This window comes from Sphingomonas eleionomae, assembly GCF_049889035.1.
Taxonomy (GTDB): Bacteria; Pseudomonadota; Alphaproteobacteria; order Sphingomonadales; family Sphingomonadaceae; genus Sphingomonas.
In genome coordinates, this window is record NZ_JBLTWP010000003.1 from 277,160 (window position 1) to 331,921 (window position 54,762).

At 65.5% G+C, this 54,762-nt stretch carries 59 protein-coding genes and 2 tRNA genes (1 of these 61 running past the window's edge); 40 read left to right on the plus strand and 21 right to left on the minus strand.

The window, feature by feature from the left end:
* The 6 genes from ACNI3Q_RS09530 to ACNI3Q_RS09555 all read left to right on the plus strand — a co-directional run.
* Positions 1–854: the 3' portion of a D-alanine--D-alanine ligase gene (locus ACNI3Q_RS09530; protein WP_426276109.1), read on the plus strand. It extends 103 nt beyond the left edge of the window; only the last 854 of its 957 coding nucleotides appear in the window; the start codon falls outside the window, past its left edge; the stop codon is at positions 852–854.
* Positions 854–1,753 carry a cell division protein FtsQ/DivIB gene (locus tag ACNI3Q_RS09535; RefSeq protein ID WP_426276111.1) on the plus strand — a complete coding sequence of 300 codons (900 nt, stop codon included), beginning with the start codon at positions 854–856 and terminating at the stop codon, positions 1,751–1,753. The genes ACNI3Q_RS09530 and ACNI3Q_RS09535 overlap by 1 nt, the downstream gene beginning before the upstream one ends.
* A gap of 28 nt (positions 1,754–1,781) precedes the next feature.
* Entirely contained in the window at positions 1,782–3,041 is a 1,260-nt protein-coding gene (ftsA, locus tag ACNI3Q_RS09540) for a cell division protein FtsA (RefSeq protein WP_426276113.1), read from the plus strand.
* A 111-nt stretch (positions 3,042–3,152) separates the two neighbouring features.
* Positions 3,153–4,613, plus strand: coding sequence for a cell division protein FtsZ (gene ftsZ, locus ACNI3Q_RS09545; RefSeq protein WP_426276115.1), 1,461 nt, complete (start codon positions 3,153–3,155; stop codon positions 4,611–4,613).
* Positions 4,614–4,714: 101 nt separating this feature from the next.
* Positions 4,715–6,430, plus strand: coding sequence for an SPOR domain-containing protein (locus tag ACNI3Q_RS09550; protein WP_426276117.1), 1,716 nt, complete (start codon positions 4,715–4,717; stop codon positions 6,428–6,430).
* On the plus strand, positions 6,427–7,611 hold the full coding sequence (locus ACNI3Q_RS09555; protein ID WP_426276119.1) for a deoxyguanosinetriphosphate triphosphohydrolase: 1,185 nt from the start codon (positions 6,427–6,429) through the stop codon (positions 7,609–7,611). The genes ACNI3Q_RS09550 and ACNI3Q_RS09555 overlap by 4 nt, the downstream gene beginning before the upstream one ends.
* 92 nt (positions 7,612–7,703) lie before the next feature.
* Here the strand turns inward: ACNI3Q_RS09555 and ACNI3Q_RS09560 are convergent, their stop codons facing one another.
* The 4 genes from ACNI3Q_RS09560 to ACNI3Q_RS09575 all read right to left on the minus strand — a co-directional run bounded on the left by ACNI3Q_RS09560 (position 7,704) and on the right by ACNI3Q_RS09575 (position 13,525).
* Positions 7,704–9,836: a TonB-dependent receptor domain-containing protein gene (locus ACNI3Q_RS09560; RefSeq protein ID WP_426276121.1), complete on the minus strand. Its 2,133-nt coding sequence runs from the start codon at positions 9,834–9,836 to the stop codon at positions 7,704–7,706.
* A gap of 60 nt (positions 9,837–9,896) precedes the next feature.
* Positions 9,897–10,943, minus strand: coding sequence for a TonB-dependent receptor plug domain-containing protein (locus ACNI3Q_RS09565; RefSeq protein ID WP_426276124.1), 1,047 nt, complete (start codon positions 10,941–10,943; stop codon positions 9,897–9,899).
* A gap of 276 nt (positions 10,944–11,219) precedes the next feature.
* Positions 11,220–12,392, minus strand: coding sequence for an acetyl-CoA C-acetyltransferase (locus ACNI3Q_RS09570; protein WP_426276126.1), 1,173 nt, complete (start codon positions 12,390–12,392; stop codon positions 11,220–11,222).
* 56 nt (positions 12,393–12,448) lie between these two features.
* The gene (locus ACNI3Q_RS09575; RefSeq protein WP_426276128.1) at positions 12,449–13,525 is read right to left on the minus strand and encodes an alpha/beta fold hydrolase; all 1,077 of its coding nucleotides are present in this window, start codon (positions 13,523–13,525) and stop codon (positions 12,449–12,451) included.
* 14 nt (positions 13,526–13,539) lie between these two features.
* Here ACNI3Q_RS09575 and phaR point away from each other — a divergent pair, with 14 nt between their 5' ends.
* Positions 13,540–14,124 (plus strand): polyhydroxyalkanoate synthesis repressor PhaR, encoded by a 585-nt coding sequence (phaR, locus tag ACNI3Q_RS09580; protein WP_426276130.1) that lies wholly within the window; start codon positions 13,540–13,542, stop codon positions 14,122–14,124.
* 60 nt (positions 14,125–14,184) lie between these two features.
* Here phaR and ACNI3Q_RS09585 read toward each other — a convergent pair whose 3' ends face one another.
* Positions 14,185–15,006, minus strand: a complete 822-nt coding sequence (locus ACNI3Q_RS09585) for a class I SAM-dependent methyltransferase (RefSeq protein ID WP_426276132.1) — start codon at positions 15,004–15,006, stop codon at positions 14,185–14,187.
* A 60-nt stretch (positions 15,007–15,066) separates the two neighbouring features.
* Between ACNI3Q_RS09585 and ACNI3Q_RS09590 the strand changes: the two genes are divergently transcribed.
* Positions 15,067–15,249, plus strand: a complete 183-nt coding sequence (locus ACNI3Q_RS09590) for a hypothetical protein (RefSeq protein WP_260021984.1) — start codon at positions 15,067–15,069, stop codon at positions 15,247–15,249.
* Between the two features lie 3 nt (positions 15,250–15,252).
* Here the strand turns inward: ACNI3Q_RS09590 and ACNI3Q_RS09595 are convergent, their stop codons facing one another.
* Entirely contained in the window at positions 15,253–16,089 is an 837-nt protein-coding gene (locus ACNI3Q_RS09595; protein WP_426276134.1) for a methyltransferase domain-containing protein, read from the minus strand.
* A gap of 43 nt (positions 16,090–16,132) precedes the next feature.
* On the opposite strand from ACNI3Q_RS09595, the gene ACNI3Q_RS09600 reads away from it, so the two are divergent.
* From ACNI3Q_RS09600 to ACNI3Q_RS09625, 6 genes are all read left to right on the plus strand, one after another.
* Positions 16,133–16,894 (plus strand): ComF family protein, encoded by a 762-nt coding sequence (locus ACNI3Q_RS09600; protein WP_426276136.1) that lies wholly within the window; start codon positions 16,133–16,135, stop codon positions 16,892–16,894.
* A 31-nt stretch (positions 16,895–16,925) separates the two neighbouring features.
* The gene (gene grxC / locus ACNI3Q_RS09605; protein ID WP_426276138.1) at positions 16,926–17,183 is read left to right on the plus strand and encodes a glutaredoxin 3; all 258 of its coding nucleotides are present in this window, start codon (positions 16,926–16,928) and stop codon (positions 17,181–17,183) included.
* Positions 17,180–18,004, plus strand: coding sequence for a carbon-nitrogen hydrolase family protein (locus ACNI3Q_RS09610; protein ID WP_426276140.1), 825 nt, complete (start codon positions 17,180–17,182; stop codon positions 18,002–18,004). Before grxC ends, ACNI3Q_RS09610 begins: the two co-directional genes overlap by 4 nt.
* Positions 18,001–18,480, plus strand: coding sequence for a DUF1178 family protein (locus ACNI3Q_RS09615; RefSeq protein WP_426276142.1), 480 nt, complete (start codon positions 18,001–18,003; stop codon positions 18,478–18,480). Before ACNI3Q_RS09610 ends, ACNI3Q_RS09615 begins: the two co-directional genes overlap by 4 nt.
* 35 nt (positions 18,481–18,515) lie before the next feature.
* Positions 18,516–18,592 (plus strand) — tRNA-Arg (locus tag ACNI3Q_RS09620).
* Between the two features lie 145 nt (positions 18,593–18,737).
* Positions 18,738–20,117, plus strand: a complete 1,380-nt coding sequence (locus tag ACNI3Q_RS09625) for a sugar MFS transporter (protein WP_426276144.1) — start codon at positions 18,738–18,740, stop codon at positions 20,115–20,117.
* Positions 20,118–20,226: 109 nt separating this feature from the next.
* On the opposite strand, the gene ACNI3Q_RS09630 is transcribed toward ACNI3Q_RS09625, so the two are convergent.
* Complete coding sequence (locus ACNI3Q_RS09630; protein ID WP_260021993.1) at positions 20,227–20,523, minus strand: SEL1-like repeat protein; 297 nt, start codon at positions 20,521–20,523, stop codon at positions 20,227–20,229.
* A gap of 103 nt (positions 20,524–20,626) precedes the next feature.
* Positions 20,627–21,472, minus strand: coding sequence for a pantoate--beta-alanine ligase (panC, locus tag ACNI3Q_RS09635; protein ID WP_260021994.1), 846 nt, complete (start codon positions 21,470–21,472; stop codon positions 20,627–20,629).
* An 89-nt stretch (positions 21,473–21,561) separates the two neighbouring features.
* On the opposite strand from panC, the gene ACNI3Q_RS09640 reads away from it, so the two are divergent.
* From ACNI3Q_RS09640 to ACNI3Q_RS09655, 4 genes are all read left to right on the plus strand, one after another.
* A complete protein-coding gene (locus ACNI3Q_RS09640) occupies positions 21,562–22,371 on the plus strand; it encodes a division plane positioning ATPase MipZ (RefSeq protein ID WP_426276146.1) in 810 nt (269 codons plus the stop codon).
* A gap of 13 nt (positions 22,372–22,384) precedes the next feature.
* Entirely contained in the window at positions 22,385–22,696 is a 312-nt protein-coding gene (locus ACNI3Q_RS09645) for a J domain-containing protein (protein ID WP_426276148.1), read from the plus strand.
* Positions 22,697–22,756: 60 nt separating this feature from the next.
* Complete coding sequence (gene pgmG / locus ACNI3Q_RS09650) at positions 22,757–24,139, plus strand: phosphoglucomutase/phosphomannomutase PgmG (RefSeq protein WP_426276150.1); 1,383 nt, start codon at positions 22,757–22,759, stop codon at positions 24,137–24,139.
* 103 nt (positions 24,140–24,242) lie between these two features.
* The gene (locus ACNI3Q_RS09655; protein ID WP_426276152.1) at positions 24,243–25,010 is read left to right on the plus strand and encodes an exonuclease domain-containing protein; all 768 of its coding nucleotides are present in this window, start codon (positions 24,243–24,245) and stop codon (positions 25,008–25,010) included.
* Here the strand turns inward: ACNI3Q_RS09655 and ACNI3Q_RS09660 are convergent.
* The 4 genes from ACNI3Q_RS09660 to ACNI3Q_RS09675 form a co-directional block, all read right to left on the minus strand.
* Positions 25,007–25,456, minus strand: coding sequence for an AAC(3)-I family aminoglycoside N-acetyltransferase (locus tag ACNI3Q_RS09660; protein ID WP_426276154.1), 450 nt, complete (start codon positions 25,454–25,456; stop codon positions 25,007–25,009). The genes ACNI3Q_RS09655 and ACNI3Q_RS09660 overlap by 4 nt on opposite strands.
* A complete protein-coding gene (locus ACNI3Q_RS09665; RefSeq protein ID WP_426276156.1) occupies positions 25,453–26,112 on the minus strand; it encodes a class I SAM-dependent methyltransferase in 660 nt (219 codons plus the stop codon). Before ACNI3Q_RS09665 ends, ACNI3Q_RS09660 begins: the two co-directional genes overlap by 4 nt.
* A complete protein-coding gene (locus ACNI3Q_RS09670; protein WP_426276158.1) occupies positions 26,109–27,344 on the minus strand; it encodes a BtaA family protein in 1,236 nt (411 codons plus the stop codon). The genes ACNI3Q_RS09665 and ACNI3Q_RS09670 overlap by 4 nt, the downstream gene beginning before the upstream one ends.
* Positions 27,345–27,486: 142 nt before the next feature.
* Positions 27,487–27,945, minus strand: a complete 459-nt coding sequence (locus tag ACNI3Q_RS09675; RefSeq protein ID WP_426276160.1) for a hypothetical protein — start codon at positions 27,943–27,945, stop codon at positions 27,487–27,489.
* A gap of 90 nt (positions 27,946–28,035) precedes the next feature.
* Between ACNI3Q_RS09675 and rpiB the strand changes: the two genes are divergently transcribed.
* The gene (rpiB, locus tag ACNI3Q_RS09680) at positions 28,036–28,479 is read left to right on the plus strand and encodes a ribose 5-phosphate isomerase B (protein ID WP_426276162.1); all 444 of its coding nucleotides are present in this window, start codon (positions 28,036–28,038) and stop codon (positions 28,477–28,479) included.
* 153 nt (positions 28,480–28,632) lie between these two features.
* Here the strand turns inward: rpiB and ACNI3Q_RS09685 are convergent, their stop codons facing one another.
* Positions 28,633–29,121 (minus strand): DUF3429 domain-containing protein, encoded by a 489-nt coding sequence (locus ACNI3Q_RS09685; RefSeq protein WP_426276164.1) that lies wholly within the window; start codon positions 29,119–29,121, stop codon positions 28,633–28,635.
* A gap of 136 nt (positions 29,122–29,257) precedes the next feature.
* On the opposite strand from ACNI3Q_RS09685, the gene glyA reads away from it, so the two are divergent.
* From glyA to ACNI3Q_RS09700, 3 genes are all read left to right on the plus strand, one after another.
* Positions 29,258–30,580, plus strand: a complete 1,323-nt coding sequence (glyA, locus tag ACNI3Q_RS09690) for a serine hydroxymethyltransferase (protein ID WP_426276166.1) — start codon at positions 29,258–29,260, stop codon at positions 30,578–30,580.
* Between the two features lie 122 nt (positions 30,581–30,702).
* On the plus strand, positions 30,703–31,164 hold the full coding sequence (gene nrdR, locus ACNI3Q_RS09695) for a transcriptional regulator NrdR (RefSeq protein WP_260022008.1): 462 nt from the start codon (positions 30,703–30,705) through the stop codon (positions 31,162–31,164).
* Positions 31,161–31,886 carry an RNA methyltransferase gene (locus ACNI3Q_RS09700; protein ID WP_426276169.1) on the plus strand — a complete coding sequence of 242 codons (726 nt, stop codon included), beginning with the start codon at positions 31,161–31,163 and terminating at the stop codon, positions 31,884–31,886. Before nrdR ends, ACNI3Q_RS09700 begins: the two co-directional genes overlap by 4 nt.
* Here the strand turns inward: ACNI3Q_RS09700 and ACNI3Q_RS09705 are convergent.
* Positions 31,883–32,191 carry a chorismate mutase gene (locus ACNI3Q_RS09705; protein ID WP_426276171.1) on the minus strand — a complete coding sequence of 103 codons (309 nt, stop codon included), beginning with the start codon at positions 32,189–32,191 and terminating at the stop codon, positions 31,883–31,885. The two genes, ACNI3Q_RS09700 and ACNI3Q_RS09705, sit on opposite strands and share 4 nt — an antisense overlap.
* A 207-nt stretch (positions 32,192–32,398) precedes the next feature.
* Between ACNI3Q_RS09705 and rpsD the strand changes: the two genes are divergently transcribed.
* Positions 32,399–33,013: a 30S ribosomal protein S4 gene (rpsD, locus tag ACNI3Q_RS09710; protein ID WP_260022011.1), complete on the plus strand. Its 615-nt coding sequence runs from the start codon at positions 32,399–32,401 to the stop codon at positions 33,011–33,013.
* Positions 33,014–33,088: 75 nt separating this feature from the next.
* Here the strand turns inward: rpsD and ACNI3Q_RS09715 are convergent, their stop codons facing one another.
* Positions 33,089–34,135 carry a hypothetical protein gene (locus tag ACNI3Q_RS09715; RefSeq protein ID WP_426276174.1) on the minus strand — a complete coding sequence of 349 codons (1,047 nt, stop codon included), beginning with the start codon at positions 34,133–34,135 and terminating at the stop codon, positions 33,089–33,091.
* 58 nt (positions 34,136–34,193) lie between these two features.
* Between ACNI3Q_RS09715 and ACNI3Q_RS09720 the strand changes: the two genes are divergently transcribed.
* Positions 34,194–35,168 carry a TauD/TfdA family dioxygenase gene (locus tag ACNI3Q_RS09720; protein WP_426276176.1) on the plus strand — a complete coding sequence of 325 codons (975 nt, stop codon included), beginning with the start codon at positions 34,194–34,196 and terminating at the stop codon, positions 35,166–35,168.
* 35 nt (positions 35,169–35,203) lie between these two features.
* Here ACNI3Q_RS09720 and ACNI3Q_RS09725 read toward each other — a convergent pair whose 3' ends face one another.
* Complete coding sequence (locus ACNI3Q_RS09725) at positions 35,204–37,204, minus strand: alpha/beta hydrolase family protein (protein ID WP_426276178.1); 2,001 nt, start codon at positions 37,202–37,204, stop codon at positions 35,204–35,206.
* A gap of 243 nt (positions 37,205–37,447) precedes the next feature.
* Between ACNI3Q_RS09725 and ACNI3Q_RS09730 the strand changes: the two genes are divergently transcribed.
* The 4 genes from ACNI3Q_RS09730 to ACNI3Q_RS09745 are packed head-to-tail and all read left to right on the plus strand — an operon-like array spanning position 37,448 to position 41,428.
* A complete protein-coding gene (locus ACNI3Q_RS09730) occupies positions 37,448–39,082 on the plus strand; it encodes a M28 family peptidase (protein WP_426276179.1) in 1,635 nt (544 codons plus the stop codon).
* A 57-nt stretch (positions 39,083–39,139) separates the two neighbouring features.
* On the plus strand, positions 39,140–40,123 hold the full coding sequence (locus ACNI3Q_RS09735; RefSeq protein ID WP_426276181.1) for an agmatine deiminase family protein: 984 nt from the start codon (positions 39,140–39,142) through the stop codon (positions 40,121–40,123).
* 19 nt (positions 40,124–40,142) lie between these two features.
* Positions 40,143–40,991 carry an N-carbamoylputrescine amidase gene (aguB, locus tag ACNI3Q_RS09740; protein WP_426276183.1) on the plus strand — a complete coding sequence of 283 codons (849 nt, stop codon included), beginning with the start codon at positions 40,143–40,145 and terminating at the stop codon, positions 40,989–40,991.
* Positions 40,991–41,428: a VOC family protein gene (locus ACNI3Q_RS09745; RefSeq protein ID WP_426276185.1), complete on the plus strand. Its 438-nt coding sequence runs from the start codon at positions 40,991–40,993 to the stop codon at positions 41,426–41,428. The genes aguB and ACNI3Q_RS09745 overlap by 1 nt, the downstream gene beginning before the upstream one ends.
* Before the next feature lie 189 nt (positions 41,429–41,617).
* On the opposite strand, the gene ACNI3Q_RS09750 is transcribed toward ACNI3Q_RS09745, so the two are convergent.
* On the minus strand, positions 41,618–42,289 hold the full coding sequence (locus ACNI3Q_RS09750; protein WP_426276187.1) for a uracil-DNA glycosylase: 672 nt from the start codon (positions 42,287–42,289) through the stop codon (positions 41,618–41,620).
* Positions 42,290–42,313: 24 nt separating this feature from the next.
* Between ACNI3Q_RS09750 and folK the strand changes: the two genes are divergently transcribed.
* From folK to ACNI3Q_RS09765, 3 genes are all read left to right on the plus strand, one after another.
* Positions 42,314–42,772: a 2-amino-4-hydroxy-6-hydroxymethyldihydropteridine diphosphokinase gene (gene folK / locus ACNI3Q_RS09755; RefSeq protein ID WP_426276189.1), complete on the plus strand. Its 459-nt coding sequence runs from the start codon at positions 42,314–42,316 to the stop codon at positions 42,770–42,772.
* A 40-nt stretch (positions 42,773–42,812) separates the two neighbouring features.
* A tRNA-Lys gene (locus ACNI3Q_RS09760) sits at positions 42,813–42,888 on the plus strand.
* Positions 42,889–42,970: 82 nt separating this feature from the next.
* Positions 42,971–43,594, plus strand: coding sequence for a DUF1349 domain-containing protein (locus ACNI3Q_RS09765; RefSeq protein WP_426276191.1), 624 nt, complete (start codon positions 42,971–42,973; stop codon positions 43,592–43,594).
* 4 nt (positions 43,595–43,598) lie between these two features.
* On the opposite strand, the gene ACNI3Q_RS09770 is transcribed toward ACNI3Q_RS09765, so the two are convergent.
* Positions 43,599–44,186: a manganese efflux pump MntP gene (locus tag ACNI3Q_RS09770; protein WP_426276193.1), complete on the minus strand. Its 588-nt coding sequence runs from the start codon at positions 44,184–44,186 to the stop codon at positions 43,599–43,601.
* Between the two features lie 120 nt (positions 44,187–44,306).
* On the opposite strand from ACNI3Q_RS09770, the gene ACNI3Q_RS09775 reads away from it, so the two are divergent.
* Together ACNI3Q_RS09775 and ACNI3Q_RS09780 are read left to right on the plus strand one after the other, a co-directional pair.
* A complete protein-coding gene (locus ACNI3Q_RS09775; RefSeq protein ID WP_426276195.1) occupies positions 44,307–44,789 on the plus strand; it encodes a GAF domain-containing protein in 483 nt (160 codons plus the stop codon).
* A gap of 126 nt (positions 44,790–44,915) precedes the next feature.
* On the plus strand, positions 44,916–45,845 hold the full coding sequence (locus ACNI3Q_RS09780) for an RcnB family protein (RefSeq protein ID WP_426276197.1): 930 nt from the start codon (positions 44,916–44,918) through the stop codon (positions 45,843–45,845).
* Positions 45,846–45,939: 94 nt separating this feature from the next.
* On the opposite strand, the gene ACNI3Q_RS09785 is transcribed toward ACNI3Q_RS09780, so the two are convergent.
* A complete protein-coding gene (locus tag ACNI3Q_RS09785) occupies positions 45,940–47,238 on the minus strand; it encodes a M28 family peptidase (protein ID WP_426276199.1) in 1,299 nt (432 codons plus the stop codon).
* Positions 47,239–47,319: 81 nt separating this feature from the next.
* A complete protein-coding gene (locus ACNI3Q_RS09790; RefSeq protein ID WP_260022029.1) occupies positions 47,320–47,772 on the minus strand; it encodes a universal stress protein in 453 nt (150 codons plus the stop codon).
* 145 nt (positions 47,773–47,917) lie between these two features.
* Between ACNI3Q_RS09790 and ACNI3Q_RS09795 the strand changes: the two genes are divergently transcribed.
* From ACNI3Q_RS09795 to ACNI3Q_RS09825, 7 genes are all read left to right on the plus strand, one after another.
* Complete coding sequence (locus ACNI3Q_RS09795) at positions 47,918–49,237, plus strand: pyruvate dehydrogenase complex dihydrolipoamide acetyltransferase (protein ID WP_426276201.1); 1,320 nt, start codon at positions 47,918–47,920, stop codon at positions 49,235–49,237.
* 10 nt (positions 49,238–49,247) lie between these two features.
* On the plus strand, positions 49,248–49,457 hold the full coding sequence (locus tag ACNI3Q_RS09800; RefSeq protein ID WP_426276203.1) for a hypothetical protein: 210 nt from the start codon (positions 49,248–49,250) through the stop codon (positions 49,455–49,457).
* Complete coding sequence (locus ACNI3Q_RS09805) at positions 49,450–49,842, plus strand: acyl-CoA thioesterase (protein ID WP_426276205.1); 393 nt, start codon at positions 49,450–49,452, stop codon at positions 49,840–49,842. Before ACNI3Q_RS09800 ends, ACNI3Q_RS09805 begins: the two co-directional genes overlap by 8 nt.
* Positions 49,839–50,339 (plus strand): endonuclease domain-containing protein, encoded by a 501-nt coding sequence (locus ACNI3Q_RS09810; protein WP_426276207.1) that lies wholly within the window; start codon positions 49,839–49,841, stop codon positions 50,337–50,339. Before ACNI3Q_RS09805 ends, ACNI3Q_RS09810 begins: the two co-directional genes overlap by 4 nt.
* On the plus strand, positions 50,332–51,732 hold the full coding sequence (lpdA, locus tag ACNI3Q_RS09815) for a dihydrolipoyl dehydrogenase (RefSeq protein ID WP_426276209.1): 1,401 nt from the start codon (positions 50,332–50,334) through the stop codon (positions 51,730–51,732). Before ACNI3Q_RS09810 ends, lpdA begins: the two co-directional genes overlap by 8 nt.
* A gap of 126 nt (positions 51,733–51,858) precedes the next feature.
* A complete protein-coding gene (locus tag ACNI3Q_RS09820; RefSeq protein ID WP_426276210.1) occupies positions 51,859–52,422 on the plus strand; it encodes an alpha/beta hydrolase in 564 nt (187 codons plus the stop codon).
* Positions 52,423–52,503: 81 nt separating this feature from the next.
* A complete protein-coding gene (locus tag ACNI3Q_RS09825; RefSeq protein ID WP_426276212.1) occupies positions 52,504–53,781 on the plus strand; it encodes a Xaa-Pro dipeptidase in 1,278 nt (425 codons plus the stop codon).
* A gap of 307 nt (positions 53,782–54,088) precedes the next feature.
* Here the strand turns inward: ACNI3Q_RS09825 and ACNI3Q_RS09830 are convergent, their stop codons facing one another.
* Entirely contained in the window at positions 54,089–54,586 is a 498-nt protein-coding gene (locus ACNI3Q_RS09830) for a bactofilin family protein (protein ID WP_426276214.1), read from the minus strand.
* Between the last annotated feature and the right edge of the window lie 176 nt (positions 54,587–54,762).

The window sequence follows — 54,762 nt, forward strand, 5'->3', positions numbered from 1 at the left end:
TGGAACAGCTTGGCCACCGGGTCACGCGGATCGACATGGACCGGGACGTCGCGCTGCGGCTGGCCGAGGCAAAGCCGGACCTGGTGTTCAACGCGCTGCACGGTACGCCCGGCGAGGACGGATCGGTTCAGGGGATGATGGACCTGATGGGTGTGCGCTACACCCATTCGGGCCTTGCGACCTCCGTCATCGCCATCGACAAGGTACTGACCAAGAACAGTCTGGTTCCCCATGGCATCCCCATGCCGGGCGGCCGCATCGTGGCGACCGAGGAGTTGTTCAGGGGCGATCCCCTGCCGCGGCCCTATGTGCTGAAACCCGTCAACGAAGGATCCTCGGTCGGTGTCGCCATCGTCACGGATGAGGGGAATTACGGCAATCCGATCAGCCGTGATGCCGCCGGCCCCTGGCACGACTTTGACGAATTGCTGGCGGAACCGTTCATTCGCGGGCGGGAACTGACGACGGCGGTGCTGGGCGACCATGCGCTGGGCGTCACCGAATTGCGGCCCAAAAGCGGATTTTACGATTACGACGCCAAATATACCGATGGCATGACCGAACATGTGTTTCCGGCCGACATCCCCGACGATGTGGCCGATGCGTGCAAGGCGATCGCGCTGCGTGCCCACCGCCTGCTGGGGTGCAAGGGCGCATCGCGGTCGGATTTCCGCTGGGACGATAACCGGGGGGTCGCCGGGCTTTTCCTGCTGGAGGTGAATACCCAGCCGGGCATGACGCCGCTCAGCCTGGTGCCCGAACAGGCCAGCCATCTGGGCATTTCCTATCCCGAACTGGTGCAGCGCATCGTCGATGAGGCGATGGCCGATGCGCCCATGGCAGCGTCCCGGTAATGGCGCGCCAGTCCACCCGCCGCGTTGCCAATCGCCCGCCGGTCAAGCCGAAGCGCAAGCCGCAGACGGCGCGAACCCCGCGTGCGGGCATCCTGGATCATGCCGTCGCGGCCCTGCCCGGCGGTCAGGATACGGTGCGGCGCGTGGCGGCATGGACCATCACCGGCGTGGTGCTTGCCGGGATGCTGATGCTCGCCTCTGCCACCGGCGTGATCGCCGGGGTGACCAGCGCGATGGGCGATGGCATGGCCGCGATGGGCCTGCGCGTGAAATCCTTTGAACTGATCGGCGCGCGGCGGATCGATCAGGCCGCCGTCTATGCCGTGCTGGCTACGCAGGAATCCAAGCCGCTGCCGATGGTCGACCTCGCCCATCTGCGCGAATTGCTGCTTCAGGAAGGGTGGATCGCCGATGCGCAGGTATCGCGCCGCTATCCCGATGCGCTGGTCGTGCGGATTACCGAGCGTAAGCCGGCCGCGATCTGGCAGAGCAATGGCCAGTTGATGCTGATCGATGCCGCCGGCACGCCGTTGCAGCCGCTGGATCCCAACGAATTGCCGGACCTGCCGATGGTGGTCGGGGAAAGCGCGAACGATCATTTCGACGATTATCAGCGGCTGATCGCGGCGGCACCCGCGCTGAAGCCGATGGTGCGTGCGGCCAACTGGGTCGGTGACCGCCGCTGGACGCTGACCTTCGTGTCGGGCGAACGGCTGATGCTGCCGGAAGGGACGCGGGAAAGTGCGGCGGCGCTGGTCAAGTTTGCCGAATGGGACGGCACGACCGGCCTGCTGGGCCGGGGGCACCGGCATTTCGACATGCGCGACGTGACCCGGCTGGTCATCCAGCGCGGATCAGGGGACGTGTCGACCCGGCTGGTCGACGAAGCGGCGGATTAGGGCGTAACAAGGGGCATTGGGGACGATCATGGCAAAGACGGCACCGGAAGGGTTGATCACCGCGCTCGACATCGGTTCGTCCAAGGTGACGGCGATGATCGCGCAGCCGCTGGATGGCGGCGAACTGCTGGTGCTGGGCACCGGGCAGCGGGAAAGCAAGGGCGTGAAGCGCGGCTATGTCGCGGACATGCGCGCCGCCGAAACTGCCGTGCGGCAGGCGGTGGAACAGGCCGAACAGATCGCGGGCGTCAGCATCGAGGATGTGTGGGTCAGCTTTTCCGCCGGCGACATGGACAGCAACATCTTTCGGCGCGAGGCGCTGCTCGACGGGCGGCGGGTGGAGCAGGGGGATATCGAATCCCTGCTGCGCACGGCGCGCAACGGCATTGATCCCGGTCAGCGGATGATCCTGCACGCGCATCCGATGCGCTATACGGTGGATGGGCTCAGCGGGGTCAACGATCCGCGCGGGCTTCATGCCGACCGGCTGGGCGTGGAAATCCATCTGGTGTCGACCGAAGGATCGCCGGTTCGCAACCTGCATCTGTGCGTGGGATCGGCGCACCTCAATGTCCGCTCGATCGTTGCCGCACCCGTTGCCACCGGGCTTGCCTGTCTGACGCCGGAAGAGCGCGAACTGGGTGTGGCGCTTGTCGAAATCGGGGCGGGGCTGACCAATGTGTCCGTCTATTCGGGCGGCGTCGTGACCGGCATTGCCACCATCCCGATGGGTGGCGGGGACATCACCGACGATGTCGCCTCCACCTTTGGCACGGCCCGCGTTCATGCCGAGCGGCTGAAATGCGTCAAGGGTTCGGCCAATGTCACGCCCCGCGACAATCACGAGATGCTGGAGGTGCCGCCGCTGGCCGATGACGATCCCGCCGATGTGACCCGGATCAGCCGGGCACAGCTGATCGCGGTGATCCGCACCCGGCTCGACCGCCTGATCGCAGAGATCAAGCGCGAGCTGGCGCGGCTGGAATTCAGCGACGGCATGGGGCGTCAGGTCGTGCTGACCGGCGGCGGGGCTGAGCTGAAGGGGATTGCCGATTACGCGCAACAGGCGCTGGGCTGTCCGGTGCGGGTCGGCCGTCCGCGCGGGCTGACCGCATTGCCGGATGCCCATGCGACGCCGGCCTTTGCCACGCTGGCTGGCCTTGCCATGTTCGCGGGTAGTGATCCCGTCGACCTGCGCGCGATCGAGGCGAGCGGCCAGATCGTCGTCCGGCCGGGCCTTGGCGACCTGTTCCGAAAAATGATCTGGGCTTTTCGGACGAATTATTAAAGAAATGCTACTGAACAGACTGTCGGGGGCTAGGATCGGCGGTCCAGTTGGTGCAAACCTAGGGGCAAGCAAAGGGGGCCGGCACAGGTCGGGTCCGTGGAGACGAGGACAATGAGCATCGAATTCCTGCCGCCGGATGGCGACGAACTGACCCCCCGCATTTCGGTGATCGGGGTGGGTGGCGCTGGTGGCAATGCCATCGCCAACATGATCCTGGCCGATGTGCAGGGCGTGGAGTTCCTGGTCGCGAACACCGATGCTCAAGCGCTGAAGCAGTCAAGCGCGGCGCAGCGCATCCAGCTGGGCGCAAAGATCACTCAGGGTCTGGGTGCCGGTTCGCGCCCCGAAATCGGCCGTGCGGCGGCCGAAGAGACGATCGACACGGTTCGCAAGGCGCTTGAGGGCAGCCATATGTGCTTCATCGCCGCCGGCATGGGCGGTGGCACCGGCACGGGCGCTGCCCCCGTCGTGGCAAAGGCTGCGCGGGACATGGGCATCCTGACCGTCGGCGTCGTGACCAAGCCCTTCGCCTTTGAAGGCAAGAAGCGCGCTCGCTCCGCCGAGGCGGGGATCGAGGAGCTGCAGAAGGTCGTCGACACGCTGATCGTGATCCCGAACCAGAACCTGTTCCTGATCGCGGATGCCAACACCACCTTCAAACAGGCGTTCGAACTGGCTGACGAGGTGCTGCAGCAGGGCGTCCGGGGCATCACTGATCTGATGGTCATGCCCGGCCTGATCAACCTCGACTTCGCCGACGTCCGCTCTGTCATGCAGGAAGCCGGCAAGGCGATGATGGGCACAGGCGAGGCAGCAGGCGATGGCCGCGCGATCGAGGCGGCGCGGATGGCGATTGCCAACCCGCTGCTGGACGGCGTGTCGCTGAACGGTGCCAAGGGCGTGATCGTGTCGATCAGCGGCGGCGACGACATGCGCCTGCTCGAAGTGGACGAGGCCGCGCACCACATCCGCGAACTGGTCGACGAAGACGCGAACATCATCTGGGGTTCGTCGTTCAACCCGGAGCTGGAAGGCAAGATCCGCGTGTCGGTGGTCGCCACCGGGATCGAGGACGGCAATGCCGTCGCCGCGCCTGCGCCCGCCGCCGATGTGTCGCGCAGCTTCAGCTTTTCCGCGCCGCGCCGCACCCCGACCCTGGGCGAAAGCCTGAGCGAGGAAGCCCCGGCCGAACCGGCTGCGGATGCGGAATCGCTGGCCACGCTGGCCGACGACGGGCACGAGGAAGCGCCGATCACGCTGGAGCCGCCCGCGCCGCGCGTGTTTGCCGATGACGGTCTGGGCAATGATCCGACCGCGTCCGGCGGGGACGAGCTGGTGCTGGACGAAGCAGCGCAGGTCGCCAATCCGGAACCGCTGCCGATGTCCGGCCGCCGCCGCTGGCTGACCCCGGGTGCGGAAGAGACCCCGGAACCGGAAGCGCCGCGTTCGGGCGGGACGCTGTTCGAACGGATGGCCAATGCCGGCCGCTCGCTGACCCGCAACGAGGATGAGGAGCCGAAGGACAGCGGCCTCGACATCCCGCGCTTCCTGCATCGTCAGAACAACCAGTAACCAACGCATCGGGGGCCGGGTTACCCATCCGGCCCCCCAGCCTTTCGTTCGATCGTCAGTTCATTGCCCGATCATCCACGGCCTGCCACAGTCTGACGATCATGATCCGCTATTTCCGTTCGACCTTCCTGCCATTCACCGCCTGTTCGCTTGCGCTTGCGGCGGCTGGCCCGGCATCGGCCCAGTCGGCCGGAGAGGCGGTGCAATCGACCAGCACCGGCACCGCTGCACAGCCCGCAGTCGCGCCTGCCGCCACCCCGCTGGCCGATCGGTTGATGGAACAGGTCCGCATTCTGGCGGGCAATCCCCGCAATCTTGAGGCGCTGCTGATCGCTGGCGAAACCAGCGTCCGGTTGAGCGACCCTGTCGCCGCCATGGGCTTTTTCGCGCGCGCGGATCAGATATCGCCGCGCAACCCCCGCGCCTTGGCCGGCCGTGCCGCCGCACTGGTGTCGATGGAACGTCCGGGTGAGGCGATCTGGCTGTTCCGCGAGGCTGAGCAGCGGGGGATGGCGATCGAACCGATGGCGCTGGACCGGGGCCTTGCATTCGACCTGCTGGGCCGGCCGGACCTTGCGCAGCGCGATTATCGCCTGATCCTGAACCGCGGCGATGCGGATGAGGCGGTGCGCCGCCTGGCCCTGTCGCTGGGCATCAGCGGCAATCTGGCCGAAGCGACGCGGCTGATCGACCCGCTGCTGCGGCGCAACGACCGGTCGGCGTGGCGGGCATGGGCCTGTGTTCTGGCGATGAACGGCGATCCGGCGCAGGCCAAGACGATTGCGGCGGGCAGCCTGCCGGGATTTGGTCCGTCGCTTGCCCCGTTTTTCGACCGGCTGGCGCGACTGCCCGTGGCGGATCGGGCCTATGCGGTGCATTTCGGCACCCTGTCCGCCAATGCCGATCGCCGGGCCGATCTGGCGCTCGCCCCCGATCTGAGCAGCGCAAACCCGCAAGCGGGTGTAGTCCGCCTGGCCGCACTCAACCTGCCCGATCGCCCGCGCGCCGCCGATATGGCGCAGGCTATTGTTCAGCCGCTGCCCGGACCGCGGCAGGCCGCAGCCGTTACCCGGCCGGTACCTCCGCCTGCCGCTACTCCCGGTTCAGTCACGCCAGCGGCCCGGTCCGCGCCGGTAACGCTGGCAACGGCAAAGCCGCTGACCCCCGGCCCGGCTGCCGATGCTGGTCAGCCATCCGTTCCGGCCGTCCGCCAACCCGCGTCCGTCATGGCCACCGCCAGCCCGGTTGCCGCACCAGCGCCAGCGCCCGCCAAGCCGCCGGTTGACTTGGCAGCGGAGCGGGCAGCAGCGCGCGCCGAACTGGCCGAGATTGTCGCGCGTCTGGCCGGCGATGCCGATCCGACGCCGGAGCCTGTGGTACTGCCCGAACGCGTTGCCAAGCCGATGGTCTTGGACACACCGGCGGCCAAACCAACGGCATTGGCTGCAAAGCCCGCGGCCAGGGCGACCGAAACAGCCGCCGCCGAAAAGGCCAAACCCAAGCCAAAGTCCGTTCCGGCCAAGCCCGATCCCAAGAAACTGCACCCGTCCCGCATCTGGGTTCAGGTGGGGGTGGGGGCCAATCCGTCAAAGCTGCCCTATACCTGGCGTCAGCTCAGCCGCACCGCCCCCGAGGCATTCCGGGGCAAGAAGGGCGGCTATACCGATGCCGGTCGCACGAACCGCTTGCTGGTCGGGCCGTTTGCCAGCAATGCGCAGGCGAACGCGTTTCTGACCGCGATCAAGAAAAAGGACTTGGACGGCTTTCAATGGACCAGCCCGGCGGGACAGGAGATCGAAACACTGGCGGTGGAGTGACCGGCACGGACAGCGTTATCCGCCGCGCGCGATGGGCCGCCGATCCGCTGCGGACGCGCGGGCGGCTCCACCGGGAAGCGGGCGACGCCGAACGCGGCCCGCGCGATGCGTTTCAGCGGGACCGTGACCGGATCATCCATTCAATCAGCTTTCGCCGCCTGCGCCACAAGACGCAGGTCTTCATGGCGCCCGATGGCGATCATTTCCGCGTCCGGCTGACCCACAGCCTTGAGGTTGCCCAGATCGGGCGGACGATCGCGCGCGCCCTGTCGCTGAACGAGGATCTGACCGAGGCATTGTGCCTGGCGCATGATATCGGTCATCCGCCCTTTGGCCATGCCGGGGAACGCGCGCTGAAGGACGCGCTCGCCCATGCTGGCGGGTTCGATCATAACGGACACACGTTGCGCGCGCTGATGCTGCTGGACAGCCCCTATCCGGGCTGGCGCGGGCTCAATCTGTCCTGGGATACGCTGGAGGGGCTGGCCAAGCATAACGGGCCGGTACGCCATCCCGGATGGGCGCTGCGGCAGGCGGATGACGATTTTCCGCTGATGCTGAATGAATGGCCCTCGCTGGAGGCACAGGTCGCGGCGGTGGCGGACGACATCGCCTATGATAATCACGACATTGATGACGGCATCCGGGCGGGCCTGTTGACGCTGGATCAGCTGCTCGCCGTGCCGATGGTGGCACAGCTATGGGATGCGGTGCGTGCCCGCTTTCCCGACAGCCCGGCCGACCGGCTGGTCAGCGAGCTGACCCGCAGTCAGATCGGCCTGATGGTCAATGATTTCATTGCCGAAACGCAGCGGCGCATTGCCGCATCGGGCGTGGAAAGCGTCGACGACGTGCGCGCCGCCGGTCAGTGCCTTGCGGGCTTTTCGCCCGAAATGCAGGTGGCGGAACGCGACCTGAAACGGTTCATGTACGCCAATCTCTATCACCATCCGCGCCAGCTTGCGGCGGCGGATGCGGCGCTGGTCGTGGTGCGCGGCCTGTTCGATGCCTATGCCAGCGACCCGATGCTGCTGCCGGAGGGATGGCGCAGCGCGATGCCCGCCGACGATCCCGGGCGCAGCCGCCACATCGCCGATTTCATCAGCGGCATGACCGACCGCTACGCCATCCGCTGCTACCGCGAGGCGGTCGGCCCGATCGACCTGCCCGAAGGGTTCTGACCGCAGCCCGTCCGGGCCATCACCCCAACACAAAAAAAAGGGCCGCTTCCCGAAGGAAGCGGCCCGATCTGTTTGGCCAATGACCCGTCGGATCAGAACTTCGCGCGGAAACCTGCGTAGAAGTTGCGCCCACGAATATTATAAATTGCAGTTCCAGCACCGGTGGCGGTGGTACCGAACGGCGGATTCAAATTGGTAAGATTATCGATGCCAAGGAAGAGATTGTAGTCGTTCTTATCGCTTCCCTTATTGATTGCAAAATCAAAGCGAACATCGTGATAAACAACGCCGGGATACTCAAGCTGATCAAAAGCATCAAGATTGAGTGGAGGCTCATTGTTCAGCGTAAAGACGTTCTCATATGTAGTCAGAAGTTGCGGACCGATATACCGCATCTGATAACCAAACGTTACGTTGCTGAACGAAAGATCGACGTCCCAGCGGAACTCGTCCTGCGGATCACCAACTTCGGACAAGATCCGGTTTTCAAAGTTTGGACGAGTCGGATCTTGGAAGTTGCTGCTTTGCAAAACATGTGTGTACAGCAACCGCGAGCTCAGGGTGATATCCGAGGCAATTTCCGAACGGTAAGCTACTTCGAAATCTATGCCCCGACGAACCCGGCGAGCGAAGTTCTGAGGTCCAGACACAAGCGTGTTGACCAGAATCTGACCCGGCAGTTCCCCGAACGGGCCATTGGCACCGGTAAGGTTTCGCTGGAAGCCGTTGCAAAGCGGGCTGCCCCCGGGCGTGTCATAGCACGCATTAACGATGGTTTGGGCTGCAAGCGAAACGATGACATTGTCTACGGTAATGTCGTAATAGTCTGCCGACAGACTAAACCCTGGCAGGAAGCGCGGTGTGAAGACCGCACCAACCGTGTAAGTATCCGCAGTTTCTTCAGTCAAGTTGGCGTTACTGCCCGAAATGATACCCAGTGAATATCCCGCCAAAGGCAGATTTGCACGCTGCGCGTCAGTGAGTTCTGCCTGACATGCACTCGAACGGTTCGGGTTGTTGCCGATAGCGTTCGCGTTGCAAGGGTCGATGAATCCGTTGGCAAAATTCGGAACGGCCGGGAAGCCAGTTTCAGAGACGTTCGGTGCGCGTACAGCGCGGCCGTAATTGCCGCGGAGCCGCAGGCCATCGACTGGCGTCCACTCGACACTGCCGTTATAAGACAGAATCGTTCCAGCAGCATTGTTATAATCGGATACACGGATCGCACCGCTCAGCGTCAGGTCCTTGAAAAGGAAAATATCCTTCAACAGCGGAACCTGAAGCTCACCGAATGCTTCCTTAACTTCTTGCGCTGGAGCATTTACGTCGCCGAGGAATACCGAGTTGGTGAGGCCGGTTTCTGAATCCGCGTCGCTATTATTGCTTGCCTTGTCACGACGATATTCTGCGCCGACCACAAACCGAACCGGACCGCCCGGAAGTTCAAAGAGTTGGCTAAGGTCTCCCGACAGATAGCCCACAAAATTGAGCTGTTCGAGACGAGCCGTGTTCAGAATGTCCGCCTTGAAATAATCAACAGCCGCTTGGTTGTTGCCTGCGCCGAATGGATTGTACGGCTGACAGGCTGCGATATCGGCTGCGAGCTTTTGCGGCGTAGCCGCCGAACCGGACAGACCCGCCGCCAAGCCTACTGCGGCTGCCGCGTCAAATTGCGACCGGCACTGGATAGTATTGGTTGCAGGATTAAGGCCGGCGTCCAGGGACAGCAAAAAGCGCTGACGATCAACGAAGCCAAGCATCCGGGCGCTTTCTTCCATGCGGCCGTAGTTTGCTGCGATTTCATAGCTCCAGTCTTCGTTGAACGTGCCCCGGAACCCCGCAACAGCTCGGTAGGTCTCACGACGGAAAACCTCGTCACGATCCGGGGAATCACTCAACGTGCGGGCGAACTGGAAACGGTAGGTTCCGTTTACAATCGCGGTCCGCTGAGCGGCGGTCAGCGGCTGGCAGGTCGCTGCTGCAACACCAAGGCCATTCCCAAAGCCGCAACCCGAGGTCAGCAGTTCGTTGGTGAGCGTTGCACGATCAGCCGGATTTAGGAATGGGTTGTCCAGACGCATATTGATCCGCGTGTCGTTGCCAAGAGACGCGGTCGTGTTGTTCAGAAACGTCGGGCCAAGCTGATTGCCGATGGAATCGGAGCGGGCATATTTTGCTTCGAAGAAGAAATCGAATGCAGGGCTGAATTCGAAATGACCCAGCAAATTGGCGTTGTAACGCTCTTGGTAAGGCAGAATGGAAAGAAGCGTTCCTTCACGGCCCGTCTAGCCGTTGCCGCCGACAAAAGTCCCTGCCGGGCCCGAGCCAAAGCGAGTGCCCGTCTGTGCGACCAATCTGCCTGCAGGCGTAAAGATGAAATTGCAGCTGAACGCGGTTCCAAGTGTATTGGCAGGGCCGTTATTTGCCAGAGTGCCGTTTCCGCAGCGTGGCGTTGCCGCCGCCTGCGGAATTACGACCATCCCAAAGCGGTTATTGGTCGATGAACGAATGTCGTTGAAGAAAACCGCGTCGGGAAAGCCATCGCTCGCGGAAGGCAGGCCGGCGCTGTCAGTGTCGACAGTCGCGAAACCGTCAGCTCGGCGGAAAATCGGAATATCCGAAGCGTAAACACGCTGTTGGTGGGCATACTCCACATGAGCCGTGATGTTGCCGCGACCATCAGCAAAGTTCGTACCGGCGAGTGCGGAGACATACTGATTGCCGCCAAAGCCCTCTTCGGAAACGGCAGCCGTACCGCGAATTTGGAAACCTTCAAATGAGCGGCGCAGCACGAAATTGACGACGCCTGCAAGGGCATCTGAACCGTAAACCGCCGAGTTGCCGCCGGTCACAACATCGACCCGCTCCACCAGATCGTTAGGAATGGTGTTAACGTCGGGGACCGACGCGCTTGAGAGAATGTCGGCGGCGACATGACGCCGACCATTCACCAGAACCAGCGTTCGGACCGGAGCGAGACCGCGAAGGTCGAGCAGGTTCAACCCGGTAATGCCGACGCCGGCACCTGGATTCTGCTGAGCGAACGTGCTGCGCAATTGCGGCAGATCATTAAGCGTGTCGCCGAGGTTTGACTGACCCTGCTGGAATAGCTCCTCGCCACTGATAGACGCAATCGGAACGGCCGATTCAACATTGGGACGCCGAATCCGGGATCCGGTCACGACAATCAACTGATCGGCATCATCCTCTGCGGCTTCTTCTGTCGCAGCAGCGGCACTGTCGTCGGTCGTCTCCTGAGCCCAGGCGACCTGTGGGATGGTGAAGGCGGCGCTGGCAAGCGCGGTCGCCGTCAGAAAGCGAGAGAGTCTCATTGATGTGCCCCAGAATGAGTGCCGCGCGGGGGTGCGCGGGCTGTGAGGCAGAAAATTGCATTGTTCATGTTCTGGCAAGGCTCGGCAAAAACCTGGCAGACGTTTCGCCGACACCCTGTGGCGGCCATGTCACACTACTGCAATGCAGCAAGGGCCGCGCGAAATATTCGCACGGCCCTTGCCTATAAGCACTTTAAGAATGTTGCGTGAGCTCACTCGCCCGGGATAGGTCAGTATTAATGACCTTATCGTGACGGATGCGCTACAAACGTGTGATCACCGCTCCACACACAGGGCGATTCCCATGCCGCCGCCGATGCACAGCGTCGCCAGACCCTTTTTCGCATCCCGCTTCTGCATCTCGTGGATGAGGGTCGTCAGCACTCGCGCGCCGGACGCGCCGATTGGGTGGCCAATGGCGATCGCGCCGCCATTGACGTTCACCTTTTCGGCATCCCAGCCAAGCTCGCGGCCCACCGCCAGCGCCTGGGCGGCGAAGGCTTCGTTTGCTTCGATCAAGTCAAGATCGCCGATGGACCAGCCGGCCTTTTCCAGCGCGCGGCGGCTTGCGGGCACGGGGCCGATGCCCATGATCGAGGGGTCGACGCCCGCCGATGCCCAGCTGGCGATGCGGGCGAGGATGGGCGATCCGCGCCGTTCGGCTTCTTCCCGGCTCATCACGACCAGTGCGGCTGCCCCATCATTCAGGCCGGATGCGTTGGCCGCGGTGACGGTCCCGTCCTTCTTGAACGCGGGGCGCAGGCCCGAAACGCCGTCGATCGTTGCACCGGCGCGGATATATTCGTCCTGATCGACAATGGTGTCGCCCTTGCGGCCCTTGACCGTGACGGGCGCGATCTCGTCGGCAAATCGGCCAGAGGCGCGCGCTGCCTCTGCCTTGTTCTGCGACGCGACGGCAAAGGCATCCTGTTCGTCCCGGCCAATCTGATACTGTTCGGCCAGATTTTCGGCGGTGATGCCCATGTGATATCCGTTGAACACATCGGTCAGGCCGTCCTTGATCATCGTGTCGACCAGGCCGAGATCGCCCATCTTGGTGCCGAGGCGCAGATTGGCCGCATGGGCGGACAGCGACATGCTTTCCTGACCCCCGGCCACGACGATGCGGGCATCGCCCGTCGCCACCGCCTGCGCTGCCAGCGCGACAGCGCGCAGGCCCGATCCGCAGACCTGGTTGACGCCCCATGCGGGAATTTCCTTTGGAATGCCGGCCGCCATCGACCCCTGACGCGCCGGATTCTGACCCTGCGCCGCGGTCAGCACCTGGCCCAGGATCACTTCGGACACATCAGCACCGGTGATGCCCGCCTGCGCCAGCGCGGCCTCGATCGCGGTGCGGCCCAGCTCATGGGCGGGCACGGCGGCGAATGCGCCCAGAAAGCTGCCGACGGGGGTGCGCTTGGCGGCGGTGATGACGATATCGGTCATGGGTGATCGCTCCTGCTAGGCATGGCCGGTTGGGTCCGGCGGATGTGAACGCGGGCCTATCTAGCGTCGGCAAGCCCGCTTAACCAGTCACTCAGCGGCACCCAGAGCTGTTCTGCGGCGCGGCTACCCACCACCATGCCGACATGGCCTGCGGTCAGCCGCCGCTGATCCTCCAGCCCGATGGCGCTCGCGGCCGGGACGATCCGGTCGTTCGTCGAAACGAACTCGACCATCGGACAGGAAATGGCGCCGGGCATCACCGTCTGGCCGCCGACCGACCATGCCCCGCGCCCGGATGCGTCCGCCGAAATCAGGTCGTCGAACAGCTCGCGCCCCGCCGCCAGGGTCAGCGGCGCACCGGCATTGGCCCAGTCTTCCAGCAACACGAACTTGCGCGCGGCGTCGCTGTCGGGGGGCAGGGTGCCGAACCGCACATATTTGTCGATCGTCCGTTCGGGATCGATCCGCCAGAAACCGGCCTGCAGCACCTCCATCGGCACCAGGCCCAGTGCGTCGCAGGCCGCGCGGGAATCGCGCCATCCGCTGGCGATATCCGCACGTGCCCGCTCGCCATAGCCGTCGAACCGCCATGGTGCCGCAATCAGCGCGACCCCGGCCACGGGGTGCAGCATCGCTGCGGCAAGCGCCAGCGTCCCGCCGAGGCAATAGCCGACCAGAACCGGCGGCCGGTCCAGCTGCGCCAGCATGGGCAGCAACAGGCCGGTGACATGATCGCCCAGCGACTGATCCCGGTCCGCCGCCGTCGGATGGCCCCAGTCGATCAGGAACGTGCGATGCCCCGCCGCCGCCAGATAACGTGCAAGCGAACTGCGCTGCCCCATGTCCAGGATGCTGTGCGGGTTGATCAGGGACGGGACGAGGACAACCGGGGCCCCGTCTGCTGCGCCGCCAAAATCCAGCATCCGGGCGCGGCCCGCCGCTGCATAAGCGGGCACCGTGTTGCCGGCTTCATGGCGCGGCGCATCCTGATAGGCCCTGAGCCCTGCCAATGCACTAGCAATGCGTTCGGGCGATGCTGCACCATTCTGGTGCAGCATGGACAGAAACAGCGGCAGCGGCCTGGGGCCGTGTTGCGGTGCGGTAATGAATGATGCTACAGCCCTGTCATTCATCGCGCGAGGATCCCATGAAGAAAGCTTCTGCAGGCACTGGTCCCGTCATCATCAAGAAATATGCGAATCGTCGTCTCTATAATACCGAGACGTCGAGCTACATCACGCTGGAACACCTGGCAGCGATGACGCGCGAGGGCCGCGATTTCAAGGTGATCGACGCCAAGAGCGAAGACGACATCACGCACAATGTGCTGACGCAGATCATCATGGAAGAGGAACAGCGCGGCCAGACGATGCTGCCGGTCAGCTTTCTGCGCCAGCTGATCGCGCTGTATGGCGATTCCATGCAGGCGATGGTGCCCGGCTATCTGGAAGCGTCGATGGAAAGTTTCCGCCGCAACCAGGAACAGTTCAAGTCGGCGGTCGAGGGCGCGTTCGCCAACACGCCCTTCGCCGAAATCGCCAAGCGCAACATGGCGATGTTCGAAGCCGCCGCCAGCGCGTTCAAGACGCCGGGCGGGCCGGGCGCCCCCGGCATGGGCGTCGCCCCGGCGGCACCCGCTGCGGCCGAAACCGATGCCAAGGATGACGAGATCGCCGCCCTTCGCGCCGAGCTGGCCAAGCTGCACGACAAGGTCGAAAAACTGGGCAAGTAATTGCCGTAACTGGATGTCCCGCCGCCCGAACCGATCGGGCGGCGGACATTTCGCGCAGCCTTATTTCGGCTTCACGAATTTCAGCGTCATGCGGTCGCTTTCGCCGATCGCCGCATATTTTTCGCGGTCCTTGTCCTTCAGCGCATAGGTGGGCGGCAGCGTCCATACGCCGTCGGGCCAGTCGGCCGTGTCCTTGGGGTTGGCATTCACTTCCGACTTGCCGGCCAGCTTGAACCCCGCCTTTTCGGCAAAGGCGATGACCGAGCTTTCCTTCATATAGCCGGATTTTTCCTCAGCCACCGCGTCGCGCGATTCCGGCAGGCGATGCTCGACCACGCCCAGAACGCCGCCCGGCTTCAGCATCTTGAAGGCCGCATCGAAATTGGCCTGCGCCGCATCCGCGCCGCCAAAGCGCCAGTTATGGATGTTGCGGAACGTCAGCACGACATCGGCCACCCCGTCGGGGATGCCCGTTTCACCCGGCTTGACCGGGAAATTCGCGGTCTTCACCTTGCCATAGACATCGGGCTTCGCCGCGATCAGCGCGTTGACGCCATTGAGGCCGCGCGGGCTGGGGGCGGCGACGTGCAATGATCCCTTCGCCGCCAGATAGGGCGCCAGGATTTCGGTGTACCAGCCGCCGCCCGGATAGAGTTCGACCACGGTATCGGTCGGCTTCACGCCGAAAAATGCCAGCGTCTGGGCGGGGTGGCGATAGGTGTCGCGCGCCGTGTTGGCCGGGGTGCGGCTGGGCGCGGCCACCGCCGATTTCAGCGCGTCCGACGGCGTTTCCTGATGGTGATCTGCGGGCATCAGTGCAGCGGCGGTGCCGCCGATGCCGACAAGGCCCGCGACAAGGGCAAGGGTCAGGGACTGGCGCATTCGACTCTCCTTCACCAGATAGCGTTTCATTGGCGTTTGAATGGGTGCTGGGCAGGAACGATGCAAGCGATTTGGGGCGGCGTTGCGGCAATGACGATGGTGGCGGTGATCGGCGGCGTTGCTGAACATCGCCGGGTGAACCGCGACGATCCCGACCGGGTCAGCGTGGTCCCATGGCCGACCGTCCAGTTCCTGGCGATCCTGATCGCGTTCCTGCTGGCCGCGCTGGCCGTTACCGGCTGAAGATCAGCTGCGCGGCGGCTTCAGCGCGTCCAGCAGCGATGCCGTGGCCGACCCGCGCCGCGCCGGCTTGGGCTGGCTTTCATCGGGCGCCCATCCGGTCAGATACACGATGTCGAATCGTTCGGCGGTCCTGCCATCGGGATCGGCCATGTCGGCAAAGGCGGACGCAGCGCGGCCCAGCGCAGCGCGCGACAGCGGCGTGCGCCCGACCATCAGATTGGTCGCCGCCATCGCCCGCAAGTCGCGGAACAGCCCCGCAATCGAGCCATAGCGGACAGTCAGCGGCTCGACATCCGCAACCGGCAGGGCAAAGCCCGCGCGCATCAACAGGTCGCCTGCCGACCGTACGTCGATCTGCGGATGGACGCGCGCAGCCGGGCGATCCGCCTCTGCCTGAAGCAATGCGGCCTTCAGTGTCGAGAGGGATCCTGCACCCGCAAATGCGGCCAGGAACAGGCCGTCGGGGCGCAGCGCGCGGCGGATCAGCGCCAGCGCGCCGGGCAGGTCGCTGACCTGATCGATCAGGCCCGCCGAAACGATCAGGTCGAACCGTCCCTCGCCAAGCGACAGTCGGTCCTCCTCCATCGCGATGCCGCCGGCCTCTGCCGCCAGCCGGTCGGCGGGGTCGATCCGCGTCACCGCCATGCCGGGGGGAAAGGGAAACAGCGGGCGGCCACATCCGATTTCGAGTGCATCGGAAAAGCTGCGGGTCACCGCATCCAGCCGATCGGCCAGGCCGTCGATCATCACCGCGCGCAGGAAATCGTCCTCCTGCGCTCCGGCAATCCGGTTGCGGCGCAGGCGACGGGCGTTGCGGTCAAAGATTTCGGGGACGCTCATGCGGGCGGCTTGTGCCGGGTGCGGCCCCGCGCGACAAGGGGGCATGGGGCTGGGGATCGGGCAGGCGGGATGGATCGGGCGGCTGGCCGCGAGCGCGGTCGCGCTGGCGCTGCCGCCGCGCTGCCCCGGTTGCGGCGACGTGGTGGACGCGGACCATCGCCTGTGCCCCGATTGCTGGGGTGGACTGCGCTTTCTGGGGCCGCCCGCCTGTGCGCTGTGCGCACAGCCATTCGATGTGGAGCGCGGCGATCAGGCGCGCTGCGCCCCGTGCCTTGCCCATCCGCCGCCGCATGACGGGCTGCGCGCCGCCGTCGCCTATGGCCCGGTTGCCCGGCGGCTGGCGCTGAAGCTGAAATATGGCGGGCGGATGTCGCTGGCCGAAACCATGGCGCGGATGATGGCCCGGCATCTGGCCGATGACGCCGACCTGCTGGTGCCGGTGCCCCTGCATCGCTGGCGGCTATGGTCGCGCGGGTTCAATCAGGCGGCGCTGATTGCAGCGGACCTGTCAGCCATCCGGGGCGTGCCGAACGATCCAATGCTGCTGCGCCGGGTGCGGCGCACGCCCGTGCTGCGCGGGATCAGCGGGCACGACCGGCGACGGGCAGTGCGCGGCGCCTTTGCCCTTAGCACCGGGGCACAGGCGCGGGTGGCGGGCCGCCACGTCGTGCTGATCGACGATGTGCATACCAGCGGCGCGACCGTCGGCGCCTGTGCCGCCGTGCTGCGCCTGGCGGGGGCGGCGCGCGTTACCGTGCTGACCTTTGCCCGCGTGACCGGCGACCCTGCGGACGACACGCATTGACAAGGCGCGGCGCAGATCACAGCTAAACCCCATGGCAAAAGTCGAAATCTATACCAAGGCGTGGTGCCCCTATTGCATCCGGGCCAAGCGGCTGCTCGAGGAAAAGGGCGCTGCGTTCGATGAATATGACATCACCATGGGCGGCCCCCGCCGGACGGAGATGCTGGACCGCGCCAATGGGCGAACGACGGTGCCGCAGATCTTCATCGACGATGCGCATATCGGCGGATCGGACGATCTTGCCGCGCTGGAGCGGGAAGGGCGGCTGGACGCGCTGCTTTCGGCATGAAAATCGCGCTGCTCCAGATGACGAGCGGGATCGATCCCGCCGCCAACGCCGCCGTCATGGTCGATGCCGTGGCACAGGCAAAGGCGGGCGGGGCGGCGATGCTGTTCACGCCGGAAATGTCGGGCCTGCTGGATTCGAACCGGGAGCGGGCGGCACAGCACGTGACCGAAGAGGATCTGGACCCCGTGCTGTCCGCCGTGCGTTCGGCCGCGGCGGCACAGGGCATCTGGGTGCATATCGGCAGCCTGGCGGTGCTGGCGGGCGATGGCCGTTATGCCAACCGGGCCTTCGTCATCGACGACAGCGGCGCGATCCGCGCGCGGTATGACAAGCTGCACCTGTTCGACGTCGATCTGACGACCGGCGAACGGTGGCGGGAATCGGCGACCTATCGCCCGGGCGAGGGCGCGGTGGTGGTGGATACGCCGGTCGGCACGCTGGGCCCGGCGATCTGTTACGACATGCGCTTTCCCGACCTGTTCCGGTCGCTGACCGATGCGGGGGCGGACATTCTGTCGGTGCCGGCGGCATTCACCCGGCCGACGGGGCAGGCGCACTGGCACGTCCTGCTGCGCGCCCGTGCGATCGAGGCGGGGGTTCATGTCGTCGCGGCGGCGCAGACTGGCCTGCATCAGGACGGCCGGGCGACCTATGGCCATTCGCTGGTCATCGACCCGTGGGGCGAGGTACTGCTCGACATGGGCGAGGCGCCGGGGATCGGCTTTGCCGAGATCGATCCGGCGCGCGTCGCCGACATCCGCGCGCGCGTGCCCGCCATCCGCCATCGCCGCGCAATTCCGGCCGTGGAGCGGGCGGGATGATCGTGTTCGACCTGCGCTGCGGCAGCGGCCATGTCTTTGAAGGCTGGTTCGCCTCCTCGGCCGCATGGGAAGAACAGCGGGCGGCCGGTTTGGTCGAATGTCCGCTCTGCGGCGCGACGCAGGTCGAAAAGGCGGTGATGGCCCCCAATGTCGCGGCCAAGGGTAATAAGCGGCAGGATACTGTTCCCGTGCCGCGTCAGCGGCCCATGCCGATGGCATCGGCGGCACCCACGCTGCCGCCCGCGGTGCGCGAAGCGATGGCCGCCCTTGCCCAGGCACAGGCCAAGGCACTGGCCAGCAGCGAATGGGTGGGCGACGATTTTGCCCGGCGCGCGCGGGCGATGCACGCCGGCGACGAGACGGAGGCCGCGATCCACGGCCGCACCGATCCCGAAACGGCGCGCGAACTGATGGAGGACGGCGTGCCCGTGATGCCGCTTCTGGTCCCGGTCGTGCCGCCCGAACAGCTGAATTGACCGGCACGCCGCGCTGGCTTACCAGCCGCGCAAGTGCCCTCGTAGCTCAGCCGGATAGAGCGACGGTTTCCTAAACCGCAGGTCGGAGGTTCAAGTCCTCTCGAGGGCACCAAATGCCTTTTGCGGCTGGCTTTTGTGGCGGGTCTGCCGATCCGGCTGCATCGTGATTGACCTGTCGCGCACAATACTCCTACTAAACCGCCGTTCAACGCACCACGCGGTCGATGGGTCGATCGGCGATGGGAAGGGGAGGTTGCATGGCTGTTGGTGGGAATGAGGCGAAGGGTTCGCGGCGCGGCAATGTCGCGCTCGCGCTGGTTTGCGTCACGGCGCTGTTTTTTATCTGGGCGTTCGTCACCAATCTGATCGACCCGCTCGTGAAGAGCATGAAGGTGATCTACACGCTCACGGATTTCGAGAGCCAGCTCAACCAGTTCGCCTTTTTCATCGCCTATGGCATCGTTTCCATTCCCGCCGCCTGGTTCCTGTCCCGCCGCGGCTATGCCAATTCGATCATCCTTGGCCTGATCGGCGTGATCGCCGGCTGTCTGATCGCATGGTCGACCAGCATGTCGCAAAGCTTTGCCACCGTTCTGCTCGGCCTGTTCGTTGCGGCGTCGGGCATCACGCTGCTGCAGGTCGCGGCAAATCCGCTGATCGCGTCGATGGGCGATCCCAAGGGGGCGGCCTTTCGCCTCAATCTCAGCCAGGCGTTCAACTCGCTGGGCGCCTATGTCGGCGGCACCTTCGGTGCGGCATATCTGCTGAAGGGCGAATTGTTCGAAAAGGACGTGGTACTGACCCCGGCGCTGAAAGCCGACGGGCTCAGCTTCGTCACGCACGTCTATCTGATGATCGCCGGTGCGCTCGTCCTGTTCACGCTGCTGGTCTATCTGTCCCGCCGCACGATCGCGGCCAATGCGCCGGCCCTGTCGCAAAAGGTCGAATCGCCGTTTTCCGCGCTCGGATCGCGCTGGGCCAATCTGGGTGCGCTGGCGATCTTCCTCTATGTCGGCGCTGAAGTGTGCGTCATTTCGGGCATGATCTTCTTTCTGGAACAGCCCCATGTGCTGAACGTATCCGCGCTGGTGGCCGGATATATCGCGCCGATCTTCATGCTGCTGGCGATGGTCGGGCGGTTCGGCGGCAGCGTGCTGCTGCGCTTCATCTCGCCGACCCGGATGCTGGCGATCGTGGCGACGGGGGCCAGCTTGTTGTGCCTGATCGTGATCGGGACCTATGCCGTGCCGGCAACGCCGCTCGGCGGGACGATCGCGCTGCCCGGTGGGACGCAGCTGCCGCTGACGCTGGGCGTCATTCCCGCAGCCGCCGCGATTTTCCTGGGCCTGTTCAACTCGATCATGTTCCCGACGATCTTCACGCTGACGCTGGAACGGTCGACGGCGCGTGCGTCGGCGACGTCGGGCCTGATGTGCATGGCGATCTGTGGCGGCGGGTTTATCTCGATCCTGTACGGCGCAGTGATCGACCTGCTGATCCCGGCATTTCCGGAGGGTGCGCGCTCGCTGGCCTTTATCGTGCCGCTTGGCTGCTATCTGTTCGTGCTGTGGTACGCGCTGGCGGCGCGTCATGCACCGACCCATGCGATCGAGGAGGATGCGGTGGCCGTGCACTGATGCACGGTCGCCCCGCTCGCCCGCTCGCCAGTCTTCGGCGGCAAGGGCAGGGGTCGGGGCATCCGCAATTCAGGCAAAAGGGCGCGGGCACCAACGGGTGCCCGTTGCCTTATGCGGCGCGGGCGCTGTTCAGGTGAAGGATGGCGCGGGCCTGGCGCTGGGCCTCGGCGATTTCGCGCGCGGTCATGTCCTCGGCGATTTCGGCCCGGCACTGCTGCGCACGGATGTCGCCATGGCGTGCGGCCAGGTTGAACCATTTATGTGCCTCGATCAGGTCGATCGAAAGACCGCCCGATCCGCTGGAATAGACCATGCCCAGTTCGAAGCACGCATCCGTATCGCCGCGCATGGCATCATGCATCCGGCTTTCCATCAGGAACCGCGCACTCTTAACGCTGTTGCCCATGTCGCCCCCCTTTAAAGGCTGTTGCTTTGGTAGCGGGGGCAGTTCTGACGGCAGAATTTCAACAAATGGTTAACGGCGTTAACCCTGTTCGATAACCGGTCGATCAGGTGCGCGGGGCGACCGCGACATTGTCGATCAGCCGCGTCGATCCGATCCGCGCGGCGGCCAGCAGGCGGCGGTCGCCATCGCCCGGCGCGTCCAGGCTGGCCGCATCGACCAGCGTGACATAATCGATGACGAAACCGGCGCGCTCCATCTGATCTCGCGCCGCCGCCAATGTGGCCGCAACGTCGGCCCCCGCCTCGATCTGCCGCTGCGCCACGCCAAGCGCGCGGGGCAGGGCAAGGGCCGCCGACCGTTCCTCCGGGGTCAGGTACAGGTTGCGCGAAGACAGGGCCAGGCCGTCATCATCGCGCTGCGTCGGGATGCCCATGATCTGAACCGGCAGGTTCAGGTCAGCGACCAGCCGCCGGATCACGGCCAGCTGCTGAAAATCCTTTTCCCCGAACAGGGCGATGTGCGGCTGCACCTGATTGAACAGCTTGGTCACCACGGTCGCAACGCCGTCGAAATGGCCGGGCCGGTGGGCACCGTCCAGCCGTTCGGTAATCCCGCCGACGCGGATCGTCGTGGCAAAGCCGTCGGGATACATGGTCGGCACGTCGGGCAGCCAGGCGATGTCCACGCCGCCATCGGCCAGCATCCGCAGGTCCGTCGCCTCCCGCCGGGGATAGGCGTCCAGATCCTCGTTCGGGCCGAACTGCATCGGATTGACGAAGATCGACACGATGACCCGGTTCGCCTGTGCCTGTTCGCGCGCCGCCCGGACCAGCGCCATATGCCCGGCGTGAAGCGCGCCCATGGTCGGCACCAGCGCCACGCGGTCGCCCGCGCGGGCAAAATCCGCAATCGCGGCCTTCAGGCTGTCAAGGTCACGGATGGTTTGCACGGCGAACAGGGCTCCGATAGAGTTGCCCGGAGGGGCGCGGCGGTCATCTAGGCCGGTGCTAACGACCCCGCAACAAGGGATATTCGGGCTTGGCTATCGGGACCAAGGGCTTGCACGTCATCGTGTTCGCCAATGAAAAGGGCGGGACGGGCAAATCGACCACCGCCGTGCACGTGGCGATTGCGCTGGCCGCACGCGGGGCGCGGGTGGGCTGTATCGATCTGGACCATCGCCAGCGCACATTGGGCCGGTATCTGGACAACCGGCGCGAAACCATTCGCCGCACCGGGCTGGACCTGCCCATGCCTGCCTATGACACGCATGACGGCGAAACCATGGCCCGCTTTACCGGCCTGCTCGAAGCGATGGGCAGCAATGCCGATTTCCTGGTGATCGACACGCCGGGCCGCGACGATCGCTTTGCGCGGATCGCGGTGACCAATGCGGACACGCTGGTCACGCCGATGAACGACAGCTTTGTCGATTTCGACCTGATCGGTCAGGTGGACCCGGACACGTTCAAGGTGACGCGGCCCAGCTTTTATTCCGAACTGATCTGGGAAACGCGCAAGACGCGCGCCCGGGCGGACGGCGCGACGATCGACTGGGTCGTCCTGCGCAACCGCGTCCAGCATATCGAGGCGCGCAACATGAAGCGGGTGGGCGAGGCGATCGAGCAATTGTCCAAACGGGTCGGCTTTCGCGTCATCGCCGGCCTGTCGGAACGCGTCATCTATCGCGAGCTGTTCCCAAAGGGGCTGACCATGCTCGATTCGCGCGCCTTTGGTGAAATGGGGATCGCCCATGTCGCCGCGCGTCAGGAACTGCGCGAATTGATGGCGGGCCTGGCGCTGCCCGATCCCGGGCCGGACAGCGCTGCCGTGCCGCGCGTCGCCTGATCGCGCAACCGACATGATCTGGAAACTCCTGATCGCGCTGGCGGTCGCCTATGCCGGATGGTGGCTGTGGCGGCTGCCGGTCGTGCGGCAGGACCGGTTCCGCAAGGCGCCATCGCGCCCGCCGCGCCCCCCCGCCGCGATCAACGACGACGTGGCAGAGGCGCGCGCGGTGCTGGGCGTGGCAGCGACGGCGGACGAGGCGGAGATTCGCGCCGCGCATCGCCGGTTGATCGCTGCGGTCCATCCCGACCGGGGCGGGTCGGCCGAGTTGACCCGAAGGGTTAATGCGGCGCGCGACATGTTGCTGAAACAAATCAGGTCTTGAACGTTTGTTGCACTGCGGCAATAGGTCCGGCCGCACCGCCTATCGGCAGGGGAGATCCGAATGACTCATCAATTCAACCCGACCAGCCTTCGCGAATATGACATTCGCGGCATTGTCGGAAAAACGCTGGGCGAGGCGGATGCCCGTGCGATCGGGCGCGGTTTCGCCACGCTGATCCGCCGCGCCGGCGGCACGCGCGTTGCGGTGGGCCGCGATGGCCGCCTGTCCTCGCCGATGCTGGAGGCCGCGCTGGTCGATGGCCTGACCGCCAGCGGCGTCGACGTCGTGCGCGTCGGCCTGGGCCCCACGCCGATGCTCTATTACGCCGAAGCGACGCTAGAGGTGGATGGCGGCATCCAGATAACCGGCAGCCATAATCCCGCCGACTACAATGGCTTCAAGATGGTGTTTCAGCACAAGCCGTTTTTCGGTGCCGACATCCAGACGCTGGGCCGGATGGCGGCCGAGGGCGATTGGGAAGACGGCACGGGCGAGGTGACCGACGCCGATATCCTGGATGCCTATGTCGACCGGCTGGTCGAGGATTTCGACGGCAAGGGGTTCCGCATCGGCTGGGACGCCGGAAACGGGGCGGCGGGCACCGTGATCGAAAAGCTGGTCGCCAAGCTGCCCGGCGAGCATTTCACGCTGTTCACCGATATCGACGGCACGTTCCCCAATCATCATCCCGATCCCACCGAGGAAAAGAACCTTGCCGATCTGAAGGCGCTGGTCGCGGAAAAGCAGCTCGATTTCGGACTGGCCTTTGACGGCGATGGCGACCGGATCGGCGCGATCGACGGGCAGGGCCGCGTGATCTGGGGCGATCAGCTTCTGTCCATTCTGGCCGAAGCCGTCCTGGCCGATGTTCCCGGCGCGACGATCATCGCGGACGTCAAGGCCAGCCAGGCCCTGTATGACCGGATCGCCGAACTGGGCGGCCAGCCGCTGATGTGGAAGACCGGGCACAGCCTGGTTAAGACCAAGATGAAGGAAACCGGTTCGCCGCTGGCCGGCGAAATGTCGGGCCATATCTTCTTTGCCCATCGCTTCTACGGCTTTGACGATGCGCAATATGCTGCGGTCCGTCTGATCGAGGCGGTAAGCAAGATCGGCAAGTCGGTGACGCAGATGCGCAGCGAAATGCCGGCCATGGTCAACACGCCCGAAATGCGGTTTCAGGTCGATGAATCGCGCAAGTTCGCGGTGGTGGACGAAGTGCTCGCCCGGCTGAAGGCGGATGGCGCGAACGTCAACGATACCGATGGCGCGCGGGTCAACACGCCCGATGGCTGGTGGCTGCTGCGCGCGTCCAACACGCAGGACGTGCTGGTCGCCCGTGCCGAATCGATGGATCAGGCCGGGCTGGACCGGCTGATGGCGATGATCGACGAACAGCTGGCGGCCAGCGGGATCGTGCGCGGGCCGCAGGCAGCGCACTGATCCGGTGCCGCGGCCCCGGCCGGTACCGGGGTCGCGGTCACGGTCGTCGAACCCTGGCGCACGCTTTCTGCTGGCAATCGCGGGCGGTAAGGCCCATTTGTCGATGATGCGTACCACGCCACAGATTGTCCGGGTCATCGACCTGGAAACCACCGGCAACGCCCCGCCCACCCATGCCGTCATCGAAATCGGCTGGCAGGATGTGGCGCTGGGCGCCGATGGCCGCTGGGACCTGTCGGGCGACGGCGGTTCGATGCTGGTCAATCCCGGCCGCTCTATCCCGCCCGTGACCCAGGCAGTGCACCATATTCTGGACGAACAGGTCGCGGATGCGCCCTGGTGGCACGATGTTGCGCGGCAGGTGCTCGACCCCTGGCCCCGCCGGCTGGCGCTGGCTGCGCACCGGGCGAGTTTCGAGGAGCAGTTCTGCACGCCCGCGCTGACCCGGTCCGCCGACTGGATCTGCACTTGGAAATGCGCAATGCGGCTGTGGCCGGAAAGCCCCGGCTTTTCCAACCAGATGCTGCGATACTGGCGAAAGCCGGACGGCATGGTGCATGAACGCGGCCTGCCCGCGCACCGCGCCTTTCCCGACGCCTATGTCACCGCATTCCACCTGCGCGACATGCTGAACGAGGCAAGCGTGGCGCAGCTGGTCGAATGGTCGAACCTGCCCGGCCTGTTGCCGCGCGTCCGCTATGGTCCGGATCGCGGCCGCGACTGGCGCGAGCTCGAAAACGAGGTGCTGGCCCGGTATCTGACCGACCGGGACGAGGATGTGCGCTATACCGCCAAGTTGGAGCTGGAGCGGCGCAACAATGGCGGCGCGATCGGCGCCGACCCGGAAAGCGTCGAACGGCTGCTGCTCTAGGGCGCGATGTCGAAGTGCATAACGTCCTCGCGCTCGCCCAATTTGGCGTATAGCGCCACTGCCGGCGGGTCACGGTGATCGGCCTGGACATAAACGACCCAGGCACCGATCGACCGGGCAATGCTGCGCAGATCGTTGATCAGCGCGGTGGCCACGCCCCGGCGCCGCCGATCCTCTGCTACCGCAAGATCGTAGAGATAAATCTCGCGCCGCTCCGCCTCGAACTTGGTCAGGACATAGGCAGCTATGGCACCGATGATCCGGCCGTCCTCTATGGCAGCCAGCGCAATAAAATCGGGGCTGGCCAAGCGCTCGGCCAGCCAGCTGTCGCTGGGCGGAGCATCGGTATAGGCATCGCCGCCATCGTCCCCGAACGCCTTTGCAAACAGCGCGTTGATCGCCCGCATGGCGGCCAGATCCGCCGTGCCAAGGCGGCGGACGATCACGGCCGGGCAATCACCGCTGACCAGGCATAGCCGCGGAACAGGGGCTGAAACCGGGCGGTCATGCCCTGTTCCGACGCGATCCGTTCGACGGCCGCCTTCATGTCGGCGCGCGGTGTCACATGGAACTTGTCGAGCCAGGCGAACAGCGCGGCGCGAAAAGGGGCGGGCAGGCGTTCCTGCTGGCCGAAATCCACGATGTGCAATTCCCCGCCGGGGTTCAACCGGCGCGCCGCTTCCGCAATCGCGCCCTGCCAGTCGGGGATCATCGACAGGGTATAGCTCATGAAGATGCGGTCAAAGCCGGGCAGGGCGAACAGCGCCGCCGGATCGAACCGGGTGGCATCCCCCTCGGCCAGCGCGATGCGGGCCGACAGGCCTGCCTTGGCGACCTTGGCCTGCGCGGTTTCCAGCATCGCGGCCGAAATGTCGAACCCGTGGCAGCGGGCATCGGGGTAACGCCGCGCGGCCAGGATCAGGTTGCGCGCCGTGCCGCAGCCGACCTCCAGCACCGTGCCGCCGGGCGGGGGGCGCAGCGCGTCCAGCATCCGGTCGCGGCCCAGCAGGTAATATTTGCGTGTCAGGTCATAGATATGGCGCTGCGCGGCATAGATCGCATCCATGCGGCGGCCATGATCGGCCGGGCTGTGATCGTTCATGCCTTCAGGACGTACAGGTGAACGCCGCCATAGATCGCCGACCGGTCGCGGCGGGTGTAATCCAGCGACTCCTCGGCACGATAGTCCCACTGGTCGAGCAGCACGTCGGGAATGCGGCCGGGCAACAGGCTGGGCGCGGCGGCGGTGCGGAACAGGACGCGGGCGCCAGGCTTGGCGGTGCGGGTGATCTCGCTCCACAGCTTGGTCAGCTGTTCGTCGGTCATCCAGTCCTGTGCATCGAGCAGGATATACCGGTCCAGCGAACCCGCGCCCTGCGATTCCAGGAAATGCACCATATTGATGTGGCGCACATCGACCCGATCGGCACGCGCGCGCACCGTGTCGAAGTTCGCGGCCTCAAGATAGGGGGGCACCGACGCATCCGGCGTCTTTTCATAGCCGCGGTTGAACGCCTGCCACGCGAAATAATTGTCCTTCAGCGGGAAATCACAGGCCAGTTTGCGCAGCCGTTCGATCAGCACCGCGCGAATCCCCTGCGGGTCGTCGCTGGCGAGCGATTCATACTGCGCGGGCGGGATGCCCAGGCCGAACAGGCTGGCGGGCTGATCCACCAGCCAGCGGATGAACCGCTTGTCGAACACGGTCTTCAACCGGGTGTCGAAAATGCGCTGCTGTTCCGCCATATCCCTGGCGGCCAAGATCTCGCGCGGGTCGACGCCGTACAGCTTGGCCAGGAAATGGGCGAGCGCGATGAAATTGCCCAACAGGCCGCGCCGGTAAAACCCCTTGGCAAATCCGCCGATCCGCTTGCGGCCCAGGATGTCGCGCCCCTCCCAATAGGCGCGGCTGTCCGCATCCAGATTGGGGGCGATATGGGTGCGGTACAGGTCCAGATTGTCCGCCCAGTCGGCATCGGCGAAAAACCGGTGGAACGCCGCCTGATCGGGCAGATGCTTTGCCGCGACCAGCTTCATCTTGTTGAGCGCGATATGCGCGGGGTTCAGGTCGACGACCGTGATCCGGGCCGGATCGGCGGTCAGGTACGACATCATGTTGCAGCCGCCGGACGCGATCGTCATCACATGGCTGTCGCGCGTGATGGCCAGCGCTTCCATGTCGACAACCGGATCTTCCCAGATCTGCGCATAGACAAGGCCGCGAAAGGCAAAGGTGAACGCGCGTTCCAGGATCCCGTCCTTGGACAGGTGATCGTGGCGATGAACGGCGCCGCGCACCGCTTCGTTCTTGGGCGTCTTGGCAATCGAACGCATCAATAAGTCCCTGGGGCTGGTGGCGGCCGCACCATAGCGGAGTTCCGCGCGCCTAGACACGGCATATGACGGTTCCGCGTCAACGATGTGACGCTTGCGGGCCGTCCATGCCACCTCATCCCCAGTTGGCTAGCCGCCGGGATCAATCCCGGCAATAGCCTTCGCCCGTCTTCACGACGATGCAGTCCTTCTTTTCGGCCAGATACTTCATGCCGGTTGCCGCACCGTCGCCGCGCTTCAGCACCTGATCCCCGTCGGGGCGGGTAAAGGTCAGCGTCTCGCCCTCGGCCACGGCGGAATAATTGCCGGCCATGGTGTCATCCAGTCCGTATTTCATGTTGATCCGGTAATGACCCGGGCCGACCTCCTCGTCCGGGACGATGGTGGCATAGGTGCCCTCGACACCGATCCAGCGGCCGGTCCATTCATTGGCGACCGCGCTTTCATTGCCGATCGCGTCATTCCCCTCGACCGGCAGGTCGATGACCTCGTTCGGCATGGCATCGGCGGCATTGGTCGATCCGGGCGTCTGCGTGCCGCCTCCGCACGCGCTCAGGGTCAGGGTGATCGGCACCAGCAGGGCGGGAACAAGATTGCGCATCGTCATCTCCGGGCATAGCAATGGGGTTCAGCCTAGCGCGGAACGCTCGAACGGCCTAGACGGGCCCAATTCTTTCGCTGCAGGACCCATATGACCCTTCGCATTGCCATCGCATCCGACCATGCCGCACTCGATCTGAAGGCTGCGCTCGTCGCCTGGCTCGGCACGCAGGGCCATTCGGTCGAGGATCTGGGGCCGCACGGCACGGACAGCGTGGATTACCCGGATTACGGCTTTGCTCTGGCCGAGCACCTGGCCGGCGGCGGGGCGGATCGCGGCATCGCGCTGTGCGGATCGGGCATCGGCATCTCCATCGCCGTCAATCGCCACCCGGCCTGTCGCTGCGCGCTGGTGTCGGAGCCACTGTCGGCGCGCCTTGCCCGCGAACATAATGACGCCAACGTCATCGCCATGGGCGCCCGCCTGACCGGCCTCGACATGGCAAAGGCGTGCATCGAGGCGTTTCTGGCGCAGGATTTCGGCGGCGATCGCCACGCCCGCCGCGTCGAAAAGCTGGGCCGGGTGCTGGGCTGAGCCGCAAGGCGCATCCGTCGGATCTTAAACATGAAACCTGGCACCCCGCGCTCATCCTGATCCTGTCGAACGATGTGGCCGCGCGCATTGACCGTCGGAAAACTCCTTCGATAGGCTCAGGGCGAGCGAGGGTGGGCGGAAAGCGGGTAACGATCAGACGACGGGCGTGCCGAACCCGGTGGCAATCATCGTCGACAGCCCAAGCCCGATGGACAGCGGCACGCGCAGGCCCATCCACCATGCCGGCGTCAGTCGCTGGCGATAGAACCAGGCATCGACAAACGGCGATGCCAAGATGACCAGTCCCAGCAGGAACAGCGACGGCTGTGGCCAGGGATCGCCGACCAGCCACGGCCAGATGGTCGCCAGTGCAACGAGGGACGGGACCACCGCGATTGCGAACAGCCCCGCTGATGGTTCCTGTTGCCGGGCAGCCAGCCCCCACCAGGTACCGCCCAGAAAGCTGAGGATCAGCGCGGCATAGAGCCATGCGATGGCCAGCGCGGCAAACCGCCATTCGACATTGCCGGAAACCAGCACGGCCACACAGGCCAGTTGCGGCAACAGGCCGGCCAGGCCGAGCCATTTCGCCCCGCTGGGCATCCCGTCCAGAGCGGGCAAGTTCGGCGTCATGCGGCCCATGGGAATCCTTTCGTGCGGCTGATCGCGCGTACCCTATAATGGGCAGTGGCAATCGGCGCGCCAAGCGGATAGATGGCGCGCCGAAGCATGAAGGCGGCTCATGCCCGTGCCGCCCATCCGATTCGAGGCCCGGCCGATGAGCACCCAGCCCCAGACCCTGTCCCCCCGGTCCCTGTCCGATGTTCAGCCGGACGGTTTCTTCACGCGGTCGCTGGCCGATGCCGATGCCGAGGTGTTCGCCGGTGTCGCCGACGAGCTGGAGCGCGAGCAGACTCAGATCGAACTGATCGCGTCGGAAAACATCGTCAGCCGCGCGGTAATGGAGGCGCAGGGGTCGGTCTTCACCAACAAATATGCCGAAGGCTATCCGGGCAAGCGTTACTATCAGGGCTGCCACCCGTCCGACACCGTCGAAACGCTGGCGATCGAGCGGGCAAAGGCACTGTTCGGTTGCGGGTTCGCCAATGTGCAGCCGCATTCGGGGGCGCAGGCGAACGGCGCGGTGATGCTGGCGCTGGTCAAGCCGGGCGACACGATCCTGGGCATGAGCCTGGATGCCGGCGGCCACCTGACCCATGGTGCCAAGGCGGCGATGAGCGGCAAGTGGTTCAATGCCGTTCAATATGGCGTCGATCCGGTCACCCACCTCATCGATTACGACGCGGTCGAGGCGCTGGCCGTCGAGCATCAGCCCAAGCTGATCATCGCGGGCGGTTCCGCCTATCCCCGGGTCATCGACTTTGCCCGGTTCCGCGCCATCGCGGACAAGGTGGGCGCGTTCTTCATGGTCGACATGGCGCATTTCAGCGGCATCGTGGCGGCGGGTCAGCATCCCTCGCCCTTTCCCCATGCGCATGTTGCCACCACGACGACGCACAAGACGCTGCGCGGGCCCCGCGGCGGCATGATCCTGACCAACGACGAGACGCTGGCCAAGAAGTTCAATTCGGCGGTGTTCCCCGGCATGCAGGGCGGCCCGCTGATGCACGTCATCGCGGCCAAGGCGGTGGCGTTCGGCGAGGCGCTGCAGCCCGATTACAAGACCTATATCCGTGCCGTGGTGGAAAACGCCAAGGTGTTGGCCGCGACGCTGAAGGAGCGGGGGGCCGACGTGATCGCGGGCGGCACCGACACGCATCTGGCGCTCATTGACCTGCGTCCGCTGGGCGTCACCGGCAAGGATGCGGACGAGGCGCTGGAGCGGGCGGGCATCACCTGCAACAAGAACGGCATTCCCAACGATCCGCTGCCGCCGGCCAAGACCAGCGGCATCCGCGTCGGCACGCCAGCGGGGACGACGCGCGGCTTCGGCGTCGCCGAATTCCGCGAAATCGGCCATATGGTCGCCGATGTGCTGGACGGCCTGAAGAACAAGGGCGAGGGCGGCGATCCGGCGGTCGAGGCCGATGTCCGAACCCGCGTCCGCGCACTGTGCGCCCGTTTCCCGATTTATGGTTGATTTGAAGCTCTAACGCCCGTGCTCGGTGCCGGCCCACTCCCCCTCCCGGCCACCCAACGGCAGTATCATATGGGTGGCCGGGAGGGGGAGTGGGCCGGCACCGCACCCGTCAGGATCCAATAATGCGTTGCCCATTCTGCGCCCATGAGGCGAGCCAGGTGAAGGACAGTCGCCCGACCGAGGACGGCACGGCCATTCGCCGCCGCCGCCAGTGCGAGGGATGCGGCGCCCGCTTCACCACGTTCGAGCGGATCCAGCTGCGCGATCTGGTCGTGCTGAAGTCCGAGGAGCGCCGCGAGCCGTTCGAACGGGAAAAGCTTGTCCGCTCCATCTCGATCGCCTGCCGCAAGCGGCCGATCGACGGCACGCAGGTTGAACGGTTGGTCAGCTCGATCCAGCGTCAGCTGGAAACCCAGGGCGAGGGCGAAGTAACCTCGACCCGCATCGGCGAACTGGTGATGGAAGGACTGAAGACGCTGGATTCCGTTGCCTATATCCGATTTGCCAGCGTCTATAAGGATTTCCGCGAGGCCCGCGATTTCGAGGAATTTGCCGGTTCCGTGACCGAGGTGGGCAAGGCGTGAGCGATACCGTTCCACCCCCCGTCATCGTGCTGGTCCGCCCGCAACTGGGCGAGAATATCGGCAAGGCGGCACGGGCTATGCTTAATTTCGGGCTGACCGAGATGCGGCTGGTCACGCCCCGCGATGGCTGGCCCAATCCGGCTGCCGGCCCGGCGGCATCGGGCGCTGATATCGTGCTGGAACAGGCGCGGGTGTTCGACAGCGTGGCCGATGCGGTGGCCGATTGCACCCATGTCTATGCCACCACGGTGCGCAAGCGCGGCGTGACCAAGCCGGTGGTGACGCCGGAACAGGCGGCGCGCGCGATCCATGCCGGGCCGGGGCGCTCGGCCTATCTGTTCGGGCCGGAACGGTCCGGGCTGGAAACCGACGATGTGGCGCTGGCCCGCACCATCCTGACCGTGCCGATCAATCCGGACTTCGGATCGCTGAACCTGGCCCAGGCGGTGATCCTGTGCGCCTATGAATGGTCAAAGGGCGTGGCGCTGGCTCAGCCGACGGCGACCGACCTTGATCCCCCCGCGCCGCAGGGCGAGCTGGAAGGGCTGATCGAACAGCTTGAGGGGATGCTGATGCCGGCGGGCTATTTCCATCCGCCGGAGCGGACGGACGTGACCCGGCGGACCTTGCGCGGCCTGCTGACCAAACCGGCGTGGAATGCGATGGAGGTGCGGACGATGCGCGGCGTGCTCAGCACCCTTGCCCGCCCGCGCCAGCGTTAGGAACGGCTGGCGTCAAATCGCTCCAGCTCGTGCGCGATCGAGCTTTCCACCAGCATTTCCCATAGCGCGGCGATCCGGTCGGCGGGGGCGCCCAGCCGCTCCGCCTCGGCCCGCGCATTGGCGATGACCGCGACCTTGCGCGCCTCGTCCCGCACCATCGTCCGCTCCGGCTTGATCCGGGCGGCCGCGTCCATATAGCCGAAACGGGTGGCCAGCAGGGCGACCAGCTGACGGTCAAGCGCGTCCACGCCGGCGCGGACCTCTGCCATGGTGGTGCATCGGGTGGGGGACAGCGGCTCGCTCATGGAATCGCGGTTAGGCGGGCCGGGCGCGCCTGTCCAGCTTGACTCCGGACGACCCGGCGGCTAACCGCGCGCCTTCGCAATCGGCCCCGTATCCCCGGTGAAGCGGTGGCCCTGCTCTGGTTTGTCCGGAAACAGGCGAAGACCGGGATTGCGGCGGGCGCCCCATGGGCACCTGCCAACGTCGTTCGAAGTTGCAAAGGATTTGATATGTCGAAGCGCCAGAGCGCCAAGTACAAGCTCGACCGCCGGATGGGCGAAAACATCTGGGGTCGTCCGAAGAGCCCGGTGAACAAGCGGGAATATGGCCCCGGTCAGCACGGCCAGCGTCGCAAGGGCAAGATGTCGGATTTCGGCATCCAGCTGCGCGCCAAGCAGAAGCTGAAGGGCTATTATGGCGACATCACCGAAAAGCAGTTCAAGCGCACCTATGAGGAAGCGTCGCGGCTGAAGGGCGATACCGGCCAGAACCTGATCGGCCTGCTGGAACAGCGTCTGGACATGATCGTGTACCGCGCCAAGTTCGCGCCGACGATCTTCGCCGCGCGCCAGCTGGTCAGCCATGGCCACGTCCGCGTCAACGGCGTGAAGTGCAACATCGCGTCGCGCCGCGTGAAGCCGGGCGAGGAAATCACGCTGGGCAGCAAGGCCAAGGAAATGGCCCTGGTGCTGGAAGCGCAGGGCCTGGCCGAGCGCGACATTCCCGATTACGTCGCCCCGGATGGCAATGCCAAGGTCACCTTTACCCGCGTCCCGACGCTGGACGAAGTGCCCTATCCGGTGAAGATGGAACCGAACCTGGTCGTCGAATTCTATTCGCGCTGATCGGATCGGCCGGACCATCCGGCTGAACGGAAAAACGGGGGGCGGTTCCACGCGGACCGCCCCCTTTTTTGTGGATCAGCGGCTCTGCGCCATCAGCGGAGCCGCCGTGCCGTGGACAGGCCGCGGCATCGCGTCCGGCAGGGGATTGCCCGCCGTCCGCTCGGCGATCAGCGCCCGTGCGCGGGGGATGGCGTCGCCCAGGTGGTCCAGCACCGCCGCCTCGCGCGCCCGGCGCATGGCATCGTCGAAACGGACGCCATCCTTTTTCGAATAGGTCGAAAACAGCGGCCCCTCGGCAATCGCCCGCCCCTGACCGGCCATCCAGTCAAGACCAAGCCGATCGGCCAGCGCATCCAGCGTCGCGCCAGGCTGGGCCGTCAGCGACCCCGCATCCAGCGACCAGCTTGCCGGATAGCGATCCATGGCGGCGATGAAGCGGCGCGTCTGTGCCAGCCACAGGATCGCCGCACGGCCGACCGGATCCAGGCCGTCCAATGGCCCCGCGCTGGCTTCGATCGCCGGTTTCAGCTCTTCGGAGATCCTGCCCACCCATTGCCGGTGCCCGTCACTGCGCAGGACCGCCGCCAGATAGGGTTCAAGCGGGAAATAGAGAAACACCGCCTGGCTGCCCGCACTGTCCAGCAATGGATCGATCGCGAAATTGACGGGCACATTCGCCTTGATGATCGTGGGCCAGTCGGGCCGATAGCGTCGGCTGGCGAGCGCGGCGGCGATGCGATACAGGGCGGCTAGCGGTCGTGGATCGGCCGGTTGCTGGGCAAGGGCAGCCGCAATCTGACGCAGCGGCACCGGCTCGCGCAGCACCAGTGGACCGTCGGGCCGGTCCAGCGCCCGCGCCAGCAGCGTCGATCCGCAATGCGCCATGTGAAAAATCCACGTGGCCGGCAGGGGGGGCGCCGAAGCCATCTGGCCCAGCATCGACAGTGGCACACGCACATTATCCTGCACGGCGCGGACAATCCGCTGATCCAGAAAGATCGATTCCGCGTAATGGGTGCGGGACATCCGCGCGAACAGCATGTCCGAACCGTCAATGGCATGACCATGATGGTCCGGGCTGGCAAGCAGCTGGTCCAGGGGAACCGGGCTGACGGCGGTCATGGATGCTTCCTTCCGCATGCGGATCGCGCCTATACGGGCGGGGTGAGCGAGCAATAGCATGGCATTTCTGACACGCCCATCATCCGATGATCCGCTGGCCGTCATCCATGCCGGTGACGATGCTTCGTTCGATGCGCTTGACCGCGAATGGGTGGCGGGCCTGTACCGCGATCACGGCGCCTTGCTGTTTCGCGGATTTCCGGCCGATCTTGACGGGTTTCATCGGTTTGCCGCGCGCTTCTGTTCTACCTCCGTCTTCAACGAAAGCCCCGACCGGCTGCTGCTGCGCGCTGAACCGAATATTCAGACGGTGAACGGTGGCGGCGATCCGTTTCCGCTGCATCCCGAATTGTCGCGTGAACCCTGGAAACCCGATTGCTGTTTCTTTCACTGCCTGGTGCCGGCGGGGCAGGGCGGCATGACCACGATCTGCGATGGCGTGGCGCTGGTCCGCGCATTGCCGGCCGATCTGGTGGAGGCGCTGGCCCGGCGGCGGCTGGTCCATATCCGCCCGGCAAATCCGGCGGTGCTGCGCTATTGGCTGGGCAGCGAGGATCCTGCGGATGCGCTGCTGGAATCGCCGCCGGTTCACGTGCCCTATCGCTTTCGGCGGACGTCCCACGGCATTGTCCAGATTTTCATTCGCCCTGTGCTGCATCGGCCGATGTTCACCGATGCGCTGGCGTTCGGCAATTTCCTGCTGTTCGCGCGGGATTATCTGATGCTCGACCGGTTTCCCCTGCTGGACGACGGGACGCCGTTTCCCGATGCCTGGCTGAACATCATTCGCGCGACGGCAAAGCGGCTGACGGTTGCCGTCGCCTGGCAGGCGGGCGACCTGCTGATGCTGGACAACAGCCGCTTCATGCACGGGCGCACGGCAATCGCCGATCCCGAACGCCGCCTGATCGCCAGCTTTTTCGGGTATCTGGACGATGCGCCCGTCGATCCGTGGGAACGCGATCACGCCCCCTGGCGACGGGCCCATTTCCGCCCTCCGCATGCAGGACCTGCGCAAGGGCCAGGCGTCTGACAGGGATTGGCGGCGGGGCTGTTGTGCCCCGTCCGCTACTTGGATTTGGCAAAGGCCCGATCAAACAACGCGGCGCTTTTCACCAGCATCTCGGTCCGCATCGCGCTGTCCTCGATATAATGGTCGCGGTCCTTGAAGATGACCAGTTCGGATGTCTTGCCCGCCGATTCCAGTCGCGTCTGCATCAGGCGGGCATGGCCAACATCGACGTTGCGGTCGAAATCGCCGTGAAACATCAGCACCGGTGACTTGATTTCCGCCGCACGGCGGGCAGGCGATCCCGCCGCGATGTGCGGGCCGGTGCCGACGAAGCTGCTCACCAGATTATAGTCGGACCAGTTGCGGCGATCCTCCTTCAACCGTTCCAGGTCGGTCACAGGGGCGATGGCCACCACCGCCTTGAACAGGTCAGGTTCGACAGCCGCGGATTGCAGCGCCGCATAGCCGCCATAGGACCAGCCGACGACCGCCATTCTAGAAGCATCGGCGCCCTGGCCCACCACCCACCGCGCGCCATCGGCGATGTCGTTGATCGCCGTCTGCCAATTCTGGAACCCGTTCTTTCGAAACCACGCATCGCCATATCCGGCCGAGCCGCGGAAATTGGGCTGCAGCACGGCATAGCCCCGCGCGGCATAGAATTGGACCATCCAGTCAAATCCCCACTCGTCGCGCGATCCGGGCCCGCCGTGCGGCATCACGATGGCGGGCAACCCTTTTGCATCGGTCTTGCCTGGCGGAAGGGTCAGATAGCCGGGAACGGTGACGCCGTCGCGCGTGGCATAGCTGACTGCCTTCATCGCGCCCAGCGGCCGGTTTTCCAATGCCGGTCGCACCAGCGCGAGTTCGTTCAGGCTCTTTGCCGTGCGGTCAAATAGATAATAGCGGCCCGGATCGATGTCGCTGCCGGCCCAGACGAGCAGCTTCGTTTCATCTTCGCTGGTATCGACCACCCGAATCAACGGCAGGCTTGGGATGGCCTTGGACAAGGCTTGGGTCATCGATGCGATGTCCTTGTCGAAATAATGCGCCTGCGCCTGATCGGTCACATACCGCACGCCGATCACCCGCCCGCGCCGGCCGACACGGATGAAGCCGGCAACATCGACCTGCGGATGCGCAAAGACCAGCGTTTCAGCGCCGGTGCCATCCAGTGCCTTGGTATAGGCGGCCATGCGACCATCAAGTGGTTTCAGGCCATAGGCGACATTGAGTTCCCGATCGATGGAATAGGGATCGAACCCCCGCTCGGTCGCCGTGATCGTGCTGAGCAATTGCCAGTTGCCGCCGTCGGGACCGCGATGGAAATAGCGCCGCTCCTCCTGAGCATAGCCCGTGGCGTCGCTGACCTTGCGGATCCCCTTGATCCGCACGGCTCCATAGCCGTCGGAAATATATTCATTTGCCTCGTCGTCGGGCTGGACCACGACGGTGGTTGCCATCGTCATCGTGTTGACCCGATCAACGCCCAGGCCGCTCTTGGTCTGGGCCAGCCGAGTGCCACCGGTGCGAATTTCCGGAATATAGTTCCGGGTCATCAGCACCTGGCCCTCCTGATCCGGATTCCAGTCGATGACGCTGCCGCCATAGAGCGCGGGGCCAAGGCGATCGCCCGCGCCGCGTTTCACATCCATCACCTTCAGGTTGCCGCCATCGGCATCCACGGCGATCATGCGCGAGCCATAGACAGCATCGTCGTCCAGCTTGGTTGCATAGTAGATCGAGCACATCAGGCGCGTCCGCCCGGTCCAGCGGCAGGACGAAACGCGATGCGGATTGCCGTCGGCGACAAGCGCTGTTTGCGGCATGACGTCCGGTTTGGTCAGATCGTGGATCATCAGCCGCGATCCCTGGCCAGTATCGGCCGACAGATAGGCAAGCCGCTGACCATCGGGCGACAGGCTGGCCTGTTCGATCGATTCGCGCGCACCGAACATGGCGGCATCGCCCGCGCTGTCCTGTCCATGGGCCGGTGCGCCCGCCAATGCCACAACCCCGGCGGCCGCAATCCACGCCGCGTTCCACGTCCCCGTCATTCCAAACGCCCCATCTACGTAATAACCCCAGGGATGGGATGCTGGATCAACATGACCTGACAGACAAGACACAATCCGTCCCGGAATGAACGATCCGGAGATGCGGAAACCGCGCCGGTTCAATCGGTTGGCTCGCGATGCAGCCGCCCTTGCCCGTTCGCAACGGTGTTTTCCGTCATGCCCATTGCCCCCGGCCGCCGCCGATGCCAGCATTGCGGCACGCCATTTCTGCGGGAGAGTTTCATGCGTCTTGCGATCGCTGCCAGTCTTGCTGCCATCACCGTCTCGCCGCTTCACGCACAGGAAGCGCCCGCCATTTCCGCCGATGCGCTGAAGGAGATGACGCAGACGCTGGCGTCGGATGCGTTCGAGGGGCGGGCCCCGACCACGGCGGGTGAGGAAAAGACGGTCGCCTATCTGATCGAACGGATGAAGGCCGCGGGCCTGCAACCGGGCAACAAGGGCGAATGGACGCAGGACGTGCCGCTGGTCGAACTGACGGCCGCCAATGTCCAGCCGCTGACGATTTCGGGCGGCCGCACGCCACTGTCCTTTGCCTATCGCACCGATGCCGTCATCGGCACCTATCGCGTGGTGCCGACCGTGTCAGTAAAGGACAGCGAGGTCGTGTTCGTCGGCTATGGCATCAACGCCCCCGAACGCGGCTGGAACGATTATGCCGGAGTGGATGTAAAGGGAAAGACGGTCGTCATCCTGATCAACGATCCCGATTGGGAAAGCACGACGCTGGACGGGCCGTTCGGTGGCCGGGCGATGACCTATTACGGCCGCTGGACCTATAAGTATGAGGAAGCGGCGCGGCAGGGCGCGGCAGCGGCGATCATCGTCCATGATACCGAACCGGCCGCCTATGGCTGGGGCGTGGTGCAGTCCAGCTGGACCGGGCCGCAGCTGATCCAGGATCCGGGCGACGAAAATCTGGACGAAAGCAGCGTCATCGGCTGGGTCCAGCTGGATGCGGCAAAGCGCCTGTTCGCCAGCGCGGGCAAGGATTTCGGGGCGCTGGCCGCTGCTGCGCGGCAAAAGGGGTTCAAGGCAGTGCCGCTGGGGCTGAAGGCAAGCACGCAGTTCGATCAGACGATCAAGCGTCAGGCGTCGCGCAACGTCATCGGCATCCTGCCAGGCACGGCCGCGCCGGACGACTATGTCCTTTATACCGCCCATTGGGACCATCTGGGCCGCTGCGATGCAGTGGACGGTGACGATATCTGCAACGGCGCGCTGGACAACGCCACCGGGACGGCGGGTCTGATCGAACTGGCCAGCGCCCATGCCAAGGCGGGACCGGCGCGGCGCAGCATGGTGTTCCTGGCCGTCACGGCCGAGGAATCCGGCTTGCTGGGATCGAAATACTATGCCGAAAACCCGGTCTATCCGCTGGCAAAGACGGTGGGCGGGGTCAACATGGACGGGCTGAACATCAACGGCCGGGCGCGCGATTTCGTGCTGGTCGGCGTCGGCAAGTCGCAGCTTGAGGATCTGGTGAAACCGATTGTCGAGGGCGCAGGCCGCGTGATCCGGCCCGAACCCAGCCCGGAAAAGGGCTATTATTACCGGTCCGACCATTTCAGCTTCGCCAAGCTGGGCGTGCCGATGCTGTATGGTGAAAGCGGCGAGGACCTGTTCGACGGCGGGGTGCAGGCGGGTGCTGCCGCCGCCAATGATTATGTCGAAAAACGCTATCACAAGCCGCAGGACGAATATGATCCGTCGTGGAACTGGGACGGGGCGGTCGCCGACCTGACGCTCTATTACCGGCTCGGCCGCCAGCTGGCCGATGGCGACGCCTGGCCCAACTGGTATCCGACCGCGGAGTTCAGGGCAGTGCGGGACAAGAGCCGGGCCGGAGCGAAGTAGCGCGCGAGTTCAAACTCCCTCTCCCCCGCGTCGCCGTTCGCCCCTATATGGCGGCGCATGACAACGCCTCCGCCTCCGCCGCCCGCAGAATGGGCGCATCACGACGCCGTCTGGATCGGTTTCCCGAGCCACCCCGAACTGTGGGTCGAGGACCTTGAACCCGCGCGGGAAGAGGTCGCCACCTTTGCCGAATCCGTCCATGCCGACGGCGCGGGGGAAATGGTGATCCTGGTCGCCGCCGATGAAGAGGCGGGCCGCGCGGCCCAGGCGATGGCGGGGCGGTTTGCCCAGGTGGTCGTCGAACCGTTCGGCGACATCTGGCTGCGCGATACCGGCCCGATCATCGGCGGGGATCATCATGCCCATGCGTTCGGCTTCAATGGCTGGGGCGGCAAATACGACCTGCCGGGGGACGACACGATCGGTCAGCGGCTGGCGGCCCGGCGCCATTTCAACGCGATCCGGCATGACTGGGTGCTGGAAGGGGGTGCAATCGACGGCGATGGCACTGGCCTGCTTGTCACTACCGAGCAGTGCCTGCTCAATCCCAACCGGAACCCCGGCCTGTCGCAGTGGGATATCGAGGCGCGGCTGACCGCCGATCTCGGCTTCACGCGCTTCCTGTGGCTGGGGGAGGGGCTGCTGAACGACCATACCGACGGCCATGTCGACAATCTGGCCCGCTTTGTCGGCGAAAACCGGCTGGCCATTCCCGAAGCGGCGGAAAACGATCCCAACTGGCGTGTGTACCAGATGGCGGCGGATGCGGCCCGCGCGGGCGGCGTCGATCTGGTCCGCATCCCGTCGCCGGGCCGGGTGCTGGACGAGGATGAGCAGATCATCCCGGCCAGCTACATGAACTTCTATATCGGCAATGCCGCCGTGGTCGTCCCGCTCTATGGACAGCCCAATGACGATGCCGCGGTCGATGCGATCGGTGCGCTGTTCCCCGGCCGCCGCGTGATCGGCCAGCGGGCCGACCATATCCTGACCGGCGGCGGCAGTTTCCACTGCATCAGCCAGCAAATCCCAAGCCGTTGATCCGGCACCGGAGCATCCCATGACCCAGATTAGCGTTGCCGCCCTTCAGCTTGGCTTCGGGCCGGACATCGATACCAACATTGCCAATGTCACCCGCCTGGTGCGCGAAGCCGCAGGGCGGGGCGCTCAGGTCGTCCTGCCGCCCGAACTGTTCGAGGGCGAATATTTCTGCCGCGTCGAGGATGAGGGGCTGTTCGCCAATGCAAAGCCGGTGGACGAGCACAAGGCGGTGCTGGCCATGCAGGCGCTGGCCGCTGATCTGAAAATCTGGATTCCGACCAGCTTTTTCGAACGCGACGGGCCGCACCATTACAACTCGCTGGCGATGATCGATCCCGATGGCCGGGTGCAGGGGATTTATCGCAAGAGCCACATCCCCGACGGTCCGGGATATGAGGAGAAATTCTATTTCCGCCCCGGCAATACGGGGTTCAAAGTGTGGAAGGGGCCACAGACGACGCTGGGCGTCGGTGTCTGCTGGGATCAATGGTATCCCGAAACCGCCCGCGCGATGATGCTGATGGGCGCGGAAATCCTGTTCTATCCGACCGCGATCGGATCGGAGCCGCATGACGACAGCCTGGATACCGCCCGGCTGTGGCGCCGCGCGATGGTCGGCCATGCGGTGTCCAACGTCGTGCCGGTCGTCGCCGCCAACCGGGTGGGGACGGAGCATGGCCAGACCTTTTATGGCACCAGCTTCATTACTGATGAACGCGGCGACATCCTGGCCGAACTGGACCGTGAGGAAGAGGGCGTGATTACCGCGACGCTCGACCTTGATCTCGCCCGCCGCCACCGCGCCGCCTTCGGCTTTTTCCGCGATCGCCGGCCGGAACTGTACGGGCGGCTGGTTCAGGATATCTGATGCGGGCGGCTGCCCTGCCCGCGCTGCTCCTTGCGCTGGCGGGGTGCCAATTCGGGGGAGTGCGGCCGATGAACCCGGTAAGCTATTTCGAGGTACCGGTCAGCGACATGGACCGCGCCGTCGCCTTCTACACCCGCGTGCTCGGCACCGATTTCGAACGGGCGACCATCGATGGCTATCCGATGGCCCTGTTCCCCGCCGCGAACGGCGCACCGGGCGCCAGCGGTGCGCTGGTCAAGGGCGATGTCTATGTGCCGGCCAAGGCCGGGCCGATCCTGTATTTCAGTGTCGATGATCTGGACGCGACACTGGCTCGTGCAACGGCGGCGGGTGCAGCCATCCTGTATCCGCCCAAGGATCTGGCCGAACTGGGCCGGGTGGCGGAGATCGAGGATAGCGAGGGCAACCGCATCGCCCTGCATCAGGCGGCGGAGTGAGCGGTTGCTGACCGGGGCGGGAGCGGGGCCTCAGAGATACGGCATGATCCCCGAGCGCGCTAATCCTGAATCCTGAGGCCGCTCGTCCTGAGCCTGTCGAAGGACGTGTCCAACAGCCGACCTGTAGCGGCGCATCCTTCGACAGGCTCAGGATGAGCGGAGGCGCAAGGCAGGTTGCACCGCATCACTTTAGTGTGGATTGGCTCGAGCGTCCCGGATCGCGAGCGCGCGGGCGAACACCGCCTCGAACATTTCCGCCGTCAGTCGCCCGGTATTCGTATTGTACCGGCTGCAATGATAGCTGTCGATCAGCATCCGGCCATCCGGCATCCGGTGTTCGGCCAGATGCCCGAATTTGGCCTTGGGCAATTTGCCGCCCAGCACCTTGACCGCCGATTGATGCGCGATCTGGCCCAGCGCGATGAACACCCGCGCATTCGGCAATGCCGCGACCTGACCGTCCAGGAACGGACGACAGGCGCGGATTTCCTCTGGCGTCGGCTTGTTCTGCGGCGGCAGGCATTTGACCGAATTGACGATCATCGCGCCATTCAGGGTCAGGCCGTCGTCGATGCGGCTGGCATACTCCCCCTCGCTCAGGCCGAATTTGGCCAGCGTGGCGAACAGCAGGTCCCCGGCATAATCGCCGGTGAACGGCCGCCCGGTGCGGTTCGCGCCATGCTTGCCCGGTGCCAGGCCGACAATGACCAGCCATGCATCGGGATCGCCGAACGCCTGCACCGGGGCATTCCACCAGCCGGGATATTCGGCGCGGCACGCCTCGCGATAATCGACCAGCCGCGGACAGCGCGGGCAGTTGTGCGGCGGTTCGGTTTCGGGCAGCGGAGAGGTTGGAAACATGGCCTCGTCGGCTAGGGGGAGCGGGTGGTAAAGACAAGCTATGCCGTGGCCATTGGTTCAAACCGCCCGGGCCGCCATGGTGGCCCGCGGGCGATGGTGGCCGCTGCCATCCGTGCGCTGGGCAGCATCGATGCGACTGCGCCGGTCATCGAAACGCCGCCCATCGGCCCGTCGATCCGGCGTTTTGCGAACACTGCCGTCCTGATCGATACACAGGAAAGCCCGCCAGAGCTGCTCGCCCGGCTAAAGCGCGTGGAGGCCGCGTTCGGGCGGCGGCGCGGCCAACGCTGGGCGGCGCGCCCCATCGATCTGGACATCATATGGTGGTCGGCCGGTCCCTGGGCCTCGCCCGGCCTGATCGTGCCGCATCCGCAGTTTCGCACCCGCGATTTCGTGCTGCGGCCGCTGGCGGCGCTGATCCCCGATGCGCGCGATCCGCTGACCGGGCTGACCATGCGCCACCTTCTTGCCCGGCTCGGTTGACGCCCCGCCGCTCTGCGCTTAGGTGCGTCGCCGATGGTTGGGGTCCGTAGCTCAGTCGGTAGAGCAAGCGACTTTTAATCGAGAGGTCCCGGGTTCGAATCCCGGCGGACCCACCATCCTTTTCCTCCTCATCGCTTGTCGTCGTCGCAGATCACGGCATATTCCTGTCCGGCGATGATCAGGAGCCGGGAGGATGCGATGGACAGGCGGATGGTGCTGGCGGCGATGAGCGGGGCGGCGTTGATGCCGACGCGGGCCGCTGCGCAGGGGGCGGATGCGGACGGCTGGCTCAATCCGCCGCGCGTCTGGCGCGAAGACGCCGGCGTGCTGATGATGCGGGCGGAGCCAAAGACCGATTTCTGGCGAAAGACCTATTTCGGCTACATCACCGACAACGGCCATTTCCGCAGCCGACGGGTGACCGGCGATTTCGTGGCGACGGTCAATGTCGTCGGCGATTATGCCGCGCAATATGATCAGGCGGGGCTAATGGTGCGGCTGGACGCGGAAACCTGGCTGAAATGCGGGGTGGAACGGGTGGACGGCGCGGCCACCGTCAGCGCGGTGTTCACCCGCGATTTTTCCGACTGGTCCGGTTTCCCCATCGATGCCAGCCCGAACGACCTGTGGTTCCGGCTGGCGCGCAAGGGATCGGCCTTTACCTATAGCTGGAGCGCGGATGGTAAGACCTGGCGCGAGGTGCGGCAGGGGCATCTGACCGCTGCGCCGGTGCTTGACGTCGGCGTGATGGCGGCCGCGCCGGAGGGTGGGGGCTTTGACGTCCGGTTCCGGTCGCTGGCCATCGAACCGGCAAAGGGCTGACCGGTCAGGCGATCCAGCCGGTGTGATCGGCCAGGATGAACAGGCCGATGCCGATCAGCATCACGCCGCCCAGCAGTTCGACCCGCTTGCCCAGCCGGGTGCCCACCGATCCGCCCAGATACAGGCCGATGGTCGTCATCGCGAAAGTGGTCATCCCGATGGATGCCGCGATCAGCCAGATATTGACGCCGATAAATGCCAGGCCGACCCCGATCGCCGCTGCATCGATGCTGGTGCCGATGGCCGTCGCGATCAGCGCCATCGCGCCGCTGGCCCGAATCGGGGCGGATCGCGGCGCGGTGTCGCTGGCGTCGCCCTCTTCGGCACCAAAGGATTGAAGGATCATGTGCCCGCCGACCAGCGCCAACAGGCCGAACGCGATCCAGTGATCCACCGCCTCCACCCACCCGGCGGCGATCAGGCCGAGCGTCCATCCGATCAGCGGCGTAATCGCCTCCACCACGCCGAACACCAACCCGCCGCGCAGCGCCGCCGTCAGGCTGGGCCGGCTGGCCGCCCCGCGCCCCACCGATGCGGCAAAGGCGTCGGCGGACATGCTGAACGACAGCAGCGTGATGGAAAGGGGCGTCATCAGGTCCGGGTTCCTCTGGCGTGCCGCCCTGCGGATGGCGCAACGCGGGTCGGCTAACCCACGGGGGCGATGTCACGCAACCCCTCCCGCAACGGCCCGGCGATCGCTACATGGCGGGTCATGTACAGCTTTGACATCGATTCCGCCGACAAACCCGCCATGTATGCCGCGCTGGCCGATGCGCTGGATGCGCTGACCGCCGACGAACCGGACGGCATTGCCAACATGGCCAATGCTGCCGCCCTGATCTGGCAGGTGCTGCCCGATCTCAACTGGGCCGGTTTCTATCGCAACGTGAAGGACGAGCTTGTGCTCGGCCCGTTTCAGGGCAAGGCCGCCTGCATCCGCATTCCGTTCGGGCGCGGCGTGTGCGGCGCGGCGGCGGCAACGCGGGAAACGCAGCTGGTTCCCGACGTCCATGCCTTTCCCGGGCATATCGCCTGCGATGCGGACAGCCGGTCCGAACTGGTCGTGCCGATCGTGTCGGGCGACCGCGTCCTTGCCGTGCTGGATCTGGACAGCCCCTTGCCCGACCGGTTCGATGCACAGGATCAGGCGGGGTGCGAGGCGCTGGCCCGCATCCTGGCCGCCCGCATCGGCTGACCCGGAACGGGACAGTCCTTAACCAACAAGCATCGTTTCCACGGCGCGGGGCAAGCTGGTAAATTCCCTGTCAACCATGATGCCGCGCGCCCTTTGCGCCCGGTGTCCAGCCGTAAGGAAATGCCGATGCGCCTGATCCCGATTTCCGCCGCCGTGCTGGCGATGCTGGCCGCCGCTGCGCCGGCAGAGGCGCAATCCGTTGCGGGCCATCGGGGCGGGGGGCATCATCGCTGGGGCGGGATGGTCAATGGCCGGTGGCATGGCGGCGTCCATGCCCCGGGCGGCTGGGGCGGCTATGTCGCCCCCGTGCGCGGCTTTGTCCTGCCCAGCTATTGGGTGGCCCCGCAATTCGTGATCCGCGACTGGCCGCGCTATCGCTTTTCCGCGCCGCCGCGCGGCCATACCTGGGTCCGCTATTACGACGATGCCGTGCTGGTCGACGATCATGGCCGCGTTTCCGACGCCGTGCGCGATGTCGACTGGAACCGGTATGACGGCCCGGTGGCAGACGGCGGCGCGCCCTATGACGGCGATTATTACGACCGCTATGCCGCCAGCGACCGCCGGGACAGCAATGTCGAAGGCGCGGTGGCCGGTGCAGTGGTTGGCGGCGTTGCCGGCAATCTGATCGCCGGGCGCGGCAATCGCCTGGGCGGCACGCTGATCGGCGCAGGCCTTGGCGCGCTGGCCGGTGCGGCCATCGACGCGGCAGAGGATGGCCGCCGCGACGATCGCGGCCCCGGCGCACCCTATGACACGCCCGGCCATGGCGGCCCCGGACCCCATCATGGCGGCCCGCACCATGCCGGCCCCGCCGATGGCGAATGGCGCTATGGCGGCGAAGTGTTCGGGCCGATCGGGGCCAAGCGCACCCGCATCGTTCAGGAAGGCTATGTCGCCGATGGCTGGTATTATCCGCCGGTGATCGAAACCCAGATGGTCGTCGGGGTAGAGAGCGAACGCCCGCATCCGGCCGTGATGGTCGAAGAGCGCACCTATCGCTCCGATGCGCCGCCCAAGACGTTCAAGCGGGTCTATCGGACCAAGGGCAAGTAATTCCCGGTTCCGGGGGGAGCGGACGGCGCGGCTTCGGGGGAAGCTGCGCCGTTTGCCGTGATGCGCGTTGCCGGGGCGCCAAGGCGCGGCCGGGTCAGGGTCGGCGCGGCGCCCGCCCGGCAAAGCTGACCACGCTTTCCGCACCATCGGCGCTCAGCGCGGACACGCCGACGAAATAATCGTCGACCACGATATCCTTCAGCACCGTCGACGTCCCCGTCACGTCGCGATGATCGGTCCAGTCCTGCGCGTCGTTGCGCCGCCAGTGGACGCGGTATTTCGCCGCGCCTGGCACGGCTTGCCAGCTGACCGTGGTATCCGTCGCCAGCGCCCCTTCGATCGCCACATTCTTGGGAATGGCCGGCGCCGATGCGAACTGGCGCGCGGCAGCGACATTCAGCGCCGTCACCTTCGCCAGATAGGGGAAATCCATCTTGTCGATGGTGTCGCCATATTCACGGCCGCCCTCGGTCCGCAGGTCCTGATGCTGCTGGTCGTAATTTTCGGCCGCCACGGAAAAGCGGATGGCGGGATAGCCAAGGCGCAGGAACGCCTCATGGTCGCCGCCGCGCCCGAACCGGTCCGGGCGGCGCACGACGAACACGTCCAGCGCGCCGGGGATCTTCGCTGCCATCCGGTCGATGCCCTTGGCCAGCGACCGGCTCGGCCCGTCATCCTCGCCGCCATTGCCGCGCCGGGCCTTTTGCTCGTCGATCGTCTCGATCTGGCGGATTCCCTCGGAAAAGACGCGAACCCGGTCGGCTACGCGCACGCCATTCTGGCCCACCGTATTGCCGACGATGTCGTTGTTCAGCACGGCCGACACTTCCCATCCCGCCGCCTGCGCCGTTTCGGCCAGCAGCTGCCCGCCCAGCAGGCCCTGTTCCTCGCCCGACAGCGCGGCATAGATGATCGTCGCCTTGAACTTCTCCTTGGACAGGATGCGCGCGGTTTCCAGCACCAGCGCGGTGCCCGACGCATCGTCATTGGCCCCCGGCGCATCGCTGGTCGCGTCCATCACGTCCGACACGCGGCTGTCGATATGACCCATGATGATGACGACGCGCTTGTTCTCCTCGCCCGCCTGGAACCCCAGCACGTCGACGACATTGGCGCCGTTCGGCACGCGCGGGCCGGTAAAGGTGCGGGCGATGTTGCTGACGGTGATGCACCCGCCGCACTTCTCGCTGATCGCGTTCAGTTCGTTGGCGAACCAGCGGCGGGCAGCGCCGATGCCCCGCGTCGGATGATCCGGATCGGACAGGGTATGCCGCGTGCCGAACGAAACCAGCTTTTCCACATCCGCCTTCAACCGGGCGGGCGACGGCGCGTCCTGCGCCAGGGCGGGATGGGCTGCGGTCAGCAGCAGCGAAGCGATCATCAGGGTGCGCATCGCCTGAACGTGGCGCGAAAAAACGAATCGCTCAAGGGGCTAAAGGGCCGTATCCCCGGCACCATCCGCTCAGGCGGTCGATCAGCTCAGCCGGTCGAGCGCCTCGTGGCTCAGGCTGCCGGGAACGATCATCACCGGCACGCCCAGCGTCCCCGCTTCGGCCGCGAACAGCGTGACCAGCGGGCCGGGCGCACCCTCTGCCGCCGCGCCCAGCACCAGCGCGGCGATTTCGGGATTGCCGGCAATCGTCTCCCGCACCGCCTTGGCCCCGTCGCCCTCGCGCACGATGATCGTCGGGCTCAGCCCCGATTCGGCCAGCAACGTTCCCGCCGCCGCGGTGACCAACGCCTCTGCCCGTTCCCGCGCCTCTGCCTCGATCTGCGCCATCACGCCGCCCCACTGGACGAAATCCGGCTTGGGAATCAGCGTCAGGATCTCGACATGGCCGCCCGTCTTGACGGCACGGCGCGCGGCGAAACGCAGGGCGATCTCCGCCTCTGCGCTTTCATCCACCACCACCAGATAGGTCCGCACCGATCATCCTCCCCCAGCCGGACGACGGCGCCCGAATACGAATGAAAGGTGACGCCTCGACCGTTGCTTCGCAAGGGGCGGGCTTGACCCTGCCGGTGCTGGCGGCAAAGGAGGGCCATTCATCGGACCAGTAACGGGACACTCCATGTCGATCGAACTCAAGATGCCCGCCCTGTCGCCCACCATGGAAGAAGGGACGCTTGCCAAATGGCTGGTCAAGGAAGGGGACACGGTCAAGGCCGGCGATGTCATGGCCGAGATCGAGACCGACAAGGCGACGATGGAGTTCGAAGCGGTCGATGAAGGCGTGATCGCCAAGATCCTGGTTGCCGAGGGAACCGACGGCGTAAAGGTCGGCACCGTCATCGCCATTATCGCCGAAGAGGGCGAGGATGCCGGCGCCGTCGATGCCAAGCCCGCCGCAAAGGCCGAAGCTGCCGCACCCGCACCCGCCGCTGCGCCCGCGCCTGCCGCCCCCGCGGCCCCCGCTGCCGCCCCGGCCCCTGCTGCTGCGCCCGCACCGGCTGCATCCGGTGATCGGGTAAAGGCCAGCCCGCTGGCCCGCCGCATCGCCGCTGACAAGGGGCTCGACCTTGCCGCGCTTCAGGGCAGCGGCCCCGGCGGCCGCATCGTCAAGGCGGATGTCGAGGATGCCAAGCCCGGCGCAAAACCCGCTGCCGCGTCCGCACCTGCCGCTCCGACCGCTGCCGCCGCAGCCGCGCCTGCCGCTCCGGCCGCACCGGCAGAGGCAAAGGCCGTGTGGTTCGACGAATCGATCCCGCACACCGCCGACAAGCTGTCGAACATCCGCAAGACGATCGCCCGCCGCCTGACGGAGGCGAAGCAGACGATTCCGCACATCTACCTCACCGTCGATATCCGCCTCGACAAGCTGCTCAAGCTGCGGGGCGAGCTGAACAAGGGGCTGGAATCGCGCGGCGTAAAGCTGTCGGTCAACGATCTGTTGATCAAGGCGCTGGGCGTCGCGCTGGAACAGACGCCGAAGTGCAACGTCACCTTCGCCGGGGATCAGCTGATCAGCTATCACCGCGCCGACGTGTCGGTCGCCGTGTCGACCCCGACCGGCCTCATCACCCCGATCGTCCGCGACGCAGCCAACAAGTCGATGGCCAAGATCTCGACCGAGATGAAGGAACTGGCCGCCCTTGCCAAGGACGGCAAGCTGAAGCCGGAACAGTATCAGGGCGGCACCGCGTCCCTGTCCAACATGGGGATGTTCGGCATCAAGCAGTTCGAGGCGGTGATCAATCCGCCCCAGGGCATGATCATGGCGATCGGTGCCGGCGAAAAGCGGCCCTATATCGTCGACGATGCGCTTGGCGTCGCCACCGTGATGAGCGCCACGGGCAGTTTCGACCATCGCGCCATCGACGGCGCTGACGGGGCAGAGCTGATGAAGCTGTTCAAGGAACTGGTCGAAAATCCGCTGGGCTTCATTGCCTGAACCGGCAGCCATGCGGGTCTGGACTGAACTGGCTTTTGTCGCCCTTGGCCTGATGGCGGCGCTGGGCATCGGCTGGCTGTCGGCCTGGTCCTATCCGCAGGGCGCTGGCGATATCTGGCTGGTGACGGGTGCTGCCATGCTGATCTCTGCCGCAATGGGCGTCCGCCCGGTGATGCGCGCACTGGCCCGGGACCGGGCAGGGCGGGGCAGCCATGGCTGATCGCGATCTCACCCGTCCGCCGCCGGGCGAACCAGCGCTGCGCGTCACCACGATGCCCGCCGACGCCAATCCCTATGGCGACATTTTCGGCGGCTGGCTGATGAGCGTAATGGACATGGCCGCCGGCCTTGTCGCCGCACGCCGGGCAAAGGGCCGCGCCGTCACCATCGCGGTCGACGCCATGCAGTTTCACCGCCCCGTCGGGGTGGGGGACGAAGTGTCGGTCTATGCCGACCTGATCAAGGTCGGCCGCACCAGCCTGACCATCCAGGTCGAAAGCTGGTGCCGCGACCGCCACGGCGAACAATTGTGCAAGGTGACGGAAGCCCGCTTCGTCTTCGTCGCCATCGACGAACACCGAAAGCCCCGGGTGATCGGCGAATGATCGAGCAGCCCATAAACCCCTCCCCCCTGGCGGGGGAGGGAGGGGCCCGCGCCGAAGGCGTGGGAGGGAGAGGGGGCCTTCTGGTCCGCGCTCGCCGGCTCCGCCGCGATACCACGGACGCCGAACGCAAGCTCTGGTCGATCCTCCGCGCCAAAAAACTCGCCGGGTGGAAATGGCGCCGACAGCAGCCGATCGAGCGTTACATCGCGGATTTCGTCTGCTTCGAAACCCGCGTGATCGTCGAAGCCGATGGTGGCCAGCATACGGGCGATCCGGGCGATGAAATGCGCGATGCCTGGCTCACCGGGCAGGGGTTTCGCGTTATACGGTTTTGGAACAACGACATTCTGACCAATTCTGAGGGGGTCGCCGATCGCATCCTCGCGGCGCAGGCTGATGCGGCTGCATCGACTGACGCGCTCGCGGCACCGCCCCCTCTCCCCAACCCCTCTCCCGTAAGGGGAGAGGGGCTTTCGATGGAGCACAATCGTGGCTGATACCTATGACCTGATCGTCCTCGGCTCCGGCCCCGGCGGCTATGTCGCGGCGATCCGCGCCAGCCAGCTTGGCCTGAAGACCGCGATCGTCGAGCGCGAAAATCTGGGCGGCATCTGCCTGAACTGGGGCTGCATTCCGACCAAGGCGCTGCTGCGCTCGGCCGAAATCTATCATTACATGCAGCACGCCAAGAATTACGGCCTGGTTGCGGAAAAGATCAGCGCCGATCTGGATGCGGTGGTCAAGCGGTCGCGCGGCGTTGCCAAGCAGCTCAATCAGGGCGTCACGCACCTGATGAAGAAGAACAAGATCACCGTCCATATGGGCGAGGGCAAGCTGACCGGAAAGGGCAAGCTGACCGTCACTGACAAGGACGGCAAGGCGACCGAGCTGACCGCGAAAAACATCATTGTGGCCACCGGGGCGCGTGCGCGGGAGCTGCCCTTTGCCAAGTCGGACGGCAAGCGCGTCTGGACCTATCGCCACGCGATGGTGCCGACCGAAATGCCATCGAAGCTGTTGGTCATCGGATCGGGCGCGATCGGCATCGAATTTGCCAGCTTCTACAACGACATGGGCGCCAAGGTGACCGTGGTCGAAATGATGGACCGCATCGTTCCCGTTGAGGACGCCGATGTGTCCGCCTTCCTCGAAAAGTCGCTGGTGAAGCAGGGCATGACGATCATGACCGGCGCTGGCGTGGGCGGGCTTGAGGTTGGCGCCAATGGCGTGAAGGCCAAGCTGAAGGACAAGGCGGGCAAGGAGACGACCGAGGAGTTCAGCCACGTGATCGTTGCGGTCGGCATCGTCCCCAACACCGAGAATATCGGCCTGAAGGAACTGGGCGTCGACATGGACGATCGCGGCTTCCTGAAAACCGGGCCGGATTGCGCCACCAACGTCCCCGGCATCTGGGCGATCGGCGACATCACCGCGCCGCCATGGCTGGCGCACAAGGCGAGCCATGAGGGCGTCATCGCGGTCGAAGCGATCACCGGCGGCCATCCGCACGCCATGGACCCGCGCAACATTCCGGGCTGCACCTATTGCCACCCGCAGGTCGCATCCGTCGGCCTGACCGAGGCGAAGGCCAGGGAAGCGGGGTATGAGGTCAAGGTCGGCAACTTCCCCTTCATCGGCAATGGCAAGGCGATTGCGCTGGGCGAGGCGGAAGGGTTCATCAAGACGGTGTTCGACGCAAAGACCGGTGAACTGCTGGGCGCGCACATGGTCGGCGCCGAAGTGACCGAGCTGATTCAGGGCTATACCGTCGGCAAGACGCTGGAAACGACCGAGGTCGAGCTGATGAACACCGTCTTCCCGCACCCGACCCTGTCCGAAATGATGCACGAAAGCGTCCTGTCGGCCTATGGCCGCACGCTGCATATGTGATCGCTGACCAGGCGCAGGGTCATTCCGGCGCGGCAAACCAACACATCGCCGCGCCGGAGATTTTCCATCTAGTCTTTTGGTAGGATTAAGGCATTCTGTCCGCAACAATCGTGCGGGAGAACTGCCATGACCTCGCTTGCGCTGCATCGCTCCGACGCTGTTTCGATGATTTTGTTGCCCGACCGGCGCGGCCTGCCGCCTGCGCTGGCCGAACTGATCGGGGTGCGCTTCCCCGATGCCCGCACTCTGCCGTTCCGCGGGCGCAGCGTGCCGGAACGTAATCGTTGGGCTGCTCAGCTGGATGAGGCGGTCAATCACGCCGCCCGCCCGGTGATGCTGGTCGCCAGCGGCGTCGGCTGCTTTGCCGCGGCCTGGTGGGGCCGGCTGACCCCGCGTTATTATGTCGAGCGCGTGGCCGGGGCATTGATGGTCGATCCGGTCGAGGGCGGGCCGGTGGCCAGCCTTGCCTCGCCGCGCATCCCGCTGCCCTTCGCCTCGATGCTGGTTGAGGGCGACGCGCTGACCCATGCCGATTCGCTGCGGATGCTGGCCGATGGCTGGGGCGCGGAAACCGGCATCGGCCCATCGGCCGGAACCGCGACCGGCGCGTTCAGCCGGCTGGTCGAACGCTGGACCCGCCGCGTCGTCGACCGCGAAGTCGGGCTGCACGGGCTGCGCACCGAACTCTGATCGTCGCCCGCATCGCCGATTGACATTGCCCCGCCACCGGCCACAGGCTCGTGGCCGGTTGTTCGCTTTGGGGAATGGGGCATGAAATCCTTTGTGTTGGGCGCACTGGCTGCGGCTGCGCTGGCATCGGGCACGGCGTCTGCCGAAACGGTCGTCGTCACCGCCGATCGCATGGTCGACGTGCTGACCGGCAAGATCGTGGACAATCCCGCCGTGTTCGTCACCGACGGGCGCATCACCAACATCGCCGATGCCCGCACCGTGCGCTGGGGCAGCGACGTCCGGCACATCGACCTTTCCGGCAAGACGATCCTGCCCGGTCTGATCGACATGCACGTCCATCTGGACAGCAACCCGAAATATGGCGGCTACACGAACCTGCAGTTCACCGACAATTTCTGGGCGGTGCAGGGGACGGCCAATGCCCGCGACATGCTGATGGCGGGCTTCACCACCGTGCGGAACGTGGGGTCGGAAAATTACGACGACGTCGCCTATAAACAGGCGATCGAGGAGGGGCTGATCGCCGGGCCGCGGATCGTTCCGGCCGCACATGCCCTTGGCGCAACGGGCGGGCATTGCGACAGCACCTATCTGCCCCCTTCGTTCAAGGCAAAGGGCGTGGCGGTGGGCGACAGCCCGGACGAACTGCGCCGCATCGTGCGCGAACAGCGCAAATATGGGGCCGAAGTCATCAAGGTGTGCGCGACCGGCGGCGTGTTTTCCCGCAATACCGAACCGGGGCAGCAGCAATTGTCCGAGGGCGAATTGCGCGCCATCGCGGACGAGGCGCACCAATGGGGCCTGCGCGTTGCCGCCCATGCGCATGGCGCGGCGGGGATCAAGGCGGCGATCCGCGCAGGGATCGACACCATCGAACACGCCAGCCTTGTCGATGACGAGGGGATCAGGCTGGCCGCCGATCGCAAGCAGCCGGTCTGGTTCTCGATGGATATCTTCAACACCGACTATACCCAGGCCGAGGGTGCGAAGAACGGCGTGCTGGAGGATAACCTGCGCAAGGACCGCGAGATTGCGCAGATTCAGCGGGATAACTTCCGCAAGGCGCACAAGGCCGGGGTGCGGATGGTGTTCGGATCGGACGCGGGCGTCATGCCGCACGGCACCGCTGGCGGCCAGTTCCGCGTGATGGTCCAGTACGGGATGACGCCGATGGAGGCGATTCAGGCCGCAACGCGCAACGCCGCAGAGGCGCTGGGCCGGGAAAAGGATGTCGGCGCGATCGCCGTCGGCCGCTATGCCGATATCGTCGCCGTCCCCGGCGATCCGACAAAGGATGTCGGCCTGCTCGCCGGGCCGGTCACGGTCGTGAAGGGCGGGGTGCTGGTCAAGGAATAGGGCAGGGGTCGGCTCCGCCAATTTCCCCATCGGCCGCCATCACCCGGCTCGCTCATGCTGAGCCTGTCAGGGCAGGGTCTTCGGCATCAGCGCCGGGCATTGTCCTTCGACAGGTTCAGGACGAGCGGGCGCAGGCATAGCGGCATTCCGCCCCTCGCTCATGCCGGCCTTGGCGAAGCACGGCCCCTGCGCCAGCGTCGGCCGGCGTCGTTCGCCAGGCTCAGGACGAGCGGACGGAGGAATATTGCCATGTCTTCCCCCGCTCATGCTGGGCCTGTCGAAGCATCGTCGCGGAAACCGCCGCGCCTTACTCCGCCGTATCGCTGACGATGGTGACGGGGGCGATCGGGGCCAGCGGCTCGACCAGCCCGGCCTTGGCGACCTGTTCCGCGATCACCGTCATATGCTTCAGCCGCCCGTCGATATGGCCGCCCGTCTCGATGGTGATCTGGTCATATTCGACATCGCCGTTGATCCGCGCCGTCCGGTCGATGGTCAGGTTCTTGACCCGCACGGTGCCGTCCACCGTGCCCGCCAGCCGCGCGGTGTCGGCGGTGATCAGCCCGCCGATGCGGCTTTCCGGCCCCTGGATCAGGCTGGTGCAGGTGATGTCGCCATCCACCCGGCCGTCGATATGCAGGTCGTTGGACGCGCTGACATTGCCGACAATGACGATATCGACGCCGATTACCGAAAACATGCCCTTGCGACCCGCCTGCTGATTGGCGGGCGCCCCCGGCGCGGCGGACGGGGCAGGGGGATGGGCGGGCGAGCGGTCGTCCCGGTTGCGGTTGCTGTTGAACATGGACTGGCTCCCCCCGTGCTTTCTTCGGCGACTCGGCATGGATATAGCTTCCGCCGCAGCCGATGTCGTCAGCCGGCATCATCGATGCGACGCAACGATTCGCGCCGCGCGGCCCATTGACCGGCGGCGGTCGCGTGCGTATAGGCGCGCCGTTCCATGAAGCGGGGCAATGCGTC

Coding starts and splice junctions, on each gene's coding strand:
- ACNI3Q_RS09535 (WP_426276111.1), top strand. CDS start 854: ATGGCGCGCCAGTCCACCCGCCGCGTTGCCAATCGCCCGCCGGTCAAG.
- ftsA (WP_426276113.1), top strand. CDS start 1,782: ATGGCAAAGACGGCACCGGAAGGGTTGATCACCGCGCTCGACATCGGT.
- ftsZ (WP_426276115.1), top strand. CDS start 3,153: ATGAGCATCGAATTCCTGCCGCCGGATGGCGACGAACTGACCCCCCGC.
- ACNI3Q_RS09550 (WP_426276117.1), top strand. CDS start 4,715: ATGATCCGCTATTTCCGTTCGACCTTCCTGCCATTCACCGCCTGTTCG.
- ACNI3Q_RS09565 (WP_426276124.1), bottom strand. CDS start 10,943: ATGAGACTCTCTCGCTTTCTGACGGCGACCGCGCTTGCCAGCGCCGCC.
- ACNI3Q_RS09570 (WP_426276126.1), bottom strand. CDS start 12,392: ATGACCGATATCGTCATCACCGCCGCCAAGCGCACCCCCGTCGGCAGC.
- ACNI3Q_RS09575 (WP_426276128.1), bottom strand. CDS start 13,525: ATGAATGACAGGGCTGTAGCATCATTCATTACCGCACCGCAACACGGC.
- phaR (WP_426276130.1), top strand. CDS start 13,540: ATGAAGAAAGCTTCTGCAGGCACTGGTCCCGTCATCATCAAGAAATAT.
- ACNI3Q_RS09585 (WP_426276132.1), bottom strand. CDS start 15,006: ATGCGCCAGTCCCTGACCCTTGCCCTTGTCGCGGGCCTTGTCGGCATC.
- ACNI3Q_RS09590 (WP_260021984.1), top strand. CDS start 15,067: ATGCAAGCGATTTGGGGCGGCGTTGCGGCAATGACGATGGTGGCGGTG.
- ACNI3Q_RS09595 (WP_426276134.1), bottom strand. CDS start 16,089: ATGAGCGTCCCCGAAATCTTTGACCGCAACGCCCGTCGCCTGCGCCGC.
- ACNI3Q_RS09600 (WP_426276136.1), top strand. CDS start 16,133: ATGGGGCTGGGGATCGGGCAGGCGGGATGGATCGGGCGGCTGGCCGCG.
- grxC (WP_426276138.1), top strand. CDS start 16,926: ATGGCAAAAGTCGAAATCTATACCAAGGCGTGGTGCCCCTATTGCATC.
- ACNI3Q_RS09610 (WP_426276140.1), top strand. CDS start 17,180: ATGAAAATCGCGCTGCTCCAGATGACGAGCGGGATCGATCCCGCCGCC.
- ACNI3Q_RS09615 (WP_426276142.1), top strand. CDS start 18,001: ATGATCGTGTTCGACCTGCGCTGCGGCAGCGGCCATGTCTTTGAAGGC.
- ACNI3Q_RS09625 (WP_426276144.1), top strand. CDS start 18,738: ATGGCTGTTGGTGGGAATGAGGCGAAGGGTTCGCGGCGCGGCAATGTC.
- ACNI3Q_RS09630 (WP_260021993.1), bottom strand. CDS start 20,523: ATGGGCAACAGCGTTAAGAGTGCGCGGTTCCTGATGGAAAGCCGGATG.
- ACNI3Q_RS09645 (WP_426276148.1), top strand. CDS start 22,385: ATGATCTGGAAACTCCTGATCGCGCTGGCGGTCGCCTATGCCGGATGG.
- pgmG (WP_426276150.1), top strand. CDS start 22,757: ATGACTCATCAATTCAACCCGACCAGCCTTCGCGAATATGACATTCGC.
- ACNI3Q_RS09655 (WP_426276152.1), top strand. CDS start 24,243: ATGATGCGTACCACGCCACAGATTGTCCGGGTCATCGACCTGGAAACC.
- ACNI3Q_RS09665 (WP_426276156.1), bottom strand. CDS start 26,112: ATGAACGATCACAGCCCGGCCGATCATGGCCGCCGCATGGATGCGATC.
- ACNI3Q_RS09670 (WP_426276158.1), bottom strand. CDS start 27,344: ATGCGTTCGATTGCCAAGACGCCCAAGAACGAAGCGGTGCGCGGCGCC.
- ACNI3Q_RS09675 (WP_426276160.1), bottom strand. CDS start 27,945: ATGCGCAATCTTGTTCCCGCCCTGCTGGTGCCGATCACCCTGACCCTG.
- rpiB (WP_426276162.1), top strand. CDS start 28,036: ATGACCCTTCGCATTGCCATCGCATCCGACCATGCCGCACTCGATCTG.
- ACNI3Q_RS09685 (WP_426276164.1), bottom strand. CDS start 29,121: ATGGGCCGCATGACGCCGAACTTGCCCGCTCTGGACGGGATGCCCAGC.
- glyA (WP_426276166.1), top strand. CDS start 29,258: ATGAGCACCCAGCCCCAGACCCTGTCCCCCCGGTCCCTGTCCGATGTT.
- nrdR (WP_260022008.1), top strand. CDS start 30,703: ATGCGTTGCCCATTCTGCGCCCATGAGGCGAGCCAGGTGAAGGACAGT.
- ACNI3Q_RS09705 (WP_426276171.1), bottom strand. CDS start 32,191: ATGAGCGAGCCGCTGTCCCCCACCCGATGCACCACCATGGCAGAGGTC.
- rpsD (WP_260022011.1), top strand. CDS start 32,399: ATGTCGAAGCGCCAGAGCGCCAAGTACAAGCTCGACCGCCGGATGGGC.
- ACNI3Q_RS09715 (WP_426276174.1), bottom strand. CDS start 34,135: ATGACCGCCGTCAGCCCGGTTCCCCTGGACCAGCTGCTTGCCAGCCCG.
- ACNI3Q_RS09720 (WP_426276176.1), top strand. CDS start 34,194: ATGGCATTTCTGACACGCCCATCATCCGATGATCCGCTGGCCGTCATC.
- ACNI3Q_RS09725 (WP_426276178.1), bottom strand. CDS start 37,204: ATGACGGGGACGTGGAACGCGGCGTGGATTGCGGCCGCCGGGGTTGTG.
- ACNI3Q_RS09730 (WP_426276179.1), top strand. CDS start 37,448: ATGCGTCTTGCGATCGCTGCCAGTCTTGCTGCCATCACCGTCTCGCCG.
- ACNI3Q_RS09735 (WP_426276181.1), top strand. CDS start 39,140: ATGACAACGCCTCCGCCTCCGCCGCCCGCAGAATGGGCGCATCACGAC.
- aguB (WP_426276183.1), top strand. CDS start 40,143: ATGACCCAGATTAGCGTTGCCGCCCTTCAGCTTGGCTTCGGGCCGGAC.
- ACNI3Q_RS09745 (WP_426276185.1), top strand. CDS start 40,991: ATGCGGGCGGCTGCCCTGCCCGCGCTGCTCCTTGCGCTGGCGGGGTGC.
- ACNI3Q_RS09750 (WP_426276187.1), bottom strand. CDS start 42,289: ATGTTTCCAACCTCTCCGCTGCCCGAAACCGAACCGCCGCACAACTGC.
- ACNI3Q_RS09765 (WP_426276191.1), top strand. CDS start 42,971: ATGGACAGGCGGATGGTGCTGGCGGCGATGAGCGGGGCGGCGTTGATG.
- ACNI3Q_RS09770 (WP_426276193.1), bottom strand. CDS start 44,186: ATGACGCCCCTTTCCATCACGCTGCTGTCGTTCAGCATGTCCGCCGAC.
- ACNI3Q_RS09775 (WP_426276195.1), top strand. CDS start 44,307: ATGTACAGCTTTGACATCGATTCCGCCGACAAACCCGCCATGTATGCC.
- ACNI3Q_RS09780 (WP_426276197.1), top strand. CDS start 44,916: ATGCGCCTGATCCCGATTTCCGCCGCCGTGCTGGCGATGCTGGCCGCC.
- ACNI3Q_RS09785 (WP_426276199.1), bottom strand. CDS start 47,238: ATGCGCACCCTGATGATCGCTTCGCTGCTGCTGACCGCAGCCCATCCC.
- ACNI3Q_RS09795 (WP_426276201.1), top strand. CDS start 47,918: ATGTCGATCGAACTCAAGATGCCCGCCCTGTCGCCCACCATGGAAGAA.
- ACNI3Q_RS09800 (WP_426276203.1), top strand. CDS start 49,248: ATGCGGGTCTGGACTGAACTGGCTTTTGTCGCCCTTGGCCTGATGGCG.
- ACNI3Q_RS09805 (WP_426276205.1), top strand. CDS start 49,450: ATGGCTGATCGCGATCTCACCCGTCCGCCGCCGGGCGAACCAGCGCTG.
- ACNI3Q_RS09810 (WP_426276207.1), top strand. CDS start 49,839: ATGATCGAGCAGCCCATAAACCCCTCCCCCCTGGCGGGGGAGGGAGGG.
- ACNI3Q_RS09820 (WP_426276210.1), top strand. CDS start 51,859: ATGACCTCGCTTGCGCTGCATCGCTCCGACGCTGTTTCGATGATTTTG.
- ACNI3Q_RS09825 (WP_426276212.1), top strand. CDS start 52,504: ATGAAATCCTTTGTGTTGGGCGCACTGGCTGCGGCTGCGCTGGCATCG.
- ACNI3Q_RS09830 (WP_426276214.1), bottom strand. CDS start 54,586: ATGTTCAACAGCAACCGCAACCGGGACGACCGCTCGCCCGCCCATCCC.